This is a genomic window from Aminobacter sp. BA135 (assembly GCF_050859125.1).
In the GTDB taxonomy this organism is placed as follows: domain Bacteria; phylum Pseudomonadota; class Alphaproteobacteria; order Rhizobiales; family Rhizobiaceae; genus Aminobacter; species Aminobacter ciceronei.
In genome coordinates this window covers 457618-515288 of sequence record NZ_CP139573.1, presented here as the reverse complement: position 1 = coordinate 515288, position 57671 = coordinate 457618, and the positions used below count along the sequence as shown (strand labels likewise).

The window sequence follows — 57671 nt, the reverse complement described above, 5'->3', positions numbered from 1 at the left end:
CCGCGGATCGTGGTGTCGTTCCACAGCTTGCCGGCAGGTCCTGAAATACCCTGATCGTTGAGGTACTTGGCGATCGCGCGTGGACTGATGCCGGTGGCAAACTCCCGGAAGATGCGGCGGACGACGTCGGCCTGAGCTGTGTCGATCGCGGTCGCCCTTGAGTTGGTCGCCGCGCTCGCCGAGACGTCTGACGACACGATAGCCGTAACACAGCCCGCCGCCGGACTTGCCGAGTTCGACGCGGCCGCGCAATCCGCGCCGGGTCTTCATGGCGAGATCCCCGAGGAACAGGGCATTCATCGTGCCCTTGAGGCCAACATGCAGTTCCGAGATCGCGCCCTCTGCGAGAGTGACGATCGGCACGCCGGCGAACTTCAAATGTTTGTAGAGTGTTGCGATGTCGGCCTGGTCGCGGGAAATGCGGTCAAGAGCCTCGGCCAGCACCAGCTGGAACAACCCGCATTGGGCGTCGCGGACCAGTTTCTGGATACCGGGCCGCAGGATCTGGCTTGCACCGGAAATGCCGGCATCCTGGTAGGTGCCGGCTATCTCCCAGTCTTCGCGCGCCGCATGTTCGCGGCAGAGCCGGAACTGGTCCTCGATCGAGGCTGCCCGCTGCTGGTCAGAAGAGTAGCGGGCATAAAGGGCTACGCGCATGGTCATGAACAATGCTCTCGGTCTAGCTGGTGTCGGAGTTGCCGTCGTTGGGTCTTGCGCCCGGTGGTTCTGCCTTGGCCGGGTGAGATTTGGGGGCGTCCTTGCCGTCCGTTGCGTTTGCGAAGCGCTCTCTTGCCATGCCGCGGCCGATCAGCCAGGCGAGAGCCAGGATCGCCGGATGGGTTTTGGGCCTGTCGGTGCGCTCGTTCGGAGAGTGCAGCGCGTCGGCCGCCGTCATGTTGTCTTCTGCCATAGGCTTCCTCGCTTCGTTGTGTAGAAGCGGGGATGAAGCTGCCAGATATGCTGGCCGGGAAGGGGGAAAATGCGGTCGTAGCAACATGGAGCGCAATGACCTGCATTCGGCGTTCTCTCCGAAGCAGACGCAGGATGCGGACTGTCTCGACGCTGGAAACGCCGGTCAAGGCCTTGGCGCCAACCCGCCTTGACCTTGACCGGCTCCGCCGTGAAGCCACATGCAATGAAGCCACCCGGCGAATTGTCCGGTGGGGTAGGGGAGAGGCGAGCCTCACCGTCTACCCGCCCGGGAAAAACGCATGCGGTGTCAGCTGGCGTCCGATCCGCATCAGATCCTCGCGCGCCGAGCGGATTTGTGGCCAGGGAAAGGAAGACCGATCGTCCCAGTCCGCGCCGTTGCGCAACACCGCATCAAGCTTGCCCACAACGCCTGAAAGTGAGACCGCGGGCGTCTCGGAAAGCGCCTCCAGCAACGCCTCGACCTTTGCAAAGCCTGCCTGCTCAGCCCTCAGCCCCTCGAAATAGCCGATCTCCGTTGCAACCATCTCGAAATGTGCTTGTCTCGCGTCGAGGTCAGCTTCGGCCTTCGCACGGATATCCGCCATGTCCGTTCGCTCGCCGACAATCCGGTCCAGCGCTGCCTTCGAGCAAACGATGGTCTCCTCGCCGCCAGGGACGCTTACAACCGCCCACAGCGCATCCACTCGCTCGCCAAGTGCTGCCTCGAGTTCCTGCAGCCGGTCACAGCGCCACATAGCTTGCTCATATGCGGCATTCCAATCGCGCCATACCATCATCGCCGGGTCTGATGCTGGAGGTGGCATTACGTCAGAAGGCACTGTCGCGCGTGAGGCTCCAAAAGCCCTTCCAACTCCGGCGACAAACAACCCGGCAAGCGCCAGCCGCCGCGTGACGCGCCCAAAACTCATGCTATGGTCGGAATCAGCCATGATCCGAGCTCCCAACAGCTTAGGTTGTGGTTAGGCCAGATGCGGTGCTGGAACACTGTGTCTGGCCGTTAATGCAAACAAAGGTACATCTTGTGGGGTATATGGGCAACAAAAATCATCATATTATGGTGATTTTATGAACCCGGCGCAGTGCCGCATGGCTAGAGCCGCACTGGAGTGGGGCGTGTTGGATTTGGCGCGAGAAGCGGCAGTGTCCACCCAGACCATCGTGCGCTTTGAACGAGGGGTGGTGCTCAAGGAAGTGACTGTCGATCGTCTACGAAGTGCTTTCGAGGCCGCCGGCATCGAGTTCATTCCGGAAAACGGTGGCGGCCCAGGCGTGCGGCTGGCTCGGTCCTCAGCTCCAAAGAGCACGTAAAGCCCGGAGAGGGTTCCTATTTAGGCATTGCTCCGCGCCAACAGTGCGACCATTTTCTTAACCCAGCTGTCATTCATCACGGTGGGCAGATATGTCTGGATCTGCCACCGAAGGCGAAGGGCTCTGATCTAAATCTTCCTGGCTCGCCAATTTAGATATAAATATCAAGAATTTAGTTGATGTCGAGTTTGACGGGCGTCCTCGCGAATTTTGCGCGGAGCACTACGGAAGCACATGAGGCCGTGCCAATTTCAACGCACCCTCCTGTGGACAAATGCCATCGAAGTCTGTTCGACGATGGGGCGGCGGCGCTCTATATCGGCGTTCTAGCGTTGATGGAGGACCGGCTCTCGAGCTTCCTTTCGAGAACCGCGAACGAGCTCGGCACCGAGCTCGAAAGTCTGAAGCTCATCTTCGACATGAAGAAGGAGCTATTCTATCGGTCCGCGGTCAAGGGCGTGCTCGCTGAAACGACATCGCCGACTTCCTGTCCGAGTTTTTCGGTCGCCAGAAGATCGCTGACCGGATCGAGCTGACCGGCGACCGGGCCGGTGCGATTCGTCGGAATAAGACGGGCGACATCGTCTGCCATCTGGCCGGCGACAGCGGCAAACGGATTGCGATCGAGTGCAAGTTCGACAAGAGTATCCGCCTTGGCGACATTCAGACCAAGGACATCTTCACGAAGAAAGCGGACACGGCCTGGAGCCAACTCCTCGAAGCGCAAGCGAATCGCGACGGCCAGGCTGGCATCATCGTGTTCGACGCATCGCTCGTCGATAACAGCATCCTGGTTGCGGTGCAGGATTTGAAGTTCTTGCCCGGTATCGGCCTGATCGCGATCATCGATTCTCAGAAGGGTGATTATCGCAACCTCGCCATTGCCTACATGCTGGCGCGCGACATAGCTCTCAACGCAAAGACGATGGAGCTGGACACCGATGTCCTCAAGATCATCGTCAATCGGCTGATCAAAGATGCGCGCGACATGGCGCTGGTAAAGCATCTCGTCACCGCCAATATCGACAATATGAAGCAGATCCTCGCGCAGATCGAGAAAGGCATCCTCCTCGCCGAATTCAATCAGCGCTACCTCATCAAGTTCCTCGCCGAGGGGACACTTACTAAGGAGGATATGCTTGCCTTCTATGCGGGTGAAGAGGTCAAGGAGCGCTTCCGCTTGGTCGAGCGGGAAATCGGAGAGCTTTGCTCTTGACGTGAACGGCTCCCCTAATCGCAACGCCCTCATTGCGGGGACGGGCTGGAAGGGCAGACGGGGCAGCGACGCATTGCGGGTTGCGGCCGCCCCTTGCTCCCAATAGACCGCCGTATTCAACAACTTCTCGTACAGGTCCATTGCCCGAACCCGCAGCGGTCTGTCGTTGCGTGGTGGGGCAACAACGCCCTCGCAGGCAAAACGCCGAATGTCTGTTCCAAACAAGAGCTGACATTCGGTCCGGCGCTCTTGAACGGCAGGAAAGTCTCCAATGTCGGCCGCCCAGCGCGTCCGAGCGGTTACCGATAAACGGCAGCCGTCAGCGTCGCGACCGGATGGAAATTCTGACAGCAGGGATATGAGAACAAAATATGAACAAATGCCTTGTGGAGTAAATTCACAACGCGCTAACGTATGGGCGTATAAGCGACACGAACACTGCCACATTCTCGGCCGGGTCGTCCGCAGTGGCTGCAGACGGGCGAATATCTGGCTGTTCGAACGCTTGAGGAAGATGGCGACGCCGAGGGAAATGGGTAAGCTTCAGCCAGATTGGCGTGGTCTTATAGAAAAAGTGAAAGGCGAATGCCACTTCAACCCCGATTGATGCTATTTCCCGCCGCACTAACCTTGAACGTAGGTGGACTGCTTGGCGAATACTCCTTGTAAGCCACAGGCTGATAACCCGATCGACGTGAGCCAATGGGCCCAGCACGAAGACTTTCCTGTGTTCCCCATCGGTTCAAAGCCGAAAAGAATGCTGGTCTCGCCTGAAGTCACACAAGAGCCGTTCTTGATTCCCAACCACGCCTACCTTTTTAAGACCGCAGTGGGCTGGCAAGCCCAGCAGGTCTGGTCAGAAGTTGTCAGTTATCGAATTGGCAAAGTGTTGGGGTTGGATGTGCCGCCTGCTTTTATCGCCATCGATTCCTCGACCGGTGAGACTGGGGTGCTGGTAGAATTTTTCTATGGGTATCCAGGTGAGCAATCACCGGCCCGATTGGTTCACGCTGCCGATTTGATGACACGCGTTTTGGCAGACAAAAAGCGCGGGCGCCCTCATGCGGTTCGCCTCAATATGCACCTGTGCAAGCTTATTGTTGGAGAGGCGGTTGGCGTCGCATGGTGGTCGACAGCCTTGGCGTTCGATGCGCTGATCGGGAACACTGATCGCCATCCCGAAAATTGGGGTTTCTTGGTGAGACGCCAGCACGCCAAAAACAATTTCGCCATGGCACCGATTTTTGACAACGGTACCAGCCTCGGATACGAGATGCCCGAGGCTAAGTTGGCGCAGATCATTGAACCAGCGCGTCTCTCGCATTACCTAAACAAGGGCACCCACCATTGTTGTTGGGATGTCAGTAATGATTGCCCAACCCCTCATTTCGACCTTTTGCAAAAGGTAGTCGGAACCTACGAAGGTTCTGGCGCTTTCGTAGAAAATGTGATTCGCTTCAAAATAGGACAGATCGAAGAAATCGTCGCTGAATGCACCCGATTTGACGTCGCAACGCCGTTCACCAATCAACGCGCCGATTTCGTTACTGCATTGATTGAAGCTCGCAGAAGCCGGTTGGAGGCGCTGTTAGATGGCTGAGATGGAAAACTGGATCGAAAACATTTCGGAGCCTAAGAAGCTCGTACTCGCGTGGCAGGCTCCAGATCACATGAAGGACCGGTTCCGCTGGGCCGTGGGTCTGTTGGAGCGGTACGATGGACGCGAGACCATGCGATATCTCGATCCTGGGGCTGAATTTGAAGCGTTCAACCAAGGGCGGACTTTCGAACAAGCTAGGTCGCTTGGCTATGATGGCTATCCTGCATTCACTTTGCGGCGTCATTTGCACGATGAAGGCGTGATATCCACATTCTTACGTCGATTGCCGCCCCGGAACCGAGCAGATTTTGATCATTATATGCGCCAATTCCGGTTTCCGGTTGGCTCGAATCCTACAGATTTTGCGCTTTTGGGGTACACAGAGGCTAAGCTGCCGAGTGACGGCTTTTCATTGGTCGATCCGCTAGACCCCGGTGTAAACGCGTGCGAATTGATGCTCGAGGTGGCCGGCTATCGGTACTATGTAGCGGGCAATCCGATTGGAATTGGGATTGATCACCCGGTTGACCTACGCGCAGAGCCGCATAACCCCCATGATGCTGGCGCGGTGAGCGTCCATGTGGGCGACCGTAAGATTGGCAACATAAATAGGCTTCAGGCGCCGACATTTCTCGCGTGGCTAAAGGCGCGCCGTATCTCGGGGACGATCCAGCGGTTGAATGGCAAGCCAGACCACCCCCGGGCGTTTCTCTTTGTTCGGGTAATGCCTACCGCAAAACAGATTGCCGCATAGGGTGCTGAATGCGGTGCAGGCCGCGTTCAGCAAGTCCGCCTCGAATTGGAGGTGGTGATTAGCCCCAGTTGCCATGGCCGTAACCGCCCCGAACCCCAGCGGCCATATCTCAAAAAAGGAACTCCGCTTAATCGTCGGGCGCCGGCAGGAGCTGCCGAGAACTTGAATTGCGGAATGATCGTGCCGGCGGCGTTGATACGGATGATCCTCTCAACGTCGATGCGCACGTTCTCAGTGGCCGAGTCGTTCGCGGCGCTCAAAACCGTTTCGGTTGCAGCCGCGGTCTCGATTTCGTTCAGCCCCGGTTAGTCACCCTCTGCCTCGATTAAGTCGATGATCTCTTCGACAGTTTCGGTCACCAGGTAGTTGGTTGTATAGTCGCCGCCCATGCTGCTGCAGTGCACCTCTGTGAAGCTCACGCCGGCTTTCCGTGCGAAACTAATGATGTGGTTCACGTTGATGAAGATCGCCGTCGCGGCTTCTCCATGTAGCGTCAAGTTTATGAACATAGGGTGTTTCCAGTTGAGGCGCGCATCCTTCCACCCCTCTGGCCGCCTGTCGAGCGGGCTCACCAACCCGGCCAAACAAGCGGACCGTGCGTTATTTCTTGCTGTCCGTTGCCCGCAGATGGTCGTGTAGAACGTTGATCTCTTCCCAGCGGTACTGAGCGCCTGAGCGGGTGATTATCTTGGCCGAGGAAATGTCGCCTGCCTAGCGGGACATTCGCTGCGTGCCGCAGGGCCTGCGACAGGTGATCAAATGCCATCCCATGCGGCAGCTGACTGTTGTCACGCTCAAAGAAAGTGGCGGCCTCGTGCAAATCTTGATGTCTTTCATCGTGCGTACCGCCGAAACGAACGCCCCAGAAGTCGGCCTCAGTTGAGTGTGTCCTGAGTAACTTTCTGGACTGGAGCAGGATCCCGCGCACGGTCCATCAGCCCATGGCAAAAGGGCAGCCACCGCAATTGCAACGACCGCCGTCATTGCGCAAATGCTGACGTGCCACTGAGTTTTTCCTCCATCTGAGATTAGAGTCCGGTCCTTGATCGAAGGACGGACTGATGAAGCGGAAGCGATTTACGGAAGAGCAGATCATCGCGGTTCTGCGCGAGCATGAGGCTGGTGCCAAGGCGGGCGATCTTGCCCGCAAGCATGGGGTCTCGGAGGCGACGCTGTATAACTGGAAGGCGAAGTATGGCGGGATGGAGGTGTCCGATGCCAAGCGCCTGAAGGCCCTGGAAGACGAGAACGCGAAGCTGAAAAAGCTGCTCGCCGACCAGATGCTGGAAGCCTCGGCACTTCGCGAGCTTCTATCAAAAAAATGGTAGGGCCCGCCGCCAAGCGCGAAGCCGTCGCGCATCTGCAGGCCGTCATGGGCCTTTCGGAGCGCCGGGCCTGTTCCTTCGTCAGCGCGGATCGCAAGATGGTCCGCTACCAGTCAAGGCGTCCGCCGGAGACAGAGTTGCGCACACGGTTGCGCGACCTTGCCAATGAGCGCCGCCGCTTCGGCTATCGACGCCTGTTCATTCTGCTCAGGCGCGAGGGCGAGCCATCAGGGGTCAACCGCATCTATCGGCTCTACCGCGAGGAAGGCCTGACCGTGCGCAAGCGCAGGGCAAGGCGGCGAGCGGTCGGCACGCGGGCGCCGATCTTGGTCGAGGCGAAGCCGAACGCACGCTGGTCGCTGGACTTCGTGCATGACCAGTTCGCCTGCGGACGGCGCTTCCGTGTGCTCAACATCGTCGACTACGTGACCCGCGAATGCCTGGCCGCGATCCCGGACATCTCTATTTCAGGCCGCCGCGTCGCTCGCGAACTGACGGACCTGATCGCCCGGCGCGGCAAGCCGGGCATGATCGTCTCCGACCATGGCACGGAGTTCACCTCGAATGCGATCCTCGCTTGGTCGAAGGATCATCGCGTTGAATGGCACTACATCGCGCCGGGTAAGCCAATGCAAAATGACTACGTCGAATCCTTTAACGGGCGGATGCGCGATGAGCTCCTGAACGAGAGCCTGTTCTTCGGCCTCGACCATGCCCGAAGCGCCATCGCCGAATGGAGGCAAGACTTCAACACTGCGAGACCGCATTCCTCGCTCGGATACCAGACCCCGGCGGCCTTCGCTGGAACCCTCACTGCAACCGGCTCCGACGCTGCGCTCAATGCGCGCTTCGCGTCTCTGCCGGTTGCTCAACCCGCGCCTTACGGCGTAACAGAAACGGCCGAGGCTCTAATCGCCGTTGGATGACAGTTCAGTGGCACGTCAGCAGCAGAAAATCTAACCCGAGGGTGTCTACGAAACTCGGGGCTATTCAATGCTCTTCCTGCCTCAAAATTAGGTAAGAAGGCGTCTACAAATCTAGGGGCTATTCAGTCAGACGCCAGGAAGCGCTGGTTGCAGCCTACGAGGTCCACGCGGTGCTGACCGACAACGGCATCCAGTTCGCCGACATCCCGAAGAACCGCAATGGACCCACCGCGGGGTTCCGAGGCCATGCAAATCCACCGGGTGAGGGCCTTCCGCTTTCACGAATCCCCGCCGCAAAAACCTAGCTCTCTCACCCTCGGCATTTTCGACGCTCACTCGTCGATTATGAGAGCCTTTAACACAATGGCCCCTCAGCGCATCCAACCCCTGTCAGTTCCTTGATAAACTGGGCAGGAACTACATCCGCTAGCCAGACCATTTCATTGCCATGATAGAAGGGAACGCCACTTGCTGATGCGGCCTCGGCATCAATGCAAAGGATCACCGGGGACTTCGCTTTGCGCACCCCGACCTTTACCGCAGTCTCCGCGTCGGCGGACAGGTGAACATATTGCCGCCCCATTGGTTTTAGCCCCTCGCTGCGGATGATTTCAACCGTTTCGGGAGCGGTGCCATGATAGAGAAGCGCCGGTGGTTCCGCCCGATCCTTGACCAGCTTTTGCGGTGCCGAGTGACCATAGAGAGCACGGATTTTTCCATCTCGAAGTTCATGCCGCTTCTTCTCCGACCTTGCGATCATCTGCTCCAGATCGGCCTCGGCCAGTGCCGACCAAGACAGATTTTCGTCGCGCAGCGCCGCGATTAAAGATGTAGCTGTAACCCAGCCTTCGGCGTCCAGCTCAAGCTCATAAAGCCACGGCTCATGGCGCAGTGCATGCGATACGGCGCGGCTGAGGGTGGTGAAGTCCATTGTACTAATCTTATCTATCAGGTAACGCGCTCCAAGCGGCAACATCATCGATGGCAGACTTCACCCACTCCCAAAAGGTCGGATACGTCTCGATTATTTCATAGCCGCCGCTGGTCCAGCCTTGGATCGTTACAACCTCCAAGGCATTTCCTGACCCCGCTTTCAGGCAAGCAAGATCATCGCAGTCTTGTCTGCGCGCAAAAACCAAGAGCGGAGCCTCGCTGGGCCCAGCCGGCCAATGCTCTGCAACAAAAAATTGGCGCTCCTGAGGCTCAAAAAACCACGGTTGTAGGGCCGTAAATGGCTCGAAGCCCACAAGGCCTCGATCTATCAGCCAACGATAGCCGGAGTATTTTTCTATCAGCTCACTCTTATTCGGATTCATTTAATTCCCTCTCGGAAGGCGTGGAGGAGTCGTGGTGCCGGTAGACGAAAGCGGAGGCCGTTGATTACCCGCTCTATATGCCGCAGCTTCTCCCCATGTTGTAGCTTTCCCGAAGCGCGCATTCATGCTCGTTGGCAACGAAGCGCCCGGAAGATGCACGCGTGCTGGTATGTTCGTGATGCCATATTCAAGAGCAATAGCAGCGCGCGTATGATCGAGAGTGGTCAACCCGTCGGCTGTCCTAACAACATCGATAGGCTCAAGAGGATAGGCATTATAGGTGCTGGAGGGATTTAGACGTTCCCTCCAAATTGAGGCGCGCCCACTGCCGCCTGCGCTAGTCTGAGTCCATCTCAGTTCAGCGGGATTGATGAGTTTTACCGCAGCACTTTCTGCGGCCGAAGCAGCCGCGCTCGCTGGCGTTATGGGTCTAGATAGGATTCCTGCACGGATGGTGCCACCCAGGCCTGCGAGCCGGCCTGTTCCCTGTGCAACGGCGCCTGTCAGTGCGCCGGGCGGCCCCATACCAGCAGCGGTCATGGCGAAGTTGTCAAGGGCGGGTGAATACGGCGCTGCAGAGGCAGCTATATCAATGACAGGGTTCACAATCGTATTTACCCCTGAACCTAATGAGTTCAGGAAAACATCAGCAGAGCGAGAGCCTGTGTTGAATGCCGGGACAGCGCCCGGTGCCCAATATCCAGGATCACCCGCAGCATGCCCATTTGGATCTGACTTGTTGACGGGATCGTTCTGGGCGTAGGCGTAGCGGTTTGTGCCGACGCCAGGCTTTGTCGGGTCCCAGTCATCGGGCGAGATGAAGCGGCCGAGAATGGGGTCCAGGTAGCGGGCGTTGAGATAGATCAGGCCCGTTTCAGGATCGTGGCGCTCGCCGATGTAGCCCTTCTGGGTCTGGAAGCCTGAGGCCAGGCGTTCGCCATAAGCAGCGTAGCCGGTTGCCTCGACGGTGGCGCCGGTCGCATCGGTGACCTGCCGCACCGAGGCGAGATGGTCGCGGTGCAGGTATTGTTTTGCCTGGCCGGTGACCTTCACGTCGGGATGCGGGTAGCGGGTGTAGACCTCGGCCCCTTGTGTTGCCGGATCGATCTCGACAGATGCATCGGGATAAAGCGTTGAGGCAAAGGCCGACTGCTTCTTGGCCCTGGCGCCATCGGGGCCATAGAACAGGTTGACGGTGTTGGAGGCGAGCGTCACCTGCTTCAGCCGGTTGGCCTCGTCCCAGACCAGCGCCCGGCTGCCATCGGCGACCATGTTGCCATTGGCATCGTAGCTGAGTGCGAGTGCTCCGACCGTCAGCGGCGCATGCGGCCTTGGGGCAGTCGGTGCGGGATAGATATAAGTTCCCGCCACCCGGCTGCGTGAGAGCATGTTGTCGTTGGCGGCATAGACAAAGGTCTCGTCGAGGCTGTTGTCACCAAGATTGTCGGCGCTCAGCAGGCGGTCGAGGCTGTCATAATCATAGTTCCAGCTCTCCGCCGGCGTCAGCCCTGCGATCGCGGTGATGCGGCCAAGGGCATCACGGCTGTACTGACTGTCCATCAGCACCGTGGCACCCTTTGACGTAGTCACCCTGTTGAGCCAGCGCCGGGTCGGCGAATAGGTGAAGGTGGTCTTGACGCCGTTGGCGTAGGTGATCTCCTTGGTCTGACCATCGGCCTCGCTGATGGTCGAGACGATCGTGTCGGGGATCGCCGTCAGCGCATTGGCGGCACTGTATTGCCAGCGGTTAGACGCGCTGCCGATGTCGAGCGGTCCGGGCAGATACTGGGTCCAGACCGTCTGGCCCGAGGCATCGCGTCCAGTGACTGTGGTGTGTGTCAACCCGTCGATGGTTGTCGCCTGGCTCGCCACCTTGCCAAAGCCGTCATAGCCGAAGACATGGGTGGCCGAAGCGTTCTGCGACCGGGTCAGCTGGCCGATGTTGTAGAAGCCAACTGCTGCCTCGTCATAGGCATTCTGGGCCAGGGTGACCGCAGTCCCGCCAGGGGCGGTTGCCTGCTTCGAAAGCATCCGGCCGAGCTGGTCGTAGCTCATGGTGGTGACGACACCACGTGCATCGGTCTGGCTGATCAGCCGGCTGCCCCCGTCATAGGCATAACTCCAAGCCCCGAGATCGGGATCGGAGGCCGTCAACCGGCGGCCAAGCAGGTCGTAGCTGTAGGCCCAGCTCGAGCCGGAATGGTCGGTCACCGCAATGAGCCGGCCGAGGGCGTCGTAGGCGCGGGTCTCGTTGATGCTTTGACCGGCAACATCACGCACGATCGCAGCAACGTCGCCGCGCGATGTGGTGGAGGTGATGGTCTGGCGTCCGAGCTCGTCGGTCAGCGTTGCCGCATAAAGCCTTGGGTTGACGGTGCCGCCGCTGTCGAGCCAGTGCACGATGGTGCGCTGGCTGTTGTCGGCATTGACCGTCTTCACCAGCCGGTCGGCCCAGTCATAGCTGTTGGCCGTCCACAACGCCGTCTCATTGGCAAAGCGCGGCAGGGCAATGCGCGCGACATTGCCACGGGCGTCGAACTCGGTGTCGACGATACGTTTAGCCCCTGCCGCCGTCTCACCCGGTGTCTCGACCCGCCAGACCCGGCCAAGGCCGTCGTAATAGGAGCGGGTGAACTGCTCGCCAGCACCATTGGGCAGCGGCGACGAGATCACCAGCGCCTGGGTCAGCGGATTGCCTTCATTCTCGAAGCGGGTCTTGCCGTAGCTGCCGGTCAAGGCAACCGCCGTGTCATAGGGCCGGCAGAACGCATCATAGGTGTAGGTCTGGACGATGCCGTTGGGGTCAGTCCTGCTTGCTGGCTGACCGCACACCGCATCATAGGTGGCGGTCGAGACAAAGCGGGCATCGGCGGGCTGGCCACCGGTGGCAAAGTACTTCGGGCCGCGCTCGGTTACCGGATAGAGGTGGTAGGTCGCATCATAGTCCCACTCGGTGCGGTTGCCCGCACCGTCGACAGCGGCGATCTTGTTGCCGTAGCTGTCGTAGCTGAAGTACTCGTTCATGCCTATCGACGGCGCGATAGCGCTAAAGCTGGCTTTCCATGTCAGGTTGCCCTTAGCAGGCACTGCCCAGACATCGGTGTTGCCGTCATAGTAGTTGTGGCTGTAGCTCACGAAAGGGTCTGTAGCGGTGAAGCTGGCCCGAGCCCGCTCGGCGATCAGGGCCGAGACAATGTAGGACGACGTGTTGGGCGAGAAGTAGCGCTCGGTCCAGATCTCGTCGCCACTCACCGCGGGCCGGCCGTAATCCTTGATCTGGACGATGTTGTTGTAGGCGTCGAACACTCGCTCGACCTTCCAGCCAAGCCCGATGTTCTCCATGAAGGCCGTGTCGGTGACGGTGTTCTGGACCCAGTAGGGTTTGGTTGTCGCATTGACCGCATAGGTCTGTGTCGTCTCGCGCCTGATAACACCGGCGCCGTCCTTCTCGGTGACCTTCTCCGCCAGGCCATAACTCGCCAGATCCTGCCGATACGTCGTCTCGACCACTGGACGGCCGGTCTCGCCAGCGGCTGCGGGCCTTGTCTCCACCACTGTGCGGAAGCCGAGGAACCGCCGTGCCTTGGGATCATATTTGCCACCGGCATAGGCATAGTCAGTGACCGCTGCCGGCCCACCACGCCCGTCGCTTACCGAAAGCCTGGTCACAGTTTGTACTATCTGCGGCAGATATATATTCGCGAAACGAGTAGATGGAGTGTAATCAAATTTCGCGATGGCTCCCGCTTCCCCGACGACAGCCTTCAGCAGGTTCGTTGCCGAACGCTCAGGACTCGATACTGTGACTTTGAGCCGGCCATTAGAGTCGCGGGTCAAAAAGTCAGGTAAGCTATCGCCATTGAAGTCGCCGGTGAGAACGCTGCCTTGGCCGCTTATGCCGGTGGTCTTTGCCACCATGGTCGCCCCCGACAATTGAAAGAAAGCAAACTTGATAGGGCCGTGAATTGCGGCGGAATCGTTACTTGTATCCACGACGACGGCGTCTGCCTTGCCGTCGCCGTCGATGTCACGAAAGGCACCGGTGGCTCTAGGCGGACTGGCAAAGTTAGTATTTAGAACCTTAAATCCACTTCCCGTAGACAAGTAGAACACAACGGTCGGTTCGATGTACAAAACGAAATCCGAGGCGCCGTCGCCGTTCAGGTCCGCTACGGAACAAAATGAACCCGGCAGCGACATATAGCGGCACTTGGCTGCGATACTGGTTTTTTTGGTCCAGGCACCGGCGGCATATGAGTAGACTGAAGCATTACCATCGTGAACCAGAACCTGCTGATGGCCATCCCCTTTGAAATCGCCGGCACCAAGTATCATGGGGAAATTCGATTGGTAGGTGTGGGTATAAAGTGCCTCGATGCCATCCCCTTCGGGATCGACAGCGGTGCCTTGCCACCATGCCGATGGTATTTGATTGCAAACAGACGAAACCCCAGGAGGGCAATTGACCAACGTCGGATTGAGATTGGCGTCGATAGAGACATACCTCTTTCCAGTAGCTCCAGAGAATACTATCTGCTTAGTCGCTACATTGGGGTCCAACCGGCCAACAGACACACCTCGTTTTGTGTCTACATTAGCTATTCGCGCGATGCTCGTCAAATTGCCGTTCTTGTCAAATCTGCCGACATCTATATTGTTGTTCGCTATCGAGGCGCTGTAGTATTCGTCGTATCCGTCAAGGTTTAGATCATCAATCCTGGAAAAAGATACAGTGCCGCTCGCCCCGCCATCGAGGCGCGTATAGGCAGGATCTACGTTCTGATATGAGAGCTGAGCGACAACTTTGGAAACGCCGCCTGAAATCGCGCCAGCCAAAGAGACAGACGAGTCTGTCCCAAAGCGGGTGATTGTAGTCAGCCGCGACGTATTGGACATCGGTTCTTGATCGTAGATTAGCTTGTAAGCGGAACGTAGGTTGGTTCCAACCCTAACGCTGATCGTATTGATCCGTTGCTTGGTGACCGCAATGTCACGACCGTTGGCCATGAGGATAGCGTCCGGTCTTGCCTCGCGATAAAATGTGATGACGGTGCCATTGTAAGCAATTGTGTCTGGGTAACACACGGCCGTTCTCGGCGAGGTGGCAATCTCGGGGCAAGTGTATCTGTAAACAACAGTGTTGCCGCGGGTATCGCTGACGGATGTTAGCAACCAACGAGCATTCCGACCCAGATCAAATTCCGGCGTTCCGGTTGCTGGAGATGTGCCCGCGATTGCCGCAATCGTAGTGAAGGTTGAAACGGTTCCATTACGGTCCGTTACCCCCCATTCATTTACACCTGCCTTGAATGCAACGCGTCGGTAAGATTCGTTTTCAGTCGCATGACTGCCGCCAGTCGAGCATGATGGCGAGGTGACACCTGCAGTGCAAGGCACCAGTTCGACCCCATTGAGCAGATAAACGTCGTTCGCATCGAAGTTAGGCAGACCGTAGCCGGGGCTTGCCCGTTCGATGACATCGAAGCCCTCAATCCCCCAAGCATAACCAAGCCAACCTTGATAGCCGGCGCTCAACTTGGTCTTGCGGGAAGAGTTGTAGTTGAGGGCGATCGCTGGTTCGAGCCCGTGGAACGAAGGCACTTCGATGTCAAATCTATAGCTGAGATTGCCGTCACCACCTGACATATTAGGCAAGGTGACCTTCTCTGGCGGTGCCTTCAGTTGATCCGACGGAGCCCCGGCGGCGGCCGCGCTTACCGCGATTGCGTTGTCGCCTTTCTGCTCCATCTCAGCAGGCTTACTTTTGCTGTTAGCTGCGGGGTCCGCCGCCTTACTATTATCGGTGGTAGCCCCAGCTGACGTTCTTTCGGCCTCGACCCCTCCTATTGCGACAGGGCCAAAAGAAGCGCCGCTATTGCCTAGGTCAGTTGATTGTTCAAAATTAGGTGTTGGCCCCACTGCCTCTGCTGCCCATGCGGCAGGGCCGACGAAGCCAGTTACAAAAGATAATGGACTTAGGCCGGCGATAGCCGTTACAAAGGTCGCGACACCCAAAAGACTACTCTTCATGCCCCACCCTCCGGGTAGAATTGACTAAAGAAGTATTCGAAAATTCTAAAGTAGCGATTTCGATGTATTGGAATCGCTTATGATCATATAGTTCGTATGTCGATCTTGAATTCTCGAAATGTCAAGTAGTGTCTAGGTGTTGAACTTATTAGTCCGCAGCCCCGTTTCGATACGCTGTGCGAGCTGCAGTCACACGCGAGGTCGATGTCTCACAATCTTACCTAGCTATGGAAATGCCCAAGGCAGGATCGGGGCGACAGTTGGCTGACTGCTGCCTGGCATTTTGATAACGGATAGGAAGCGGATTGGCAGCTTCGTCGGTCGGCACATCCGAAGCCGAGCCGATCTGGACGGAGTTCCTGCGCAAGCTGACCCGGCGCGGCCTGCGCGGCGTCAAGCTCGTCGTCTCCGACGCCCCGAGGGCCTCAAGGCCGCCGTCACCAAGGTGCTGTCGGCGACGTGGCAACGCTGTCGGGTGCACTTTATGAGGAACGTGCTGGCGCACGCCGGAAAGAGCGGACGGCGCGTCGTCTCGGCCTTCATCGCCACCGCCTTCGCCCAGGAGACCGCAGAGGCTGCGAGCGTGCAATGGCGGGCGGTGTCGGATCAGATCCGGCCGAAGGTGCCGAAGCTCGCGACAATCATGGACGACGCCGAGCCGGACGTGCTGGCCTACATGACCTTCCCGAAGGAACACCGCGCCAAACTGCATTCCACGAATCCGATCGAGCGTCTCAATGGTGAGATCAAGCGGCGCACCGAGGTCGTCGGCATCTTTCCCAACGACGATGCGATCGTGCGTCTCGTTGGCGCTCTGCTGCTTGAACAGAACGATGAATGGGCCGTCCAGCGGGCCCGCTACATGACGCTGGAAACGATCAGCCAGATGAGCGATGATCCGCTCATCAGCCTGCCGGCAGTGGCGCGCTGATGAGCCCGGCCCATGCCGGAGAGCACGGCGACCAAAGCCGTCAGCTACACCACGCCCCGGGACACGATCTACCAAAACGCCTCGACGCTCAATAGAACTTTAACCAGCTATGTCGATAAAGTGGCGGGCTTTCAGGGGCAAACTTGGGCTGGTGTTAGCATTCGATCACAGGATATTACGGCGCGCTCGCTCGACCTTGCGATTCCCCATGGTGGATCGGCGGCTCAACAGCGTATCATCGATCAATCGGTTAAGTACGGAGCCTCGCGCGGCGTCACCGTTAATGTCATAACCCCGTAAATGAGGCGAACCTGATCCAATGAAAGCTGCAACAATCTATGAGCGTAAGGGCAAGTTGTACGTCCATAGCTCTTCAAAAACGACCGCAGGACTTTGGGTTATTAATGCCCCTGTTTTGGCCCTTGAAATGGAAGATATCGGTCAGGTAGGACGCTCAATTAAGGAGTGTCTGGCCGCATCCCGCGAAGGCGTCCCTCACCCAGTGTCGTTCACAAATCTCTTCGATCCGGTGCTCGATCTTGCGGGTGTCAAATCGTTCGGTACGTTCGTGAAATCGGCGAAATGCGTCGAGATCGAGGCAAATGACGCTGAGACCGTGACATTGATCCCGACACGAAATGAAGGGGCCGATGGCGGGTTCGTTCCGCTACCCAACCGGACGGAAACTACTCTAGGTTCCGATGAGGCAATGGGTTCTGCGGCGGTCGCGGCGCTTGCCATGTCAGTGTGAAGAGAATGTAAGCGGTGTTTCCGGACCACCTTTCGGGAGTGGTCACGATCTGTGAGGTTGCCGATCCTGTATTGGGATCGGAGATCGGCTTGTGTCTGGACTTGACCTTACGCGTGCCCCCGGAGCGGCAGCTTCGGCGTTTCGAGGTGATCAACGTTGCCGCCGGGCGGCGTCACTGGTCTGTGGATGACAAGGCGCGGATCATCGCGGAGACGCTGGGTCCGAACGCAATCATTTCCGAGGTCGCCCGTCGGTATGGCCTCAGGCCGCAGCAGGTCTTCGCCTGGCGCCGCGAAGCGCGCAAACAGGCCGTCTCGGTGCAGAAAGATTCTCCTGCCTTTGTGCCGGCGGTTTTGGCAGCGGTGGAACCTGTGGCCAGCCGTTCACCGAAGCAGCGGAAGCGGCAAGCCACCCGAGATACCGGCATGATCGAGCTTGAGATCGACGGCATCGCGATGCGCGTCGGTCGGGGCGCCGATACCAAGACGGTGGCGGCAGTGATCCGAGCTGAAGGCGACGTCGTGATAGAGTCGACGGGGGCGGTCAAGGTCATGGTGGCGACGAAGCCCGTTGACTTCCGCAAGGGTGCGGAGGAATTGGCGGCGCTGGGTGCGAGAGACAATGGGGGCCGACCCGTTCAGCGGGGCCGTCTACGTCCGGGCGAAGCGGACAGGCCGGATCAAGCTGATCTTCTGGGACGGCACCGGGGTTTGCCTATATGCCAAGCGTTTGGATGATGGGGAGTTCCGCTGGCCGAAAGTGCATGACGGCGCGATGCGGCTGACGGCCGCGTAACTGTCGGCGCTACTCGAAGGGCTCGCCGGGCGGCGGGTCCACGTGGCGCGTCGCACCCGCGTTGCGGTTCAGGCGGGCTGACCCGCGACGAAGTGAATCAGCCCCGATTTCACTGTCGCGGGCTATCGGCGAATATGGTCTGATCCGGTCATGGCGATGACGGCTGACCAGCTTCCCGCCGATCCGGATGCGCTGAAGCCGATGGTCCTGGCGCGCGACGTCGAGAACGCCTGCCTGATCCAGATCATCAAGGAATTGCAGCGTCACCGCTTCGGCCGAAGAGCCGAGACTCTCCCCGAGGATCAGTTGCTGCTGGGGCTCGAAGAGGCCGCGCAGATCGAGGCGGCCTCCGAGGAAGAGAAGGAACAGTCCGATCCCGCCGCACTTCAGATCCGTGCTGCGAAACGGCGAACGAACCGCGGCGCGTTGCCACTGCATCTGCCACGCTCGGAGATAGTCGTCGACATCGAGGACCATGCCTGCCCGGGCTGCCGCACTGGCTTGCACCGGATCGGCGAAGACGTGAGCGAGCGGCTCGACATCGTGCCGGCGCAGTTGCGTGTGATCGTGGTGCGCCGACCCGCCGGGGGTCGCCTATGTCTATGCGCCGGACCGAAAGGCCGAGCGTCCGATCGCTCATCTTGCGGGCTTCACGGGAATCTCGCAGGTCGGCCGCTATGGCGGCTATCGAGTGCTGGCCGACAAAAGCGGCGTGACGCTCGCCTTCTGCTGGGCAGACGTGCGTTCCGGTTCATATCGGCTCCTGTTTGATTTGAACCAGAAGCGGGCTTGGTGAGAAAAGGCCGGTTGGAAAACGACCAATGGCGGGCATTCGACATTGCTGCAAAGGAGGATCAGCCTATGGATTATGACCGTGCCCAACTTGAGGTGGCATTCCAAACGAAGGTGCACTTGAAGTTCATGTTCTTCTGGGGGCACCAACCCGCTAATGATGGACGGCTTTGCGCTCATGAGTGCGCGGGATCATCTGCGGACTGACTGAGCGTAGCAGACCTCAAATCCGCCAGCCAAAAAATATAGCTGTGGATGTCATGGTTGTGTGATCGCGATCAGACAATTTGTGCGCGATGAGTGAGTAATCGTAAGCGCATCGCTGTCTGGGGGGGTCATGAAGCGTGGTCTAGTTGGCGCGGCAGCTCTCGCTGCCAGTGTCTTTGGCGCTGATATTTCAGTAACGTCTTATGTATACGGCTCTGCTGGTCTTGCGGCTATGGCCCAGGACGCGTCATCTGGTTCGACCAATCTTTCCAAGCCTGCGACAGCGCCCGCCGGCTTCGGCAATAGCGGAGTTGGCTTTGCCTCAGATGGTGGTGCGGTTGTGGCGCCAGTGGCACGTGACGCGGATGCTAGCGGTAGCGCCGAGGCTGAGGGCGTGGGTGCTGCGCCGGGTCTAAGCAAAGAGCCAGATCTTGCCGGAGCCGACAAGGACAAGACGGGCAATCCTGCCAAGGACGCTGCCGAAGAGGCTGAGACGGCGAAGAAGCCGCTTGCGGCTGAACCCGAGGCAGCGGCCATGGCTGCGGCCACCACCACACCGGATGCGGTTGGCACCGTCGAGACCTCTGCCAAGGCTTCTATGCCCAACATCTCAGGAACCGGCAATCTGACCAGTGCCATCCCGCTTGATGTGCCTGGCTTCCGCGGTTTGGAGCCGTCGTTGGCGCTGACCTACGATTCCTCGCGCAAGACCAGGATCGGCGCCACCTATCAGGGCTGGCTCGGTTATGCCTGGGGCCTTGACGGCTTTGATGTCATCGAACGTGCCAGCGTCGGTTATGGCATCCCCGCCTTCGATGCAACTGACGTCTTCCTGTTCAATGGCATGGAGCTTGTGCCTTGTGCCGCAGGTGTCGTCTCGCCCTCCTGTGCCACCGGCGGCACGCACGCGACGGAGAATGAATCCTACCGCCGCATTGCCTTCAATGGCACGACCAACGAATGGAAGGTGACCGATCGTGACGGCACCGTCTCGACCTTTCGCTCGGTGGCGGCAGTCTCAAATGCAACCCCGGCTGCCGGCACCCCTGCCTATGACCTTGGTCAGAACTACCGCTGGCTGCTGACTGGGGTCACCGACACCAACAACAACAGTGTCGCCTACAGCTACAGCTGCTCCGACAGCCCGGTCTGTTATCCCGAGACGGTGAGCTACAACGGCACCGAGATCCGCTTTCATCGAGAGGTCAGGCCTGATTACATCCTGATGGCCAATGGCCATGACATCTCGCAGACGACCCAGCGCATCCGGACGATCTCGATCAAGGTCGGCGGTGTTCTCAAGGATGCCTATCAGCTCAGCTACAACCAGGCGCCGATGTCGAACACCTCGCGGCTGGCCCGTGTCGACCGCTATGGCCGCAATGCGACCGTCGCCCCAGACGGCACCATCTCAGGCGGCACGCAAAAGCTCGTCCAGCAGATGAATTATCAAGACGTCGAGACAAGCTATTCTGACCTACCAAGCGGTCTGTTGCCATTCACAGTAGGAACGCCTCCTCACGTTGTCGGCACCATTTGGACCAAAGGCGAACTTGATTCCCAACAGGATTTGAATTTTGACGGCAAAGACGAGTTGCTTGGCCAAACGACGCTCAGTAAATACAAGCAGGTCTATGAGGACGAGCGATATAGGCTCAAATGGGTCGACGAGCCTGGTGGCTATCAGTTTCAGCTCAATTTTGACAGCAACGGCACAGTCACCCGCCGCAATTCTACGTCGATCCACACCGGCACCACGGGTCGCTTTGACGCCACACGCAACTTCAAAGACGGCATCAGCTACACTCTACGTGAGTATCAGGTTCGGCGCGGCGACGACCACTATCCCGCATTCGACCTGAACCGGTACTACTGTAAGACTGGCTCGACTCTGGACTGTCCAAAAACATCGTGCAGTTCAGCTACGGGACCTCATGCGGCTGCCTGCAACGCACTGCCTGCGGAAGCCTGGCAGCGCCCCACTCGGCCTTCGACGCCAGCCACTTTCGTTTTTGATCCCGAAGGTGACGGAACCGACTCTGCCCACAGCGTTGCTTGGCTGAATTCGAACTGGCTCCCTATTGGGGTTGCGGATCTTCGCGGCAACGCGCGCCAGGCGATGCTCTTTCGCTATGGCGCCACTGGCATCATCAAGGCCGAACTCAATGGCGCTTGGAGCACCGGTTCTCTATCGAGCATAGATTGCAGCAACTACGGTTCGTCACAGCCTTTGCCTATGCCCAACTATTCATGTGCGTTGGCAGATGTAAACGGCGACGGGGCAACCGACGTCATCCAGTACTACCGGCCGGCTGCCGCGAATTCGCAGAACACAGCCTATGTGCATCTGTCCACCGGTCGCTCACTGAAACTGGTGAACACGTCGGCCTTGCCGGTCTATGGCGAGTTGGGGCGCATTCATGATGACTACGACAATGACGGCAAGGCCGATTTCCTGCTGGTCAACAGTCAGAAAAACATAAGCCTTCATGCTCTGCGCTTCGGCGCCCAGAACGCACTTGTTCAGTACACCCCATTTGCAATGACCGGTTACAAAGGTAGCGGCGATTTCAACGGTGATGGTCGCATCGACATCATCACTGGGGCCCAAACGGCCAAGCTGTCCGTTCCAAGTGCCGGCAATCCGAACCTGTTGCGCTCGATCACGACTGGCACTGGCGCGGTTGTTTCAGCCGAGTACACGCCATCGAGCCGTTGGGTGAACGACTACCTGCCAAACCTGATGCATGCGGTGACCAAGCTTTCGGTGAGCGACGGCCGCGGTGGACCGGCTGCGGTCACCGACTATGCTTATGCCGGTGGCAAATACGATCCCAAGGCAAGGCGCTTCCTGGGCTTCCGCACGGTGGTGGAGACAAAGCCTACCGCAGCCGGCGAGACCGGCCGGCCGTTGGTCGAGACGACCTATCGCCAGGATCTGGCGAGTTATGGCCTGGTCGCCTCGCGAGTGGAGAAAGACGGCGCCGGTGTTGCGCGCCGCAGCACGACCGAGACCTATGTCGTCAACGCGACGACCAAACCCTATTGGGCGCGGAACACCGCCACCGATACGACGTTGACCGAGAACATCGCGCTCGGCTGGAAAGTCGAGCGGGTGTTCGACACCTACAACAACATCGTCGAGATCAAGGATTACGGCCGGCCGGCGGTGAGCGGCGACGAGATCTGGACGAGGCGCTTCTTCGCACCCAACACGTCAGCCTATATCGTGTCGTTGCCGCGTGCCGAACTGGCGCATTCGGGGCTGGATACATCAGCTCCCTACATTCGCTACGGCCACAGCTTCTATGACGGCAACCACACCGACAATGCCGCGCCACCGACCAAGGGCAACCTGACCTGGGCGCATGCCTACACCAACACGGCGACGCATGCCTCGGTGAACGAGTATTTCAGCTACGACAGCTATGGCAACAAGATCGCCGCGGTCGATGGTGCGGGCAACCGCACCGAATGGGACTATGATGCGACCTATCACCTTTATCCGGTGACCGTGCGCGGGCCGAAGTATTTTGCCACTGGGAGCCAGCCGGCCGATGCCCGGTTCGTTTCGACCGCGACCTATGACGTGGTGTGCGGCCAGCCGGCGAGCAGGACAGACCCCAACGATATCGTCCAGACCTTCACCTATGATGCATTCTGCCGGCCCTATGACACGGCGGTTGCCTTGATCGGCAGCTACAGCAAGAGTCGCTTCGAGAATGAAGGCAATCCGCTGACCCAGGCGCTGGTGATCTCATCGCCGCTGCCCAACGGCGCAGGCGAGCAGTTCACCCGTTCCTATTACGACGGCCTTGGCCGGATCTGGCGGGTCGAGACACCGGGCGAGACGGCGGCGGGCGCCAAGCGTGTCGTCGACACCGAGTTCGATGCCCGCGGCAATGTCGCGCGCATCGCCCTGCCACGCTTTGCCAATGAGACCGCCCAGTGGACGGCCAACAGCTATGGCTGGGCCGACCGGCTGGTCAAGACGGTCAATCCCGACAACAGCCAGCGCACCATCGCCTATAGCCTCGACAGCGGTGCAAGCCCGAACCCCAGGCTTTATGCGGCAACAGTCACCGACGAGCTCGGGCGGCAAACGACAACCACGACCTCGTCACGGGGTGACGTGGTTGAGATCTTACGCGATGTTGGCGGCCTCGCCGTCACCGAGACCCGTGGCTATGACGCGCTCGGCCGCCTCATTGCGGTGACAGACCATTCCGGCTCGAGCTGGGCTTATACTTACGACCTGCTTGGCCGCAGGCTCACAGCCTCCGATCCCGATCTCGGGGCCTGGAGTTATGCCTATGACGGGGCTGGCCGGCTGATCAGCCAGACTGATGCGCGTGGTGTCGTCACCACCATGAGCTACGACCAGCTCGGCCGGATGCTTTCGAAGCAGGCAACCGCGCCTGGCGGGACTGCGGTCACCCTTGCCCAGAATACCTATGACGAGGCAGCCACAGGCTTCTACAACATCGGCCAGCTGACCCGATCGCAGAATGCCAGTTCCAGCCATGTCTTTGGCTATGACGGCTTTGGCAAGGTAGCGAGCCAGGCGACAACCATCGACGGCCTGACCCACACCACCGTCACTGGCCGTGATGCCTCGGGCCAGGCGGTGTGGACCCAGTATCTGCCCGGACCGCTCGACATCGGCAGTTCGACCAACCGCTGGCAATACAGTGCCGCCAATGCACTGACAGCGATCCCCGATGCGATCACCTCGACGCTGCGCGAGGCCGATGGCCAGACGAAGGAGATCACCTACGCCAACGGCGTCAAGACGACCTTCACCTATTCGCCAACCCGGCGCTGGCTCACCAGGGTGACGACGTCAAAGGGTGCAACGGTGCTGATGGACAGTCAGTACACGCGCGATGCCCTTGGCCGCATCACCGCGATCGCAGGGCTGACGCCGGCGGAGAGCTGGAGCTATGGCTATGACAGCCTCGACCGGCTGCTGAGTGCCGACAATCTTGGCAACAACAGTCTCGACGAGACCTTTGTCTATGCCGCCAACGACAACATGGTCTCTCGCAGCCGGGTGGCGGGAACTTATGTCTATCCCGCCCCGACTGCACCACGGCCGCATACGCCGCTGACGGTGGGTGCGCTGGCGCTCAGCTACGATGCCAATGGCAACATGGTCACCGATGGCAGCCGTGCGCTGGTCTGGGACGAGGCCAACCGGCTCAAGCAGGTGACGCTCGCTTCCAACACGGTCAACCTGTCCTACGGTCCTGATGGTGCGCGCACCAAGAAGGCATCGGCCTTTGCCACCACGCTTTATCCCGATGCAGCAACAGAGATCGATCCGGCAGTACAAGGGGCCGAGGTCTACACACGTTATCCGCATCCCGACGTGAAGGTCACGGGTCAGGTCAAACAGTTCTTGCACCGCGATCATCTTGCCTCGGTCAGGCTAGTCACCGATGCCACCGGCGCCACTGTCGAAGCCACGGGTTATGCTGCCTACGGCGAGCGCCTCGCCTCCGGCTTCCAGACCCAGAAGGGTTACATCGGTGAGCGCCACGATCCTGAGATGGGTCTGCTCTATCTCAACGCCCGCTACATGGACCCCGTGCTTGGCCGCTTCATCTCACCTGATGATTGGGACCCAACACAGCCAGGCGTCGGCACAAACAGATACGCCTACGCCCAGAATGATCCGGTGAACAAAGCCGATCCGAACGGGCATAGCGTTGTTGGTGACTTCTTCCGTGAAGTCGGCAAGGCTTTCGAACGCATTGGCAGCGCAATCCGTGACCTATTTGGAGGAGGAGGCGATAGAAACTCCGCTTCCAAGATTGAAACTGCATCCTACAAGAGAGACTATGGCCAAAAAGCTATTCCGCTCGGGCCGGGTATTCCTCTTCCAGAGGTGGCCGTGCCTGGGTCACCAGCAAACAAGAAATGGCAAAGGGACACCACATCCACGCTCGGGAGCCTGCTAAATGCTCTTGTTGACAGCCTAAAGCCACAACCAAAAACTGTGTATCGGGCCCTGCGGCCGGACGAGGTGCCGTTTCACATGGGGCTCAAGGCAAGGAATCCAGGAGCGAACATCACCCCCGACATGCACATAGCGTTCGATTGGTGGGACAGTCAGTGGATTTCTTCGTCCTATGACCGGATTGTGGCAGAGAGGTATGCGCAGAACCCTGGTTCAAGTGGTATAGTAGTCGAAATAGACCTCAATCGGGTTCAATCATACCGTGACTTTTCACAAGGTGGAACTGGACACCCTCGAGCCGACAGCTTAGCGATCGGCGACAAGGAAGTTCTAATCGAAGGACGAGTTGGACCGGAGGCGATAACGGGAAGCTTTGCCACGCGGAGAAAATAGAGATGGAACTGATGTTTTCGGAGTACTTTCAACCGGGTGGGTTCTTTTTCGAGGTGAGAAAGAAAAATTTCTCCGAGGCAAAATCAGAAGAAGTAGTTGGTGCGATCAAGTCAATTGAAGTAAATAATATAGACGATGCAGAATGGATTAATATTGCAAAGTCAATTTGGGACTTTCCGTTCTTTGCAAGAATGTACAGAGATAGATGTGTCGAAAATGGCGCCGACGAAAAAAAATACGATGCATTTACTATGGACTTGTACCAGGCGACCGAGCGGATATTGAGAAGAGCGTAGTGTGTGCTGACAGGTTCCCGCCTTGGCTGGGCTAACGTCGTCTGTGGGTAGGGGCATATCCGAGGCTGTCGGCTGAGTGCAGGCCGACGGCAAGGGCTATATTCCACTTAGCGGAAACGAGTTGTGAAAGTTGAAGCAAAATAGTTTCTTGGCCGACGCGAGGCCCCTCAGCTCGATTTTACGTCAACTAGAGAAATTTCCGCCGAAACTGCTGAAGGCCGCTGCATGTACGGGGATATGCTAATCTTTCATACGTCATATCGTGGCCTCGAGATCTATGTGCTTTGATCAAGCAGAAGGTGCTTATAATTGGCGTCTTGAGGGGTTACCCGATGGGAGCCGGATAGCTTCGCGGACATGGAGCAACGGCTTCAAGGGAAAGGCCAGTACATTCGTACGGTGACCGTGGACCAGCAGTCCCGCAGCAGCCAACGGAATTAGCCCCTAAAATTTTGGACGCCTTCTTCTCTAACATTGAGGCAAGGAGGCCGTGAAGCGGTCTGGCAATTTGAGTGATGATTTCAAGGCGGATGCGGTCGGGCAGCCAGCGGCGAGTGGACGTCGTCGAATTTATTCAGCTTGCGGCGATTTTCAGCTTTGATGCATCAGATGCACTGAAGATGCTAATGGATATAGCCGAACAAACAGAGGAGCAATGCTTTAAGCTGGATTGGCCAATGATCCGTTCCAAGCAATCGCGGGTGTCGGGTCCGGGCTGCCTGCTGCGGGCGTTTATGGCGGACCACGCAGCGCCTGAGCTTGCAAAACTTTCCGTGTTGGAGTCGAGACGTGCGTAGCTTGTGGATAGCGTCGCGGAAACGCCACAATATCAGCGGCGGCTATTAGAAAATGGTTAGTCTCGATTCCAAATGGAATCGGATCGAAGTTTATGAAGCGCAGAAGCCACATAATACTGTGCATGGCGCTTTTTGTGTCCAGTTGCTCCTCATCAGGGTCGGACTTCTTCTCCGAGACCGTCGAAAGCCTTCATGCGAAGAACTCGCCACTGCGCAATGGAACTCCGCACTCTCAATCACTGAGTTCAGCAAGCGGAACGGCCGCGAAATTCTCCGGCGCCCAGTATACAGGCTCAGGCAATTTCGTGTCCTACGGTGCGCCCGTGGCGAAGGTCACCGGAAGTGGTGCCGGACAATATGAGCTCAATCTCGTCAATGCGCCGGTAGCGGATGCGGCCAGGGCTGTGCTTGGCAACGCTCTGCAGGTCAACTACGTCGTCGATCCGCGTGTCCAGGGCACGGTCACGCTCCAAACGTCAAAACCGGTTTCGAAAGACGCACTCGTCGACGTCCTCGAATCCGCACTAGCGGTCAACGGGGCAGGGATTATCCGCCGCGCCAACACTTACCAGATTGTCCCACTGTCCGACACGCTCTCGAGTACGCCTTCAGTGAGTGTGCCGAGCACTACGCCTTCCGGCCCTGGGGTGAAGGTGCAGGTCATCGAACTTCAATACATCGCGGCGGAGGAAATGAAGACGATCCTGGAGCCAATAACCCGACAGGGGTCAGTGCTTCGTGTGGATTCGACCCGCAACCTGATCACGGTTGCTGGCAACAATTCTGATCTTACGGCAATCAGAGAGGCTATTTCGGTTTTCGATGTCGACTGGATGCGTGGGATGTCGGTGGCGCTGCACCCGCTCAAAACGTCGAAGCCCAGTGCCGTTGCCTCTGAGCTGGACTCGATTTTTGGCACCAACGGCGGGCCGGGTGCGAACGTCATCAAGTTCATTCCCAACGAGCGCCTGAACGCAGTCTTGGTGATTACCTCGCGCCCCGCTTATCTCAGTCGAGCGGCAAGCTGGATCGCCAAACTCGATAAGCTCGCCCAGACCACCGAAGACCAGTTGTTCGTCTACCAAATCCAGAACCGGCCGGCGAAAGAGCTCGCCGAAGTGCTGACGGCCGTGCTCGGCTCGTCACGCGGAAAAAAGGCGATCGAAGCAGGAGCCAGCCTTTCCCCGGAGATGACACCTATTGCGCTTGCTTCGGATGGTCTTACGCAACTGCCTCTGACGGGGCCATCGTCAGATGCTGAGGTTCAACTCGATGGCTCTGCCCCGCCGAAAGTGGTCGCAGACGTCGAAAACAACGCGTTGCTTATTCAGACGACGGCCCGAAGTTACGAGCGGATCGAACAGATACTGGCCCAGCTCGACGTGCTCCCTACGCAGGTCATGCTGGAAGCGGTCATCGCGGAGGTAACGCTGACCGACGAACTAAAGTTCGGCATGCGCTGGTTCTTCGAAAACAACGGCTTCAAGGTGTCTCTGGCGGACGTGGCCGAAGGGCTTGCTGGCTCGCAGATCCCCGGCTTTGGCTGGAGCTATGCCGCTGACAACATTCAGGTCACGCTCAACGCCTTGTCTAATGTGACGGATGTGAACGTGATCTCTGCGCCCACGCTTATGGCGCTCAATAACCAGAAGGCAACACTTCAGATCGGCGATCAGGTGCCAATCATCACACAAAGTTCTGTTGGTACGGGCGCGCCGAATGCACCTGTCATCAATTCAGTTCAGATGAAAGACACGGGCGTCATCTTGTCCGTGGTCCCGCGGATCAACAATGCCGGGCGGGTCATGCTCGACATCTCCCAAGAGGTCAGCAATGTAATCGAAACGAAGAGCTCCGGTATCGATTCACCGACAATTCAGCAACGCAAAATCGCAACGCGTGTTCTTGTCAACGATGGTGAAAGCCTCGCCCTTGGTGGCCTCATTCAGGAGAACAACAACGTAACCAGACGGCAGGTGCCGCTGCTCGGTGACATTCCGATTATTGGCAATGCATTCAAGAGCAAGGCCGACAGTATTCGTCGAACGGAGCTGATCATCTTCATCAGACCCCGGGTCGTAAGAAATATCCCCGAGGCACGGCAGGTGACGGACGAATTCCGCGGCATGTTGAGCCTTAAGACGCCTATCCAGAAGCGGCGCGGAGGAACTCGTACCGAACAGGACATCAAGAGGCTTGCCTATTGATGAAGAGGCTTGCCTATTGATGCCTGGGTACGAGCAATCTGCCGTGGCGGTCGCCTCGATGATTTTGGCCACACTTTTGGCCGCGATCGCATACATCGATATTCGCCGGTTCGTCATCCCAAACGTACTGAACTTGGTACTTGGTGCTGCTGGGCTCTGCGTGCAATTTGCCACCCAGCCAGGGGATCTACCCGCTCGGGTAGCTTTCGCTATAGGCTTTGGGTTGCTGTTCTGGCTGGTGCGGGAGCTTCATTACAGACTACGAGGCGCAATTGGGTTGGGTCTCGGGGACGTTAAAATGGCTGCCGCCGCAGCCATCTGGATCAGTCCAATGCTGCTGCCAGTCTTGTTATTCTTGGCGAGTGCGAGCGCCTTGCTGTTCATAGGGGCCCGCGCCGCTACTGTCGGCTCGGTTTCGACAGCCACGCGCATACCATTCGGGCCATTCCTGGCCATTGGCCTGGCAGCGACCTGGACGCTTGAACAATACACTGCATTAGGTGAGGGACTGATCGGATGGTAGCCGCAGACGCCAATTTGAAGAGCCGCGACGACAAGGACGACTCCGGCTTCACGCTTGTAGAACTGCTGGTCGTCCTGGCAATCATCGCGCTAGTGGCTACACTGGCTGCTCCGCAAGTGCTGCGCTATTTGGGGTCGGCTCGGACAAATGCCGCCAAGGCGCAGATCCGCAACATCGAAAGCGCGCTAGAGCTCTACTATATCGACAATGCTCGTTACCCTTCGACTGACGATGGGCTGTCGGCACTCGTTTCGGCTCCGCAAGGCTCATCCGGCTGGAATGGTCCTTATCTCAAAGGCACAAGCGGTTTGAATGACCCGTGGGGGAAGCCTTATCTTTATGAAGTGAGCGCCGAGGGCAGTGCGGTCAAGATTCACACGTTTGGGCGGGATGGTACGCTGGACGGAACAGGGGAAGATCAGGACGTCACCAACTGACCGCGGCCTCAGGCCTTAATTGGCCTGCTCCAGACCTGCCAAGACCAAGCGAGCCAAACCATTCGATGAATAGCTGACACCGTCACGAACAACGGCGATCTTAAAGCGAATAGCGGCAGGCAGACGTTTCTGAACCGTCCATTCCGTCGACCATTTCGCGGGTAGGGCGGTTCCGTCGAGATACTCGAACTCTACCTTTGCTTCGCCATTCAGTACGACGATGCGTTCTGCATCTAACGCAGTATTCGCGTTTCTTATCCGCCGCGGTAGGAGTTCGAGCATCAAGTCATTGTCAATCTTGCCGTCCTGCTTGTCAGTGAAGACCGCTATCTGCCTCAAGGCTGATGAACTGAATCCGGTGGCCTGAACACCAACCAACTCCAGCCTTTGGTGGCTTCCCGAAAGAAAAAGCGTGTTGCCCTGAGACGAGAGCTGCAACGGCAAGGGCTCCGCAGCTGAGATCAAACCTTCCAGGAAGTTCGCTGCGGCGTCGATTTCTGTCTGTGTCTCTGTGGCATTCGTAATTCTGATGATCGAACGCGCTTGGCCAAGAAAGACGATCATCAGCGACGAAATCACCGCAATCAACGCAAGCGCAACCAGCATGTCGATCAAGGCAAAGCCGTCGGTGCACGGATGGCTTTGCCGGCCGCGTGCTTCTGGGCAGTCCCAGGTTCGCGTGGCTAGACCCGTCACTGCGGATGCCTCGCCGGTGCTGGCACGAACGTCAGGAAGCGATTGTTACCTGCGGAAGGCCAGATAGATGTACTTGGCTCAATACGAAGAGCAATGATGCGACCGCCTTCGATGTCGATCTCACGCCCTTCTGTGCGATAACCAGCAAGCCCGGTTTGGTCGGTGTTGGAGGCGTCGGCGGCGGAGCCGAACTGACGCAACAGAAGTGCCTCGCGCAACTCCCTGATCGAGCGAAGTTGTGCTTCGGCTGTCACAATGTTCCGTCGAGCCAGTGCAATGGACTGACTGACCATGCCCAGGACCAACGCCAGGATGGTAAAGGCGACAATCATTTCCAGTACGGAAAAACCAGCTTCCTCGGAAGTCGCAGTTGTTTGCATCAGTGGACCCGCTGTCTTGCAGAAAGACCCGTTAGCCAATTGACCTCGATCTTTACCTCAGAGGTGGCGTCCTTCAGAAACAGTTCAGCACCCGTTGCGCTGCCATTTGGAAGAAATGCGAGTACAGCTTCGGATTCGGCGCGAACTGTTTCTCGGCCTGTCACGATCGTCAGTTCGACTCTCCTGCGGAAGACTGAGCATGAAGTCATCGGGAAAGCGGATTTGCCTCGCTCCTGGCGCAATGACAACTGATTGAGGTGATGCCCGTGCAATTGCTATCGTTCTTGACACGCGGAGCCGCGAAACGATCTCACGAGATATCGTTTCGGCGTTTTGCGATCGCGCAGTTGCCTGGATGCCCGGAAAAGCCAGCGCTGCCACGAGCGCGACAATTGCCAAGGTGACGAGGAGTTCAAGAAGGGTGAACCCTTCCTCGTTTCCAGCTTTGACAAAGGTCGGAATGGCGATTGTCATTTGAGCGCCAGATCATTGATGCTCAAGATGGTCGTCATGACCGAGACTACCAGGCTGCCCACAACAAACCCCAATGAAATTGTCATAATCGGGGTCAACAATTTGAGCAGGGCTTCGATCTGGCTGGTCACGCGCATCTGAAGCATGTCTGCCGCACGCTCGAGGACAGCGGGAAGGGCATTTGCTTCTTCGCCGATGCTGATCAGTGACACCGTAGCTTTCTCGAACAATGGCTGGCTCGCGATGGCGTCATGCAGCTTGGAGCCGTTCGCGACGTTTTCTTTGATGTCTGCAAAATGCGGGCGCAGTCCTGCCTGGGCGACCGTGTCGCCGGCGAGCTTGAGCGCATCCAACATCGTCACGCCATTGGCGAGCAGCAACGAGAGCGTTTGAAGGTAGCGGGCGACAGCCGTCCTCTTGATCAATGGGCCGAGCAGTGGCGTCTTCGACAGCGCTTCGGATGCAAGATCCCGCACACGAGCGGATTGCGACATTCCAAGGAACGCCAGCAGGCAGATCAATACGATCAAAGGGAAGACCGCGGGATAATCGATGAAGGTGTTCCTCAGCGATGAAAGCATCGACATGACCAGTGGCTTATCGGACGTTGAGCCCTCGAAGATTGGTTCCAATGCAGGAACGAGCACGGCCGCGAGCACGAAGAGTGCGCCAACCATGACAATCAACAGGAAGGCCGGATAGGTCAGCGCCTCGATGATCGCTGCCTTCCGTCGCGCACTCGCTTGGTAGGACTCTGCCAGCTTCTGACAGACCAGCGCAATCCTCCCGCTTCTTTCGCCACTGGACAGCAGCGCCACGGTCGTTGGCGACATCGCCGGCAAGGAAGCAAAAGCCTCTGCAACAGATCGGCCACTGACGATTAGGTCTTGGACGCTTTGAAGCTGCCCTTGCCTCGCGCGGTTGCTTTCGCTTGCAATCACTGCCGCAAGCGCGCGGTCGATCGTGAATCCGGCATTGAGCAACACGGACAAGTCGGAAAACAGCCGCTCAGGCTTCACCTTTTGCGAAAACAATGCAAACGATGACGGCCTGGCCGCGCTTTGGTCTGTTTTGGTTGGTGCCAAATAGTACGATCGGCGCCCTCGTTTGCTAAGGTCTCGCGCGGCGTCCTGTTTCGTGGCGGCCTCCAAGAGCCCGCTTTCGTCAGTGCCATCGGCTAAGTAGGCGCGGTAGCGGAATGTAGGCATCAGCTGCTGCCACCATAGTCCAGCACCCGTCGAACTTCCTCGATCGTCGTCGTGCCGCCGGCGCTCAAAGACATGGCATGCGCGCGCATTCTGGTCATACCGGTTCTTGCTGCGGCCAGTTCAATCTCGGCTTCGCTGGCGCCACCATCGATGAGCGCTGCAATTTCGGGAGACACGTGCAGCATCTCATAGGTCACTGTTCGCCCGCGATATCCAGTGCCGTTACACCGTGTACAAGCTGCCATCTCGGCAGACACTGGTTTGCTAGGGGCCGTCGTGCATTCTGAACAGCAGCGCCTCAACAACCGTTGCGCAATGACACCCTTGATCGTCGAACCAAGCAAATAGCCTTCGATGCCCATATCCCGAAGCCGTGTCAGTGCCCCGGCAGCGCTGTTGGTATGAAGCGTTGAAAACACCAGATGGCCTGTCAGTGCGGCCTGGATGGCAATCTGAGCGGTCTCACGGTCACGAATCTCGCCAATCAAAATCGTATCGGGGTCCTGGCGAAGGACCGATCTGAGGGCGGTTGCAAAATCGAGATCAATCGCCGGGTTAATCTGCAACTGGGTGATGCCGTTCAGTCGGTACTCGACCGGGTCTTCGACGGTGAACACCTTGACGTCGGGCTTCGTAATTTCCGACAAAATTGAATAGAGTGTCGTGGTCTTGCCGCTGCCGGTTGGCCCAGTAACGAGCACGATGCCGTTTGCCGACTGTGCCATGCGCGCAATGTTTCGTTGCGCATCATCGTCATAACCAAGCTTGCCCAATCTCAGCTCGACGGATGCACGGTCGAGAATTCGCAGCACCATCGTCTCACCGTGAACCGATGGGACAATGGACACCCGAAGGTCGACATCTCTGCCCCTGACGGCAATGCGCATCCTGCCGTCCTGCGGTAGCCGCCGCTCAGCAATGTTCAGCCGCGACAGGATCTTTACGCGCGTTGAGATGCCGGCCAACATCGCCAACGAAGCTGTGTTTACGGTCGTGAGCATGCCGTCATGGCGGAAGCGAATTCTAATCTGGTCCTCAAGCGGCTCGATATGAATGTCCGTTGCGCCCTCATCGACTGCCCTGGTGATCGTTTCTGCGACAAAACGGACGATCGGAGCTTCTCGCGCAAAGTCCTTCAGCCGATCGAGATCGTCCTGCGCCAACGAGTAGGCGCTCTCGATTTCAACATCGCCTTCAGATGAGGCCTGAGCGATCTTGCCAAGATGGTCCAGATGTTCTGCAATCACCCGCCTCGGCAAGATGCGCAACGATACTTGGCGATCACAATGAAAGGCGACCGCATCTATTGTTGGACGGGCAAAGGGATCGGCGACGGCCAGGACAAGCTTTTGCTCGGACATTTCGAGAGGCAAGAGCGCGTGTTCTTGAAGATATCCGAGTGACATGCCGCCTATACCCTCTTTGGGAGGGCTGCCGATATCATCCTGTGCAGGTGGAAGCTCCAGGAACGCCGACAGATGACTCGCCAGCTCGTCTTCACGCAGAAGCCCGAGTTCAGTCACAACGGTATCAAATGGCTGACCGGAAGCACGGAACGCCGCTGATACGCGTTGGATGGACGGTGCGGTGAGAATGGCACGATGTTCAAGGTAACTCAGGAATCCGTCCATCTGTGAAGGTTGGGCAAGGCTATCCATTGGCCCATTCCCTCAAGATCTGGGTCGTCTCCATGCCAAACAGCTCATCGCACCCGCCAAGCGAATCCGCTGCCTTGCTATCCAAATCAAATGCCAGTGCTGGCGTTCGCGTTACAAGGCGAAAATCTCGCCCCCCGACGCGCTCGATCACGTACCCTGCATCACCAACCAAACCGGACGCCCCTCTTCGGATGACCACGCTGACGGTATAGGCGCGGCTATCAGACTTATCGGCGACAATGGAGGCGACGTTCGCGTTGGCCCGAATGGTGTTACGCACGATGTCCGGAGCGTGCAAAGTGCTGGTTGTTCCGCTCCTGGAATTGACCGTGAACACGCCATGTAGCCGGCTTGTTGGGATGCCACTTAGCGTTGCGATGTCATTTAGCTCGGAGACAGACTCGAACGGCGCACGCTTGAAACCGCCGCGAACAGAAGTTTGGTCGGTCGACACGTCTGTTGCGGAAAATGCGCTGACACTGTTTCGGAACGCAACAACTGTACTAGCCGTTTTTGAGGCATCGGCCGGGCCGAGACCGAGAGCGGCAAACCCGAGGGCAAGCAGTGGCGGTTCCGCAGCGTTGAGGTCGATTAGGCCGTTGTGATCCTGAACCTGGGCCTGAACAAGCAAGTTGTCGGCGCGGCAACGCATCGGAGAGAAATCCAGAGGCAAATTGGCTGCAGTTCCGCTGGTAACGGCGGCAGACAGGACATTGACCAACCCCATGGCCAACAGGGACAGCTTTTCGTGCTCGATCTCATTGTTGGCGATCAACAATTTAGTCTTCGCCGTCACCGCGAACGGAACCACGAGGGCGGAAATGACGAGCAGAAATGCAAGGACGCCGACCAGCGCGAACCCCGAACTTCCAAGTTCGACAGTCTCCCTAGTCCTGGGCACTCGATCCTCCTTCGAGATTGCCGCTGTCATTTGACGGGTAGAGCAAAAGGTGACTGGTCTGGCCATTTTGTTGCAGCGTAGCCCTGTCTTTGCCGATCTCGGCAATCGTCCATCCGGCAACAGTGTCACCGTAGCGGTGCCATGCCGGTTGGTCCTGGCCGTCAACTTTCAGCAAGGCCTGCGCGGTCTGCCCTGTGATGCTGATCCCCAGCAACAGCGGAGCGGGGGATGTGACGACCGGTATTTCGACTGCGGTGGGCGGTGTCGGCGGGAGGGCCGCCGGAACTGGCTGTGGCTCGATCTCGATTGTGTGCCGCCTGCGATCGGGACTGAACAATGGCCGATCGAACGTTTCGGCGAAGTCTGAAGTGGCTGGCGCAGGAATCGTTGCGTCACTGGCGGCCCGTCCGCCATTGCGTTCCCCAATTTTGGCTGTAGGTGTGATCGGCGCCAAATCCAAAGGCCTTCCGTTCAGCCATAGATTTGATAGCCCCACAAGCACGGTCGCAACGGCAATGACGGAGAGTACTTTGCCGTTCATGGCTGCGCTGCCCCCTCTGCGGGCTGGGTATTTGCCCGTACAGCACCATAGAAGAGGACCTCTGCAAAAAGATCAGGGGCAGCGGCATTGGGAGCCTGCGGTCCTGGCACGGTTGACCGCAGCGTTGCCTCGCGGATGAACAGCACTGGCAGAGAGGATTCGAGAGCCAGGACTGTGTTGTGAATGCCTTCCAACGGACCCGAAATACTGCCGCGTATGCCTATGTAACTGACGCCTGCTTCCATAATCATCGGGGCATTGCCCGCAGAAAGGACAATCACGCTGTTCGCCGACGCTGCAGAGTTCAACCGCGATTGAAGGTTGCTGCGGATGACAGCATCGCTTTCGCCGACAAGAAATTCGTTGGCTTCGGCAGTTCCGCTAGCAGGCAGCTGAGCCTCTTGTAGCGTTTGCGCGAGCGCGACCACTGCTTGAAGCTGCCCAAGCGTTTCCCGCTTTTGTGTGATCTGATCCCTGGCGTTTTCCAAGGTCGCAAAAGCCTGGACAAGGGCCCAGACTGTGAGGCCGACGACAAGCATGGCGATGGCTATCGCCAATCCTCGCCGCGTCGCTTGCGGTGCATTGAGAATTTGGGCGGCGAGCGTCATGGGCTGACCACTTTGGCCTTGATGGCAAAACGCTCGCCTTCCTGGCCTGGTACCTTGACGACAGGAGCTGTAAAGTCTGGAGAGGCGATGAGCGGTGACGCCTCCAGCGGCTCAATGAGATTTGCAGCAAAAGCCGCAAAGCCGCTGATGGTCACCTCATTGCCTTTAGCCTGCAAGTCGGTCAGCCATGCATCGTCAGGCAGAACGCGTGTCAGCTCTGCCCAGGTTCGCATCAGCGACGGCGAGTTCTGCTTCTCGTGGCGGATGGTAGCAACCAGATCCAGTTCCGTTTGTCGCCTCTGGACCTGACTTCGTGCCAACTTTGCTTGAACTTGCGCGGCGGAAATCTGCTCGTCCAGTTCGGTTTGCGCTACGCGGTAGCGCCAGAGAGCGTGAGCGTAGGTTCCGGCGACAACAAGAAGGAAAAGCACGACAACGGTGCGGCTAGTTAGCTTTCCCAGTCGATCCTCTCGTGTTCGCGGAGCAATATCGCGATAGCTCAACCGGTCAACTCTTTCTTCGCCATCATCGGTCGTGATGGAAATCTCGCCGACCGATAAACCTGAAAGCCGGATCGCTTCAAGCGCAGAGGCAAGCGTCTTGCGCTTGATGACGTGGTAGCGACATCCGGCGCGTTGTCGATCAGCGAAGACAACGTGAATCTGCGAAAGTTCAAGCGGAGTCGCAGCAAGCAGGTCCAGTTCGGCCATTGCTCTTGCGTGCCTTGCCGGAAGGCGGTGAGAGACCAACTGCCTCGCCAATATCAGGTCACTGTGGATGCAAATGTCTACTCGTTCTACGGATGCACCGACTGCAAACTGCAGCGCTGAGAAAACTTGTTGCATGCTGGCGTCACGGGAAACGACGCTAGATTCTGCATGTCCAAACTCAACTTTAATACTATCTGCGCTCACCAGAAGCGAAACACCCTTATGAGGGATGGTGCGTTTCTTGGAGAATGGGTACGCACAAAGGGCACGCAGTTCATGGCGCCACCAATCGAAAAGATCCGTGATGTGATCCTTCAATACACTCATGTTAGCTTCATACCTTGGCGAATCGCCCCGGTTCACATCGCCAATGTAGCGAAGGTTATGCACGCCTAGTGCCCAGCAAAAATTGAAATGGGGCATGTCAGTAAGTTTGTCACAGTTATTGTGCCGGACAGCGCTCTCCAGATTGAAATCGTGAGTAGGTAACGCCAGCCACCGGCAGCGAGCGTCGGAATCACCACGCCAGCAGTTGCAATATTCACTAGCCATGTCAGCCACGTGACCGCGGCCCGTTTTGGTGGCGCGGCCAAGCTGTTCAACAACACAGAAATAGTCGAGAAACCATTAGGAGCGCTGCCACACAGCAGTCGGGATCACAGACGCTTTTCCAAAAATACCTGTGGATATCTTGTTGGCGCGATTCGCGAACGAAGCATTTCATGCGCAAGACCAAGCGCTACATTACTTTCTGGGAGCGGGACCATGGGGCGTAGTATTGTCGGCGCGGCATTTTTTGCCGCGGGCGTGCTTGGCGCGGATATTTCAGTCACGTCTTATATTATGGGGTTGACTGGTCTCGCGGCACAGGCGCAAGACACCTCCTCTAGCTCGCCTGATCTTGCCAATCCTAATGCGGTGCCTAGTGGGTTTGGCAATGGCGGCGCTGGCTTTGGCTCAAGTGCCGCCAAGGATGTCGCGCCGAAGGCAGGTGGTGTTGAATCTGGCACTGGCACAGATACGGCAGCCGAAGGTGCGGCGGCGGAAAACCCGGGCAGCGAAAAGCCAGATCTTGCCGGGACTGACAAAGAGCAGGGCAGGCCTGCTGATGGCGAGGGGGAAGACAAGGCTGGCACGGCGAAGCCGCTTGACGGCGAGCCCGAGGCAGCGGCCATGGCTGCTGCCAGCGCCACGGCCACGCCCACCGAAACCATTCAAAGCTCGGCCAGAGCATCTGTGCCCAACGTCTCGGGTACTGGCAATCTGACGAGCTCCATTCTGCTTGACGTGCCAGGTTTCCGTGGCCTCGAGCCATCGCTGACGCTGACTTACGATTCTTCGCGCAAGACAAAGACAGGCGCAACCTATCAGGGCTGGCTCGGCTATGCGTGGGGCCTAGAGGGCTTTGATGTCATAGAACGTGCCAGCGTCGGTTATGGCGTCCCCGCCTTCGATGCATCCGATGTCTTCCTGTTCAACGGCATGGAGCTGGTGCCATGTGCTGCAGGCGTCGTCTCGCCTTCCTGCGCCACAGGCGGAACCCACACGACGGAGAACGAATCCTACCGCCGCATCGCGTTCAATGGCACGACCAATGAATGGAAGGTGTCCGATCGTGACGGCACAGTTTCGATCTTCCGCTCGGTGGCGGCTGTGTCGGGCACAACTCCGGCTGTCGGCACTCCTGCCTATGATCTTGGCCAGAACTACCGCTGGCTGCTGACTGCGGTCACCGACACCAATGGCAACAGTGTCACCTACAGCTACAGCTGCTCCGACAGCCCGGTCTGTTATCCCGAGGTGGTGAGCTACAACGGCACCGAGATCCGTTTCCATCGCGAGGTTCGGCCCGATTACATCCTGATGGCCAATGGCCATGACATCTCGCAAACGACCCAGCGCATCCGGACAATCTCGATCAAGGTCGGTGGCGTCCTGCGTGATGCCTATAAGCTGAGCTACAACCAGGCGCCGATGTCGAACACCTCGCGCCTTGCCCGTGTCGACCGCTACGGCCGCAATGCCACCGTCGTAGCAGACGGTGCCATCTCAGGCGGCACCCAGAAGCTCGTCCAGATGATGAACTATCAGGATGCAGCAGCCAACTATGGGGCTACCAGCACAATCACACTTGGGACCTCTAGCCCATCCGGTTCGCTCGACAGTCCAGCAATTCCCAGGCAGATTGGCGACCTCGATGCCGATGGTAGGGACGAGCTCTATGGTGTCAGCGAGGCTCGCCTGCATCATCCCAGGCGAGGCGACAACGACAGCTGGACCGAATACAGAACCCATGTCTCGAGCATCACGTTCAATCCGGACGGACAGTTCAAAGCTCGCAGCAAACTGAGTCTGGGAAGCGGTCAAGACGACGGCTATCAGGTCAAGGTCGGACGCTTGCTCGCCAACAAGATTACGTCCGATTTAATTCCAATGCGCATAAAAAGCCAAGAGACCTCGCAGGGGACACAATACTACAGCGCCTTTGCAATGGTGGCCAAAACCAGCCCCACACTGGCATTGAGTGCCGGCGATTGTGCTCAAGAGTATGCGCAGGTGTGTGCGAACTTCCCCGTCGGCGGCGTTAACGCGCCTGATCCAAACAAGCGTCCGAGTTTCGTCGCGGACATGGATGGTGACGGTATCGATCAGCTGCACAGGACAGTTCAACCCAATGGCAGCTACTATGCCATTGGTTCTGCGCTCGCCGGCACATTCGATCTGCTCGGCAATGGCAGACAGCGCGGAGTTTTTTGGGACGGAGGCAATCTCTGGCGGGCTGACCGAGACTCGTCTGGATGGTGGTCGCGAACCTATGTGGAGAAGAATGGCTGCAGCGGTTCCCCGGTCGACATCAACGGTGATGGCGCAACCGACTTAGTGAGCGTCGCTATGGGCATGAGCGCGACTGTATGCCTGTCGACGGGCCGTGCATTCAAGAAGCTCTCCATGGCCTTCCCAACCCTGTACTATCCAGAGCCTTACGGCGGCACCGTTGGCTTTGCGGACTTTGACAACGATGGACGGAGCGAGATTGTTTCCCTTCAATTCAATAGCAATGGAGACCTGACAAGCGAAACGGGCGCTATCAAGGTCTTTGCACTTCAGTTCAAGGCAACAGGCCACGCTGGAGTACATTTCCCGGCTTTAAACAGGCAATCACAGTTGAGCATGGGAGATTTCAACGGTGACGGCATTCCGGATTTTCGTACTGGGTCAAACATTGTTCTGTCGACTCCCGGGCCCGGCAACCCGAACCTTTTACGTTCGGTGACGACAGGGACTGGCGCTGTTGTTTCGGCGGAATACACGCCGTCGAGCCGTTGGGCCAACGACTTCCTGCCCAGCCTGATGCATGCGGTGACCAAGCTTTCGGTGAGCGATGGCCGTGGTGGGCCAGCAGCAGTCACCGACTATGCCTATGCCGGTGGCAAATACGATCCCAAGGCACGGCGGTTCCTCGGCTTCCGCACGGTAGTGGAGGCGAAGCCTGCCGCAGCAGGTGAGACCGGCCGGCCGGTGGTCGAGACGACCTATAGGCAGGACCTGGCAAGTTATGGCCTGGTCGCTTCGCGAGTGGAGAAAGATGGTGCCGGTGTTGCACGCCGCAGCACGACCGAGACCTATGCGGCCAATGCGACGACCAGGCCTTATTGGGTCCAGAACACCGCCACCGACACGACGTTGACCGAGAACATCGCGCTCAGCCTGAAGATCGAGCGGATGTTCGACGCCTACAACAACGTCACCAACATTAAGGATCACGGTCGTACCGATGTAACAGGCGACGAAACCTGGACAATGCGCCTCTTCGTCCCCAATACCTCAGCCTACATCGTATCACTGCCGCGACTTGAAAAGGCATGGGCCGGCTTTGACACGAGCTTGCCTGCGATCAAATACGGCCACAGCTTCTATGATGGCAACCACACCGACAACAATGTGCCGCCCACCAAGGGCAACCTGACCTGGGTACACGCCTTTGCTGACGCCGCGCTCCAAACCTCGGTGAACGAATACTTCAGCTACGACAGCTACGGCAACAAGATCGCCGCAGTCGACGGTGCGGGTCATCGCACCGAATGGGACTATGATGCGACCTACCATCTCTATCCGGTAACCGAGCGCGCACCGAAGTATTTTGCCACTGGCGGCCAGGCAGCGGACACACGTTTTGTCTCGACCGCTAGCTACGATGTGGTATGCGGCCAGCCGGCGACGCGAACCGACCCCACGGCATCGTCCAGTCCTCACACCTATGACGCGTTCTGCTGCGGCCTTACAACATGGCGGTTGCCTTGACCGGCAGTTACGGCAAGACCCGCTTCGAGAATGAAGGCAATCCGCTGACCCAGGCCCTGTGATATCGTCACCGCTGCCAAATGGCGCCGGCGAGCAGTTCACCCGCTCCTATTATGACGGCCTTGGCCGGATCTGGCGGGTGGAGTCACCAGGTGAGACATCGGCTGGCCCCTGCGCATCGTCGACACCGAGTTCGACGCCCGTGGCAATGTCTCGCGCGCCAGCCTGCCGCACTTTGCCAATGAGACGGCCTTGTGGACAGTAACCAGCTATGACTGGGCTGACCGGCTGGTGAAGGTGGTCAACCCCGACAGTAGCCAACGCACCATAGTGCACACCCTGCGCAATGGCACGGTGGGGACGATCAATCCGCGGCTGTATGCTGCAACGGAGACCGACGAACTCGGTCGCCAGACGGCGCGCTTTGCTTCGACACGCGGCGACCCCATTCTGGTCATCCGTGATGAAGCTGGCCAGGCTGTGCGCGAGACCCGCGGCTACGATGCGTTTGGTAGGCTGATCATGGTCCTGGATCATTCCGGTTCGAGCTGGGCGTACACCTACGACTTGCTTGGGCGCAGGCTCACAGCCTCCGATCCCGATCTCGGGGCCTGGAGTTATGACTATGATGGTGCTGGCCGGCTGATCAGCCAGACCGATGCGCGTGGGGTCGTCACCACCATGAGCTACGACCAGCTCGGCCGGCTGCTTTCGAAGCAGGCAACCGCGCCTGGCAACAGTGCGGTCACGCTTGCCCAAAACACCTATGACGAGGCAGCAGCCGGCCTCTACAACATCGGCCAGCTGACCCGGTCGCAGAACGCTTCTGCCAGCCATGTCTTCGGCTATGACGGCTTTGGCAAGGTGGCGAGCCAGGCGACAACTATCGACGGGTTGACCACACGACTGTCGCTGGGCGCGATGCCTCGGGCCAGACGGTGTGGATTCAGTATCTACCCGGACCGCTCGATATCGGCAGCTCGACCAATCGCTGGCAATACAGTGCCGCCAATGCGCTGACGGCGATCCCTGAAACGATCGTCTCAACGCTGCGCGAGGCCGATGGTCAGACCAAGGAGATCACTTACGCCAACGGCGTCAAGACAGCCTTCACCTATTCGCCGACCCGGCGCTGGCTCAATAGGGTGACGACGTCGAAGGGTGCGACGGTATTGATGGACAATCAGTACACGCGCGATGCCCTTGGCCGCATCACCGCGATCGCAGGTCTGACGCCGGCAGAGAGCTGGAGCTATAGCTATGACAGCCTCGACCGGCTGCTGAGCGCCGACAATCTCGGCGACAACAGCCTCGACGAGACCTTTGTTTATGCCGCCAACGACAACATGCTCTCGCGCAGCCGGGTGGCGGGCACCTATGTCTATCCCGCGCCCGCCGCACCCAGGCCACATACGCCGCTGACAGTTGGTGCGATGCCGCTCAGCTATGATGCCAATGGCAACATGGTGGCCGATGGCAGCCGTGCTCTGGTCTGGGACGAGGCCAACCGGCTGAAGCAGGTGACGCTCGCCTCCAACACCGTCAACCTACTCTATGGACCCGATGGCGCCAGAGCCAAAAAGCAGTCGGCCTTTGCCACAACGCTTTATCCGGATGCCGGCGTCGAGATCGACCCGGCAACACAAGGCGCCGAGGTCTACACCCGTTACCCGCATCCCGATGTGAAGGTCACCGGCCAGGCAAAACAATACCTCCACCGCGACCATCTCGCCTCGGTGCGGCTGGTCACCGATGCTAGCGGCGCTACTGTCGAAGCCACAGGCTACGCCGCCTATGGCGAACGCCTAGCCTCTGGCTTCCAGACCCAGAAGGGCTATATCGGTGAGCGCCACGATCCTGAGACCGGCCTGCTTTATCTCAACGCCCGCTACATGGACCCCATCCTCGGCCGATTCATCTCGCCCGATGACTGGGACCCGACACTGCCTGGTGTCGGCACGAACCGATACGCATACTCCGCTAATGACCCCGTCAACAGAAGTGATCCCAATGGGCACATTTCTACAGAGGGAATCTACAAGAGTTATCTAGGCAAGGAGCTCAAAAAAACAGAAGAAGCAATTAAGATTGCATCTAGTGACACTAAGGACAACGCCACAAATTTTTTCATGGCAGTCACGCCATTTGGAGACGCCAAAGATCTTATTGTTGGTTTCAGGGAAAAAGACTACAAAAAGGCAGCAATAGCTGGCGGTAGTCTTATACTTGGCATAGTGCCGGCAGGAAAGGTTGTATCTAAGGGCGCGAAATTTGCAGAAGGCGCTCTAGCCGCCGGGCGGAGTGTTCCTCTCTCCAACGGGCCTAAACTGCTTCCCGGCGAAGGTATTGTTGGAACCTATGATGACCTGATTGCAGCGGGCATCAAGGGCGATAACATCACCCCGCACCACATTCCGTCAGCGAACCGAATGGCGCTTGAAAAGGTGTCGAAGGGCGACGGCATCGCAATCAATATGGAGCAGCCATTCCCAGGTGTGGGCGGTCGTCATCGGGCCACTTTCACCTATGGGACGAAGGCCGATATCGATATGAAGGCACGTGACGCCTTGGCTACTGGCGTGTGGGATGCGCGCCAGATTTATCGTGCAGATGGGCTTTACACACCCCAAATCCGGTCTAGCCTGCAAGACCTGATACAGATGAACAAGGCCAATCATCCCACCATGTTTGTGAAGTGAAAGCGATGAGCGAAGCGTATGAATATCACCTCGCGGATTTACGTCGCGAGATCGAAGCAGGAGGCGCACGCCCTACCGTGATTGACGTTGCCGTAAGCGAGCTTATGGCGGACGGCAATGAGGACTTGCCGGGCGATTTGTTGTCGCTTCTGTCAGATAAGGCGGAATACGATGATGGTATGTTCTCGCTTATCCACGCCGCTGAATCGTGTGATGACAATGCCTACGTTCGCGCGCTACTTTCTGTTTTCCCTCACCTCGTATTATCGGCGCCGCGCTGGGCGTCGATCGTCTTTATGCGGGTGCTGAACAGCGGCCCAGCGCAGGCCGAAATGGTGAGGCAACTGCGCGATGCCCCTGCCTCGGTTAAAGATGCCGTTCGGGAGATGTGTGGGCGTATCAATGAGGTCAGCCCTCAGTTTTTGAGCAAGACGGTGCCGGTGACTCTGGCCGCATCGTGAAGCAAGACAAAAGGTGTGGCTCCCAATATGAGGTACGCCTTTGCCTGCACATCGAAAGTTAGCGCAGGTCTCGAAAGTATGAATGGAACATAATCGTCCGCTCGCTTGTAAGTACACAAGAACATCCTCTTCTTTGAATTCCGCCCGCCAGTCTCCTATGGATGTTTGCCGAAGCCATTACTTTCAAATTGCGATCTGAAGCATATGTCGGAATCGGTAGTTGCGTGTCCCCGCAACCATTGATAACGACACTCCCGTGAGCTCTGCTCCGGGAGTGTTTTTGTTTGCAGAACCAACAGCCTGCCGCTCGGTCCAGTTCAGGATCGTGCCCAGTTCTCCATACAGCGTAGCTTCGATCTCGCCGCGCTTGGCGCCAGGTGTCAGAACGATCTTCTCGATCAACGATCGCAGCGCGGTTGCCGCCTGCGGTCGGTCGTCTGGATGGTTGAGCGCCTCGGTCAGATGCGCGACCTTGCGCGCATAGAGTGAAGATATGCTGGGCAGCAGGTCCGGCTTGTCCTTGGGGGGCGGCGGCAAGCTGGTTCATAAGATCGGCCTTGCGCAGCTCGAGCGCGTCCATCTCGGCCTTCATGCTCACCTGAAACATGCCGGCCTTGATGGCCTCGATGATGCTGCGGATCTGCTTCTCGACCTTCACCAGTTCTGCGTTCCAGCCATCGGCATTGGCGCGGCGTTCGCGGTTGAGACGGTTCGTCTCCTCGGCATAGGCCCGCATCGCAACCGCGGCTGCTTCCGGCGCCATCATCCTGTTCTTCAGGCCGGCGAGCACCCGCTGCTCCAGTTCGCCCCGCACAATGGTGCGCTTGTTCGGACATGAGCCATTGCTAGTGTGGTTGGAGCAGGCGAAGCGGTCGACGCTGCGCAAGGAATAGGGCCCCTCGCAGCAGCCGCAAAACACAAGTCCCGACAGCAGTGACTTCGGCCGGCGGGCGCTGCTCAGCCGGTTGCGCATGTGGTGCGCGCGGACAGCCGTGGTCAGATTGACGGACTTGTCGGTGATCTCGCTCTGGCGCGCCTTGACCGCTTGCCAGAGTTCGTCGCCCACGATGCGCAATTCCGGTACGTCGGTGACAATCCATTCGCTTTCCGGATTCAGGCGCGAGACGCGCTTGCCGATTGCGGGATCCTTCACATAACGCTGACGGTTCCACACCAATCGACCGACATAGAGCTCGTTGTTGATGATGCCCGTGCCGCGCCCGACATGACCGCGGATCGTGGTGTCGTTCCACAGCTTGCCGGCAGGTCCTGAAATACCCTGGTCGTTGAGGTTCTTGGCGATCGCGCGTGGACTGATGCCTGTGGCAAACTCCCGGAAGATGCGGCGGACGACATCGGCCTGATCATTGTCGACCTCGCTATCGCCCTTGATCTGTTCGCCGCGCTCGCCAAGGTGCCTCACGACACGATAGCCGTAACACAGCCCGCCGCCGGACTTGCCGAGTTCCACGCGGCCGCGCAATCCGCGCCGGGTCTTCATGGCGAGATCCCCGAGGAACAGGGCATTCATCGTGCCCTTGAGGCCGACATGCAGTTCGGAGATCGCGCCCTCTGCGAGGGTGACGATCGGCACGCCGGCGAACTTCAAATGTTTGTAGAGTGTTGCGATGTCGGCCTGGTCGCGGGAAATGCGGTCAAGGGCCTCGGCCAGCACCAGCTGGAACAGCCCGCATTGAGCGTCGCGGACCAGCTTCTGGATGCCGGGCCGCAGGATCTGGCTTGCACCGGAAATGCCGGCATCCTCGTAGGTGCCGGCGATCTCCCAGTCTTCGCGCGCTGCATGTTCGCGGCAGAGCCGGAACTGGTCCTCGATCGAGGCTGCCCACTGCTGGTCGGAAGAGTAGCGGGCATAAAGTGCCACGCGCATGTCCTCGACGATTGGGCCAAGTTTCAGCTTGGTCATGGTCAACCTCCTGCCGGCTCGAACACAAGGTCGCGGGTGACGATGATCCTGACCGGGAAGCCCGGCCGGATGGTGAGCGTCGGCGCGACCTGCAACTGGCGCTGGACGATCTGCTGGCCGGCTTGATTGACCGTATCCTGCGCCCCATCTCGGATGGCTCGGATCAGCCGGTCCTCGTCGCTGGTCGCCAGCTCGGTTCCGACTGCGAGCAGGGTGGACAGCCCTGCGGCCGTCATCAGATCCCACCAATGATAATCGACGCCATCCTCAAGGCCGGCATAGCCGCTGGCGTCCGCGCCCGGCAGGCGCTCCAGAATGATGGAGCGGCCGCCCGGCAGGATCAGGCGGTTCCACACCAAGAGCACCCTGCGCTGGCCGAAGGTCACGCCGTCATCGTATTGGCCGATGATGCGGGTGCCCTGCGGGATCAGCAGCAGCGAGCCGGTCGGGCTGTCATAGACGTTCTCGGTCACTTGCGCTGTGATCTAGCCGGGCAGATCGGAACGGATGCCGGTGATGAGCGCGGCCGGGATCACGGCCCCAGCCTGAAGGATGTAAGGCGATGCCGGCGGCGTTACGCGATCCGGTGCAACTGTCTGCCGGTCCACCGGGCCGTTGAGAAACGCCCCGTGGCGATCCTGTGTCGCGGGCTGGCCGCGTCAACGTCCGGCTCGTCGTCCAGAAACTCGAACTCCTGTTCGGGCGATGGCGGCGGGGCGACGATTTCCTCTTGGCTTGGCAATTCCGGCTCGCGGCGGATGCCGGCATTGGCCGGATCGCCCTCGGCCCCGTCTGCTGCGGCCGGCGCGGAATGGCTTTCCGCCGCGACCACGCGGCCGGACCAGTCATCGGCGGATGGGCTGGGCGCCAGCGGAGCGGCGACCAGATCGGGCGGGATCAGGATGCGTTCCTGAAACCGCGCGTCCTCGAAATACCGGGCCTTGGTCGCGCGGATCGGCGGCGTGCCCGCCACCATCACGATTTCATCCGTGGGCGGTAGCGGATGCCGGCCATGTCAGCAGCGTCGGCACCACCAGCCCGACACCTTTGCCGCTGCGCGTCGGGGCGAAGCATAAGACATGCTCGGGACCGTCATGGCGAAGATACTCCCGTTCGTATCGGCCGAGCACGACGCCATCGGGGCCGAGCAAGCCGGCGCTGCGGATTTCCCTGTCCTCGGCCCATCGCGCCGATCCGTATGTGGCGACGTTGCGCGCTTCCCGCGCCCGGATGATCGACATGAAGATGGCGGCGGCGATGGCGAGGAAGCCGCTCGATACCGCGATGATGCCCCCCTCGACGAAGATCGGGGGCGCGTAGGCGTCGAAGGAAAACCACCACCAGAAGAAGGGGGGCGGATAATAGACCGGCAGGCCCGCCAGCTCGAACCATGGTGCTCCAAGCTGCGGCTGGAAGCGGGCGGCCCGTCGCGCGGTGCTCGTCGTAGCGGCCGGGGCCGGCATTGTAGGCCGCAAGCATCGCGCCGACATTGCCGTAGCGGTCGAACATCTCGCGCAGATAGGCCGTGCCTGCGAGGATGTTGTCGCGCGGGTCGTAGGGATCGCGGCCGAGGCCACCTGTTCGACATCACCGGGTGGTGCGTCGACATTCAGACTGGACTTTGAAAGAGCACGAGGTCGTCGTCTCTCACTGGCCAAACATGGATGAAATCAAAAAGCGGCTCCCACACCGGTCGCAGCATGCGATTGCGAGCTTCGCCAGCAAATGTAATCTCAGAAAGCAAATACACTTCTGGACGACGACGGAAGATGCGCTGCTTCGAAAACGCGTCCGGGAGAATGTTCCTCGCGAACAGATCGCCAAGGAACTCGGGCTGACGCTCAACCAGGTCAGCAACCGTATGCAGTACGCCAATATTCGTTATGGTCGCCGACCGCCGGCGAGCACAGGGCATTTGGTAATGGACGCCATCTTCCAGCGCGCTGCAGCCTTAAACATGTCACGGAGAGACCTGGACGAAATGTGCAAGTCAGGCGGCGCATTCGCGGGCTGGAGTCCAGCACGAGGTATTCACAATCGTCACCTATGGCGCGCCGTGAAAGAGTTGGATGGGCACTTCATCGTCGAATGGAGCGTCCTATGAGCGAATTCTTCCGGCGTCGTGTTGAGGCGACAATAGAGCACCTGATCGAGGTCTTGGACGAATTGGATGGTGACGCGGATCTAGAACCTGAGGCAGATGAAGAGCCTCATGACAGAGAAGCGGATTGCCGTTCTCATCCTCAAGCTGCTTCAGTCGCTTCATCTCCGTCGGCAGCAGCCCGTCATATTTCTTTTTCCAGTTGAAGTAGGTTGCCTGGCTGATCCCCGCCCGGCGGCAAATCTCCGCCACCGGAATGCCGTCCGCTCCCTGCTTCAGAATGAACGCCTTCTGTGCGTCCGAAAACTTCGATGCCTTCATCGCTCTCCGCTCCTCTCCCAACCGGGAAACTACAGCGGAAAACTCCAATCCTGAACGATCCAGTTTCCGGGGATCAGAGCACGACGTCGCGAACCCTTGCACGGACGGGGCGGATCGCAGCCGGGGGGCGTTGCGGGGTCTTGGCTCGGCCGCTAGGGGAAGGCTTCTACTCCAGCCCCGCCCGCATGCTGCTCATGTTAATATGAGCGGAATCTAGAAATCTGCCCATATATAGATGATCGTTGTGAATGGTTTTGCTCACATATATATGTTAGGAAAAGCCAGAAATGGACACATATATATGAGCGAAAAACAAGCTAAACTCGCCAGAAAGAACCTCGACAAGCGGCTTACTCCCCTGCGAGCCGAGCGCATTCTGACGCCTTCGCGCGGTTGGACGAGAGCGATTCGGGAGTCTCTGGGCATGACGACGCGCCAGCTCGCGGTGCGTATGGGCGTGTCTCCATCCCGTGTGCCCGCTATCGAAAAAGCAGAGGCCACGGGCGCGATCACCCTCAAGACCTTGCGCGAGACGGCCCAAGCGCTCGACTGTCAGCTCGTCTATGCCTTTGTTCCGACCAAGCCCCTCGACGACATTCTCTTCGATCAGGCCGAGCGCAAAGTGAGGAACGAACTGGTGCATCTCAATCATACGATGCGCCTCGAAAATCAGGCCGTGAACGCCGAAGACCTTGAGGGGCAAAAGCGCCGCATCGTCGCTGACTATCTCGCGCATTTCTCGCGCAAGCTGTGGGACAAGGAATGAGCGATCCGCTTTTCGAGGGTGACGATGACGGGAATACGCCGCTCGAAGCCGAGGAGCGCGAACAGCTCATTCCATCCTACATCACGACGCGCGACGAACTGAACGAAGCGGAACTCGCCAACATCGCGGACGCCGTGCGCTGGGTCGGGCGGCGAAAGCGGAAGGTGCTGGACCAGGGCTTTTTGAACGAGCTGCACAAACAGATGTATGGTGATGTCTGGAAGTGGGCGGGCACGTATCGCACGACGGCGCGCAACATCGGCATCGACGCCTATCGCATCCCGGTCGAATATTATCAGACGATCGACGACGCGAAAAACTGGATCGAACACTCCACGTTTCCGCCAGATGAGATCGCCGTCCGCTTCAGCCATCGGGTCGTTGCCATCCACCCCTATCCCAACGGGAACGGCCGCTTCTCGCGCATGATCGGCGATCTGCTCGCGATCGAACTTGGCCAGCCGCGCTTCACCTGGGGCCAGATCAATCTCGTCGATCCGTCTGCAACCCGAAAAGCGTATATCGCGGCGCTCAAGGCCGCCGATGCGGGCGACTACGCCCCCTTGCTCGCGTTCGCTCGCTCATGAAGCTCTCCGCGACGAGATCGCGGGGCGGTCCAGTTCGGAAGGCCGCGGCGCTCCTGCGCACGCGCCTGAAGCTATAGCTCGCTCCTTTCGGCGGCTAACTTGGCCTCAAGACGGGCGGCCTTCTCAGGTGTGTCGATATACTGGGACAGCATCGGCCGAGGGCCGGTGCCGAAGCCAGTGACTGTGCTCGAGCGCTTCAAGGTCGCGTATTAGTGGCTATGGCGCAACCCTGGCTACGGTTTTGACGCCTACATTCTCGGCTTCGACGCTGCCGGCGTGCAGATCGTGTCAGACAATGGCGTTGTCGACTTTGATCGAGGTCGCACTGTCTCACGCCTTGTGGTGATGCAGGCCGCTAATGGCCGCCAGTATTTCTCCTATCGTCGCGATCAGATGCTGCCGGGCAACCGCTTCGTCAAGATCTGGCTGGGCTGGCATTTGGCCGCGGTCGGTGGCCGCCGGCACATGATCAAGGTCATGTTCAACCCTTTTCGGAGTGTTTCCTGATGGACCGTAGCAAGTTCTACGCGGCTTGCGCGCGCGCTCGTCTGGCATGTTCGGAACGTCGCTCAGGGCAGGTCAACTGCGCTGCTGCTGCTCGGCTCGCCGTAAGCGAAAGCTGCAGGTGCCCAAGGGGGGCTCGGGGACAACCGGGAGAGGCACTCCGTCCAAGCGTTCGCATCTGACCGCCCCACCTGCGCGAACGACATTTCATCAAAAAAGCTTGTGACCTCAATCGCAGTAGTCAGGCAGACTTGCCTGCCGCGAAATACCGACCACGCAATCAGGCCGGCCCCGATCAGGGTTGCACCCCAAGCGATCAGCGTCGGCATCATCGGACTACCGAAGCAGCCATAGAGGCCGATGTCATCCATCTGGTAGCAGTGTCCTAGCCGGGCTTTCGTTGTCAAAGCTGTAGGTTCGCGTGAACATTCCGTTGAAGAACAGGAACACGCCACCAATCAGTATCAGCGACTTCATCTAACCCTCTCCGTCCCGTCTGCTACGGGCAGATTGAACGACTTCCTCATCAAAGGAAATCCCTAGGCCAGGAACTGTCTCGGCGGTGTGCATCTGTCCGGCGGCATACGGTCAGTAGCCGGCGAGCCAGAAGATCCCGCTGCCGCTCCAAACACCACAGCGATGTAAAACAGGTCAGTCCAACGCGGCCCTGGAACGTCGGTCGTAGCAACGTGGAGCGCGATGACCTGCATTCGGCGCCCTCTCCAAGCAGACGAGGATGCCGACTGTCGCGATGGCGGAAACGCCGGTCAAGGCTTTGGCGCCAACCCGCCTTGACCTTGACCGGCTCCGCCGTGAAGCCACATGCAATGAAGGCACCCGGCGAATTGTCCGGTAGGGCAGGGAGAGGCAAGCCTCACCGTCTACCGCCCGGGGAAAACGCATTCGGTGTCAGCTGGCGCCCGATCCGGGTCAGGTCCTCGCGCGCCGAGCGAATTTGTGGCCAGGGAAAGGCCGAACGATCTTCCCACTCCGCGCCGTTGCGCAACACCGCATCGAGCTTACCCACAACGCCTGCAAGCGAGACGGCGGGTGTCCGAGAAAGAGCGTCCAGCAGCGCCGCGACCCTTGCAAAGCCTGCCTGCTCAGCCCTCAGTCCCTCGAAATAGCCGATCTCCGTCGCAACCACCTCGAAATGTGCTTGTCTCGCGTCGAGTTCAGCTTCGGCCGTGGCGCGGATCTCCGCCATGTCGGTCCGCTCGCCGATAATCCGGTCCAGCGCCATCTTCGAGCAAACGATGGTCTCCTCGCCGCCAGGGACCCTCACAACCGTCCACAGCTCATCCACTCGCTCGGCAAGCGCAGCCTCGAGTTCCTGCAGCCGGTCACAGCGCCACATTGCTTGCGCATATGCAGCATTCCAATCGCGCCACACCGCCACCGCTGGCTCTGGTGCTGGAGCCGACACAATGTCTGTCGCCGCTGTCGCCCGGCCTGCGCATCCCCGCCAAAAGTCCACCCGCCGCTGACGACAAACAACCCGCCAAGCGCCAGCCGCCGCGTGACGCGCCGAAAACTCATGCTATGGTCGGAATCAGTCATGATCCGAGCTCCAACAGCTAGGTTGTGGTTAGGCCAGATGCGGTGCTGGAACACTGTGTCTGGCCGTTAATGCAAACAAAGGTACATCTTGTGGGGTATGGGCAACAAGAATCATCATAATATGGTGATTTTATGAACCCAGCGCAGTGCCGCATGGCTAGGGCCGCGCTGGAGTGGGGTGTGTTGGATTTGGCGCGAGAAGCGGCAGTGTCCACCCAGACGATCGTTCGCTTTGAACGAGGAGAGGTACTCAAGGAAGCGACTGTCGATCGTCTACGACGTGCTGCTTTCGAGACCGCTGGCATCGAGTTCATTCCGGCAAATGGTGGCGGCCTAGGCGTACGGCTGGCTCGAAACTCAGAACCGAAGAGCACGTAAAGCCCGGAGCGGGTTCCTATTTAGGCATTGCTCCGCGCCCACACTGCGACCATTTTCTCAACCCAGCTGTCATTTATAACGGTGGGCAGCCTATGTCTGGCTCTGCCCCCCGAAGGCAGAGGTCACAGGTTCGAATCCTGTCGGGATCGCCAGTCATCAGCCGCTGATTTCATTGCGCTTTTCACGGCTTCCCCGCACAGAATTCCTGGTGCGGGAATAGAACGTTCGCTGCTTGTTTCGCACGCATGGCTTTTTTGGCCTTCCCAGACGTAGGTTCCGGCCATCTTGGAACTCTTCCAACCATATATCGCCGAGAGCTGGAATTCGTGGCGCCGTACTCGGCTGCGAACGTCGCGCCAGTCGTTCGCAGCCCATGTGCCCGGCCAGGGACGCCTGCGTCTTTGCACTGCTCATCGAACCATGTGCCGAATGATCCTTTCACCAAAGGTCGGCCATGGGCAGTGACGAGGAGTGCAAGGTCGCCAGTCTCGGTTGCCGCAATGCTGGCGGCCAAAGGCGGGAGGGAAGGGATCACCACTTCGACATCGTTTTTTGATGCGCGGTAGGTGATCACGCCATTGCGGATATGCTGCCGTCCGAGTTTGACAGCGTCACCGCATCAGATGCAGAACGCCGTCACCTGCTTTTGCTTGACGAGAATCGTTAGGTCGTTGAGCACCGTCTCGCAGTCATGGCCGCCGTCGATATGCGCGTAGCGTATCGACTGATCGCCACACGCTTCGCGAATGTCCAGTTGGGTCAGTCCCAGGGTGTTGGCGCCGATAAGCGACAGATTGTCCGCGTTCCCCGAAATGCTCTCCACGTTGGCTCGCATCAGCGACATTGCGTTGGTGCGGTGGGGTTCGGTCAATGGGTTGGCGTCACTGTTCAAGAGTGCGTCAATGCCAACGACCGTAGAACGATGGCCTGCCAACGTATGCAGCAGGGCGAGATATCGAGCCTTGTGGACACCAATCTCGACAATAGCCCCCTCAAGTTTGGCTGCCTCCTGATGCTGCAGGATCCTGATGGTCAAATCCGCCGCTAGTGGACTTAGCCAGCCTTCGATTGCATCCAGACTTTCGATCAGTTTTGCCCTGTCAATCACAGTAACTCTCACCATCCTGATTGGGGTGGTGAGTTAGCCGCTCACACGCGCCTTTGGCAATCCCACATTGGAGCATCATATGGACAAGAACGTTCCACCTGGAGCGGCGCTGCTGTTCGACTTCATATATGAGACCGAGACCAGCAGGCGCTCGCCAGGCGAAGCTGGCCAAGCCGCTAACGCAGATGACGCTGGACGAGGTGATCCGGGCCCAGCCGAGTTGGACAAAGCGGTTCGGATCGTCAGCGGCCGGCGCGCTACAGTTCATGCGGAACACGCTGGACTTGCCCGGAACGCTGGAGGACCTGAGCGGTGAACTCGGCCTTTCGGGTGGAGAGATATTCTCGTCGAATTTGCAGGATCGGATGGCGTTCCATCTGCTCAAGCGCCGAGGCTATCAGCGTTTCATGTCTGGAAAGCTGTCGCGTACGGCGTTCGGCCGGGCCCTTGCGCAGGAGTGGGCATCGTTCCCGGTGCTGGGGCCGACCAAGGGCGCCAAGCGCAAGCTGAAGCGTGGCCAGTCGTTCTATGCCGGCGATGGGCTGAACAAGTCGCTGGTGAAGCCCGAGACGGTCGAGGCGCTGCTTGATCGGATGAAGAAGGCTGGAAATGTATCGCCGGCGTCGGCCGAAAGCGCCGCCGAGCCTGTGATCGTCGAGCCTGTCGTTGTCGAAAAGCCTGTGGTCGCGGATCCCGGCGAACTCGAGCAGCATCCGATGAAGAGCAAGACCGTCTGGCAATGGATCATCACCACCGTGATCGTGCCGCTGCTGGTGGTGTTCCAGGACTGGCGTGTGCAGCTGGCAATCGTCGTGATCATCGCTGCGTTTGCGGCCTAAGCGATCAAGCGCCGCGTCGACCTGTTCAAGGCCGTCAAAGGGCTCAAGGCGGAGTTGGGAGGATTGAGGGCCTATCTGCTTGCCGTCGCTGCTGTGGCTGTCATCGCGGCGCTGGGTTGGAGCCACACCGCGGCCTTTCGCTATGGCCGCTCGACCGAACAGGTGCGGTTCGCCGCCGAGATCACCAAGGAGAACGACAATGCGGGCAGGGCTGCCGAGAACTGGCGTGCTGAGTTTCGCCGTTGTGCTGATGCTGGCGGGGTGTTCGACTTCGAGCGAGGCACCTGTGACCGTTGACGGCCTGCGGGCTGTTGCCGGCACGTCGCTGATCGGCGCGCGGGGTAGAGAGCCGGCAGACCAGGCCGGCATCGACGAGACCGTGGCGGGCTTCTGTGCCGCCGGCGTGTGGACCAAAAGCGAATGCGCTCGCCACGGAAAGGAAAGCCGGTTGTGAGCGAGCAGAGCATAGATAGAGCGCTGGGCCGGATGGAGGGTGACCTTAAGGCTATTCTCGACCGGATGAAGATGGCCGATGAAAGCCGGGCGGCGGTTCATCGTCGCCTCGACGAGTTCAGCAACCGGCTCACCCATGTCGAAGCCGACCTGATCGTAGTCAAGCATAGCCAGGCGAACATGCAGGCAGTGACTGACGATGTTTTCAGCCTGCGCACACAAGCCCAAGGCGCTGGCACCGCTGGACTCTATTTGCTCAAGGTGGGGATTGCTATTGTAGGCGCGGCTGGGTGGCTGCTTAGCGCCTACACATGGCTGACCGGCCGACCGCCGCCATAGGAGGCTAGACGTCGGATTGACGATACAAAGTGCCGTCGCAGGCGCCAAAAACCTGGCCAGCGAGAGGGTTCCGGTGCCAGTAGATAGTCTTGGGCATAGGCCTCGCGGATCTTGCTCAGGATTGGAGCCGAAATCAGGTGATTTTTGCTCCCGGTCTTATTTATCACTTCACGGAAGTTTCGCCGCTGTATGTCGCCTATCTGATAAAATACCTCTTCCATACCATCCGCGTAATCCTCCATGTCGATAGCATGATTGTAATCTATCAGATTTGCCAAGAGCAGCGTGTTCTGAGACTGCCAATGCGCGTCTCTAAAGTTGTCGTCGGTATCGCACGAAAACTCGGCAAACTGGTCTAGCGTTATTTCGGACGGGTGTCCTAGATCATATTTTTGTTGAATTGCGAAGCGCGGGTTTGCGTAAGCATCCAAATCTAGATCAGCAATCTTGTTCATGTAGGCTGAGGCAATGCGATGTTCCGGCTTTCGGTAGACATAGAATCGCACGACGGATGGGGAAGTCAGTGCGAAAATCGCATCCTTCTTGGGTAGGTCCAGTAGAGAAATGCGGCCATCACCCTCGATGCGCTCATGGACGGTTGCTGGCCACGGCGCCCGCTTAGGCAATCCCTCGAACTCCCACAGATGCATCTTGGTTGCCGTGCACGCGCACTTTGGCGTGTCCATGTATACGTATTTGAGATCCGGAGAAACGAAGCTTCCTACGCGGAGCCTCCAATTTACGTACTCGGGAGCGTCATCAGAAAGTATGTATTCGGCAGATTGCATGTAGGCGTATTTGACACATTGGGTCGGAGCTTCCAAGGGTACAAGGGCGCAATTTCCGTGTCGGCGGTATCTCCAGTGATTGCAAATGCTGGGAGTTGATCGCCCCTATCGGGCTTGCGGAGTGACTGCTGCAGGAATAGCTGTCCATGCAGTGATTGCTATTGCGGAGGGAAAATCCACGGCATTTAGCGCCACATCGCTGAAGCCTGCTTTCAGCGGATATGTCCAGGCATCGCTGCCAAATTCCGTGTGCACCGCGTAGTCGTCTGCACCCGTTTCTGGGTTGCCATGGTAGCTCTTGGGCAACCCCTTGCGGTCCCGGGTAAGCCGACCAACAACAATAGGGACAGTGAAGCAGAGACGGCCGCTAGCGGTCAGAACTCGCCGGCACTCGCCCAGACCGGCGATCGGGTCAGAAACGTGCTCAAGTGTATCCGAGTGGATCACGAGGTCGAAGCGGCCAGACTGAAAGGGGAGATCCAGCATATCAACAAGAGGGTAGTCCCCGCGAGTGTAGCCCGGTAGTTTAGCCAACATTTCAGAAAGAGCGCTCGCGCCATTGAGATCTAATATCTGTAATTCGCGCGCCCAAGGTTCTTTGGCCAAGTCTCGGATCAGCATTTCGGTGGAGAGTGCAGATCTGATTGCGTTGGAAAGGGCAATAATTCGTAGGTTTGCCCCACAAGCACACAACATGCCCTGTTGACGATTAATGTACTGAACCTCATGGGGTAACAGGTCCCATTCTTCAATCAATTCGGGCCACAGTATCTCCCTTTCGTCAAAAGAACTGCCTCCGCACAAGGTACAGCTAACCATTCGTGAAATCATCCTGTAGGGCAGGGGTATGAGCGATTCGTCGGAGGGGCGACATCAAAACCCTGGCGAATGTCCGCGACTGTGGCAGTCGGCCGAGCGTAGATCGCAGAAAGTCGGCAATCTATTGTGGTCGCGAATGGCTTCAAACAGTTCAAATTTCTGATTGATGCCAAGTGCTCGCATGAACTCATAGTAGGTTCCGCTCTTTTCGTCGATTACTTCGAGATGATCGACGGAGACTCGGTCCACAACTCCGCACGTCCAACCTTTCGCACGAACTGCTTCGCTGCATCGCAAGTCGAGACCGAAGCCACTTACGGACCGAGAGAACAGTGGAGTGCACAGCCGCAGGGCGCGTTTGGAGAAGCCGAACATCATCACTTCGCACCCGGAAACGGGGCGCACGTCACCGTCCCGTTTTTCGAACAGGTCCGGCCAGACGCATTGTGAGCCGGTTGCGACGCTTGGCTGAAACATGTCAAGATTGTGTGTGGCGGCCGCATCAAATACAGGGTCTACATCGTCATGGTCGATGATCAGATCATCGTCCAGAAACAGGATCTGATCGTACCGTTCGAAGATTTCCGGATACTGATTTAGGACGTGATTGATGCCGGTAAACTTTGTTCCTGATTGTCTGATCTGGATTTCTCCAAACCTGAGGTCAATACAGGATAGAGTGTACCAATTGCACAATAGATCCCACTGCCGAGCCCCCTGCGGCTTGAACCATCTCGCCGGCTTGAACGATGTACCGGCCTGAATCCACACAAGGCGCTTTTTCTCGGTCGGCTCATTCCGCAAGATTTTCGCCGAGATCGCTGAGTGAACGGCATCCTGCGCTGCATGGAGGCGAGCGAGGTTTGTGGCAAGGCTTGGGTTTACCGACTTGCTTCGGCCTTCAACAAGAGCCAGGTACATTTCCACAATAGACGTCTGTGGGGTCGCTCTTAGAGCTCCCACGCTGTCTATGAATGGGGCTGGATCGAGCGGTGCTGAAGCGCCGCGGTGGAGAAAATGATCCAGAGCGCTGGGATGCTGAGTTGC

At 58.5% G+C, this 57671-nt stretch carries 48 protein-coding genes, 1 tRNA gene and 11 pseudogenes (2 of these 60 only partly in view); 31 read left to right on the top strand and 29 right to left on the bottom strand.

All coding sequences use genetic code 11. From position 1 onward, the window contains the following. From SLT36_RS30355 to SLT36_RS30345, 3 genes and pseudogenes are all read right to left on the bottom strand, one after another. A pseudogene (locus SLT36_RS30355) lies at positions 1-657 on the bottom strand (recombinase family protein); it reaches 1016 nt to the left of the window's first position. Between the two features lie 22 nt (positions 658-679). Then, a complete protein-coding gene (locus SLT36_RS30350) occupies positions 680-910 on the bottom strand; it encodes a hypothetical protein (protein ID WP_432288813.1) in 231 nt (76 codons plus the stop codon). Positions 911-1190: 280 nt separating this feature from the next. Beyond that, positions 1191-1862 (bottom strand): hypothetical protein, encoded by a 672-nt coding sequence (locus SLT36_RS30345; protein WP_432288811.1) that lies wholly within the window; start codon positions 1860-1862, stop codon positions 1191-1193. Between the two features lie 157 nt (positions 1863-2019). Between SLT36_RS30345 and SLT36_RS30340 the strand changes: the two genes are divergently transcribed. After that, positions 2020-2241, top strand: a complete 222-nt coding sequence (locus SLT36_RS30340) for a transcriptional regulator (RefSeq protein WP_432288809.1) — start codon at positions 2020-2022, stop codon at positions 2239-2241. Between the two features lie 436 nt (positions 2242-2677). Here the strand turns inward: SLT36_RS30340 and SLT36_RS30335 are convergent, their stop codons facing one another. Then, entirely contained in the window at positions 2678-3598 is a 921-nt protein-coding gene (locus tag SLT36_RS30335) for a hypothetical protein (protein WP_432288807.1), read from the bottom strand. 508 nt (positions 3599-4106) lie between these two features. Between SLT36_RS30335 and SLT36_RS30330 the strand changes: the two genes are divergently transcribed. Continuing rightward, positions 4107-5057, top strand: a complete 951-nt coding sequence (locus SLT36_RS30330; RefSeq protein ID WP_432288805.1) for a HipA domain-containing protein — start codon at positions 4107-4109, stop codon at positions 5055-5057. Beyond that, positions 5050-5811 (top strand): hypothetical protein, encoded by a 762-nt coding sequence (locus SLT36_RS30325; RefSeq protein ID WP_432288804.1) that lies wholly within the window; start codon positions 5050-5052, stop codon positions 5809-5811. Before SLT36_RS30330 ends, SLT36_RS30325 begins: the two co-directional genes overlap by 8 nt. Positions 5812-6116: 305 nt before the next feature. Here SLT36_RS30325 and SLT36_RS30320 read toward each other — a convergent pair whose 3' ends face one another. Next, positions 6117-6383 carry a hypothetical protein gene (locus tag SLT36_RS30320; protein ID WP_432288803.1) on the bottom strand — a complete coding sequence of 89 codons (267 nt, stop codon included), beginning with the start codon at positions 6381-6383 and terminating at the stop codon, positions 6117-6119. Between the two features lie 489 nt (positions 6384-6872). On the opposite strand from SLT36_RS30320, the gene SLT36_RS30315 reads away from it, so the two are divergent. Further along, positions 6873-8062, top strand: a protein-coding gene (locus SLT36_RS30315) for an IS3 family transposase (protein ID WP_432288801.1) whose coding sequence is annotated in 2 segments (ribosomal slippage) — positions 6873-7125 and positions 7125-8062 — 1191 coding nt in all. Because the reading frame shifts where the segments join, the coding sequence is not laid out codon by codon here. Between the two features lie 137 nt (positions 8063-8199). Continuing rightward, positions 8200-8310, top strand: a pseudogene (locus SLT36_RS30310) (IS481 family transposase); the annotation flags it as partial. A gap of 107 nt (positions 8311-8417) precedes the next feature. Here the strand turns inward: SLT36_RS30310 and SLT36_RS30305 are convergent. From SLT36_RS30305 to SLT36_RS30295, 3 genes are read right to left on the bottom strand one after another with little or no spacing between them, the layout of a single operon-like run. After that, positions 8418-8993: an RNA 2'-phosphotransferase gene (locus SLT36_RS30305; RefSeq protein WP_432288800.1), complete on the bottom strand. Its 576-nt coding sequence runs from the start codon at positions 8991-8993 to the stop codon at positions 8418-8420. 10 nt (positions 8994-9003) lie between these two features. Continuing rightward, the gene (locus SLT36_RS30300; RefSeq protein ID WP_432288799.1) at positions 9004-9378 is read right to left on the bottom strand and encodes a hypothetical protein; all 375 of its coding nucleotides are present in this window, start codon (positions 9376-9378) and stop codon (positions 9004-9006) included. Beyond that, a complete protein-coding gene (locus SLT36_RS30295) occupies positions 9379-15408 on the bottom strand; it encodes an RHS repeat-associated core domain-containing protein (RefSeq protein WP_432288798.1) in 6030 nt (2009 codons plus the stop codon). A 317-nt stretch (positions 15409-15725) separates the two neighbouring features. Between SLT36_RS30295 and SLT36_RS30290 the strand changes: the two are divergent. From SLT36_RS30290 to gspG, 12 genes and pseudogenes are all read left to right on the top strand, one after another. Then, a pseudogene (locus SLT36_RS30290) lies at positions 15726-16339 on the top strand (IS256 family transposase); the annotation flags it as partial. 12 nt (positions 16340-16351) lie between these two features. Beyond that, the gene (locus SLT36_RS30285; RefSeq protein ID WP_432288797.1) at positions 16352-16639 is read left to right on the top strand and encodes a hypothetical protein; all 288 of its coding nucleotides are present in this window, start codon (positions 16352-16354) and stop codon (positions 16637-16639) included. Positions 16640-16658: 19 nt separating this feature from the next. Continuing rightward, a complete protein-coding gene (locus tag SLT36_RS30280; RefSeq protein WP_432288796.1) occupies positions 16659-17090 on the top strand; it encodes a hypothetical protein in 432 nt (143 codons plus the stop codon). A 14-nt stretch (positions 17091-17104) separates the two neighbouring features. Beyond that, positions 17105-17587: pseudogene (tnpA, locus tag SLT36_RS30275) on the top strand (IS66-like element accessory protein TnpA); the annotation flags it as partial. A gap of 124 nt (positions 17588-17711) precedes the next feature. Next, positions 17712-17885 (top strand): IS66 family insertion sequence element accessory protein TnpB, encoded by a 174-nt coding sequence (gene tnpB / locus SLT36_RS30270; protein WP_432288794.1) that lies wholly within the window; start codon positions 17712-17714, stop codon positions 17883-17885. A gap of 150 nt (positions 17886-18035) precedes the next feature. Further along, a pseudogene (locus tag SLT36_RS30265) lies at positions 18036-18648 on the top strand (IS66 family transposase); the annotation flags it as partial. Positions 18649-19014: 366 nt separating this feature from the next. Further along, positions 19015-25239, top strand: coding sequence for an RHS repeat-associated core domain-containing protein (locus SLT36_RS30260; RefSeq protein ID WP_432288793.1), 6225 nt, complete (start codon positions 19015-19017; stop codon positions 25237-25239). A gap of 2 nt (positions 25240-25241) precedes the next feature. After that, a complete protein-coding gene (locus SLT36_RS30255) occupies positions 25242-25535 on the top strand; it encodes a hypothetical protein (protein ID WP_432288791.1) in 294 nt (97 codons plus the stop codon). Between the two features lie 512 nt (positions 25536-26047). Beyond that, positions 26048-26332 carry a hypothetical protein gene (locus tag SLT36_RS30250; protein ID WP_432288789.1) on the top strand — a complete coding sequence of 95 codons (285 nt, stop codon included), beginning with the start codon at positions 26048-26050 and terminating at the stop codon, positions 26330-26332. Between the two features lie 122 nt (positions 26333-26454). Beyond that, a complete protein-coding gene (gene gspD / locus SLT36_RS30245) occupies positions 26455-28539 on the top strand; it encodes a type II secretion system secretin GspD (protein WP_432288788.1) in 2085 nt (694 codons plus the stop codon). Further along, the gene (locus tag SLT36_RS30240) at positions 28529-29062 is read left to right on the top strand and encodes a prepilin peptidase (RefSeq protein ID WP_432288787.1); all 534 of its coding nucleotides are present in this window, start codon (positions 28529-28531) and stop codon (positions 29060-29062) included. The genes gspD and SLT36_RS30240 overlap by 11 nt, the downstream gene beginning before the upstream one ends. Further along, on the top strand, positions 29056-29499 hold the full coding sequence (gene gspG / locus SLT36_RS30235; RefSeq protein WP_432288786.1) for a type II secretion system major pseudopilin GspG: 444 nt from the start codon (positions 29056-29058) through the stop codon (positions 29497-29499). Before SLT36_RS30240 ends, gspG begins: the two co-directional genes overlap by 7 nt. A 15-nt stretch (positions 29500-29514) precedes the next feature. Here gspG and SLT36_RS30230 read toward each other — a convergent pair whose 3' ends face one another. The 9 genes from SLT36_RS30230 to SLT36_RS30190 form a co-directional block, all read right to left on the bottom strand. Beyond that, entirely contained in the window at positions 29515-30105 is a 591-nt protein-coding gene (locus SLT36_RS30230; RefSeq protein ID WP_432289220.1) for a hypothetical protein, read from the bottom strand. 86 nt (positions 30106-30191) lie between these two features. Next, positions 30192-30575, bottom strand: coding sequence for a PulJ/GspJ family protein (locus tag SLT36_RS30225; RefSeq protein ID WP_432288784.1), 384 nt, complete (start codon positions 30573-30575; stop codon positions 30192-30194). An 84-nt stretch (positions 30576-30659) separates the two neighbouring features. Further along, positions 30660-31049, bottom strand: coding sequence for a prepilin-type N-terminal cleavage/methylation domain-containing protein (locus tag SLT36_RS30220; RefSeq protein ID WP_432288782.1), 390 nt, complete (start codon positions 31047-31049; stop codon positions 30660-30662). Next, positions 31046-32257, bottom strand: coding sequence for a type II secretion system F family protein (locus SLT36_RS30215; RefSeq protein ID WP_432288780.1), 1212 nt, complete (start codon positions 32255-32257; stop codon positions 31046-31048). The genes SLT36_RS30220 and SLT36_RS30215 overlap by 4 nt, the downstream gene beginning before the upstream one ends. Continuing rightward, positions 32257-33915, bottom strand: coding sequence for a GspE/PulE family protein (locus tag SLT36_RS30210; RefSeq protein WP_432288778.1), 1659 nt, complete (start codon positions 33913-33915; stop codon positions 32257-32259). The genes SLT36_RS30215 and SLT36_RS30210 overlap by 1 nt, the downstream gene beginning before the upstream one ends. After that, a complete protein-coding gene (locus SLT36_RS30205) occupies positions 33908-34816 on the bottom strand; it encodes a hypothetical protein (RefSeq protein ID WP_432288776.1) in 909 nt (302 codons plus the stop codon). Before SLT36_RS30205 ends, SLT36_RS30210 begins: the two co-directional genes overlap by 8 nt. Further along, positions 34803-35357: a hypothetical protein gene (locus SLT36_RS30200; protein WP_432288774.1), complete on the bottom strand. Its 555-nt coding sequence runs from the start codon at positions 35355-35357 to the stop codon at positions 34803-34805. The genes SLT36_RS30205 and SLT36_RS30200 overlap by 14 nt, the downstream gene beginning before the upstream one ends. Beyond that, entirely contained in the window at positions 35354-35965 is a 612-nt protein-coding gene (gspM, locus tag SLT36_RS30195) for a type II secretion system protein GspM (RefSeq protein ID WP_432288773.1), read from the bottom strand. Before gspM ends, SLT36_RS30200 begins: the two co-directional genes overlap by 4 nt. Next, entirely contained in the window at positions 35962-37002 is a 1041-nt protein-coding gene (locus SLT36_RS30190) for a PilN domain-containing protein (protein WP_432288771.1), read from the bottom strand. The genes gspM and SLT36_RS30190 overlap by 4 nt, the downstream gene beginning before the upstream one ends. A gap of 438 nt (positions 37003-37440) precedes the next feature. Between SLT36_RS30190 and SLT36_RS30185 the strand changes: the two genes are divergently transcribed. The 4 genes from SLT36_RS30185 (at position 37441) to SLT36_RS30170 (ending at position 44137) form a co-directional block, all read left to right on the top strand. Beyond that, complete coding sequence (locus SLT36_RS30185) at positions 37441-40977, top strand: toxin TcdB middle/N-terminal domain-containing protein (protein ID WP_432288770.1); 3537 nt, start codon at positions 37441-37443, stop codon at positions 40975-40977. A 291-nt stretch (positions 40978-41268) separates the two neighbouring features. Then, the gene (locus tag SLT36_RS30180) at positions 41269-41997 is read left to right on the top strand and encodes a hypothetical protein (protein ID WP_432288768.1); all 729 of its coding nucleotides are present in this window, start codon (positions 41269-41271) and stop codon (positions 41995-41997) included. After that, a complete protein-coding gene (locus SLT36_RS30175; RefSeq protein WP_432288767.1) occupies positions 41916-43676 on the top strand; it encodes an RHS repeat domain-containing protein in 1761 nt (586 codons plus the stop codon). The genes SLT36_RS30180 and SLT36_RS30175 overlap by 82 nt, the downstream gene beginning before the upstream one ends. Positions 43677-43681: 5 nt before the next feature. Further along, positions 43682-44137 (top strand): Imm30 family immunity protein, encoded by a 456-nt coding sequence (locus tag SLT36_RS30170; protein WP_432288765.1) that lies wholly within the window; start codon positions 43682-43684, stop codon positions 44135-44137. Between the two features lie 183 nt (positions 44138-44320). Here SLT36_RS30170 and SLT36_RS30165 read toward each other — a convergent pair. The 5 genes and pseudogenes from SLT36_RS30165 to SLT36_RS30145 form a co-directional block, all read right to left on the bottom strand. Next, positions 44321-46025: pseudogene (locus SLT36_RS30165) on the bottom strand (recombinase family protein). A 38-nt stretch (positions 46026-46063) separates the two neighbouring features. Continuing rightward, positions 46064-46717: pseudogene (locus tag SLT36_RS30160) on the bottom strand (TrbI/VirB10 family protein); the annotation flags it as partial. After that, positions 46636-47037, bottom strand: a complete 402-nt coding sequence (locus tag SLT36_RS30155) for a hypothetical protein (protein ID WP_432288763.1) — start codon at positions 47035-47037, stop codon at positions 46636-46638. The gene SLT36_RS30155 and the pseudogene SLT36_RS30160, both read right to left, overlap by 82 nt. Positions 47038-47050: 13 nt before the next feature. Beyond that, positions 47051-47524 (bottom strand): annotated as a pseudogene (locus SLT36_RS30150) (type IV secretory system conjugative DNA transfer family protein); the annotation flags it as partial. Next, positions 47469-47636 (bottom strand): annotated as a pseudogene (locus tag SLT36_RS30145) (lytic transglycosylase domain-containing protein); the annotation flags it as partial. The pseudogenes SLT36_RS30150 and SLT36_RS30145, both read right to left, overlap by 56 nt. Positions 47637-47721: 85 nt before the next feature. Between SLT36_RS30145 and SLT36_RS30140 the strand changes: the two are divergent. Then, positions 47722-48165 carry a hypothetical protein gene (locus SLT36_RS30140; protein WP_432288762.1) on the top strand — a complete coding sequence of 148 codons (444 nt, stop codon included), beginning with the start codon at positions 47722-47724 and terminating at the stop codon, positions 48163-48165. A gap of 129 nt (positions 48166-48294) precedes the next feature. Here the strand turns inward: SLT36_RS30140 and SLT36_RS30135 are convergent. After that, positions 48295-48483, bottom strand: a pseudogene (locus SLT36_RS30135) (transposase); the annotation flags it as partial. A gap of 301 nt (positions 48484-48784) precedes the next feature. Here SLT36_RS30135 and SLT36_RS30130 point away from each other — a divergent pair. The 3 genes and pseudogenes from SLT36_RS30130 to SLT36_RS30120 all read left to right on the top strand — a co-directional run. After that, on the top strand, positions 48785-49249 hold the full coding sequence (locus SLT36_RS30130; RefSeq protein ID WP_432288760.1) for a mobile mystery protein A: 465 nt from the start codon (positions 48785-48787) through the stop codon (positions 49247-49249). Beyond that, positions 49246-49836, top strand: coding sequence for a mobile mystery protein B (locus tag SLT36_RS30125; RefSeq protein ID WP_432288758.1), 591 nt, complete (start codon positions 49246-49248; stop codon positions 49834-49836). Before SLT36_RS30130 ends, SLT36_RS30125 begins: the two co-directional genes overlap by 4 nt. 225 nt (positions 49837-50061) lie before the next feature. Next, a pseudogene (locus SLT36_RS30120) lies at positions 50062-50343 on the top strand (DUF7338 family protein); the annotation flags it as partial. A gap of 62 nt (positions 50344-50405) precedes the next feature. Here SLT36_RS30120 and SLT36_RS30115 read toward each other — a convergent pair. Next, entirely contained in the window at positions 50406-50711 is a 306-nt protein-coding gene (locus SLT36_RS30115; protein WP_432288756.1) for a hypothetical protein, read from the bottom strand. 503 nt (positions 50712-51214) lie between these two features. Further along, the gene (locus SLT36_RS30110) at positions 51215-51739 is read right to left on the bottom strand and encodes a hypothetical protein (protein ID WP_432288755.1); all 525 of its coding nucleotides are present in this window, start codon (positions 51737-51739) and stop codon (positions 51215-51217) included. Between the two features lie 314 nt (positions 51740-52053). On the opposite strand from SLT36_RS30110, the gene SLT36_RS30105 reads away from it, so the two are divergent. Beyond that, complete coding sequence (locus SLT36_RS30105; protein ID WP_432289219.1) at positions 52054-52278, top strand: transcriptional regulator; 225 nt, start codon at positions 52054-52056, stop codon at positions 52276-52278. A gap of 87 nt (positions 52279-52365) precedes the next feature. Then, positions 52366-52430, top strand: a tRNA-Arg gene (locus tag SLT36_RS30100). A 467-nt stretch (positions 52431-52897) separates the two neighbouring features. Here the strand turns inward: SLT36_RS30100 and SLT36_RS30095 are convergent. Then, the gene (locus SLT36_RS30095; protein ID WP_432288754.1) at positions 52898-53386 is read right to left on the bottom strand and encodes a hypothetical protein; all 489 of its coding nucleotides are present in this window, start codon (positions 53384-53386) and stop codon (positions 52898-52900) included. A 266-nt stretch (positions 53387-53652) separates the two neighbouring features. On the opposite strand from SLT36_RS30095, the gene SLT36_RS30090 reads away from it, so the two are divergent. The 4 genes from SLT36_RS30090 to SLT36_RS30075 all read left to right on the top strand — a co-directional run bounded on the left by SLT36_RS30090 (position 53653) and on the right by SLT36_RS30075 (position 55017). Continuing rightward, positions 53653-54225, top strand: coding sequence for a hypothetical protein (locus SLT36_RS30090; RefSeq protein ID WP_432288752.1), 573 nt, complete (start codon positions 53653-53655; stop codon positions 54223-54225). A gap of 63 nt (positions 54226-54288) precedes the next feature. Next, the gene (locus SLT36_RS30085; RefSeq protein WP_432288751.1) at positions 54289-54522 is read left to right on the top strand and encodes a hypothetical protein; all 234 of its coding nucleotides are present in this window, start codon (positions 54289-54291) and stop codon (positions 54520-54522) included. Then, entirely contained in the window at positions 54425-54679 is a 255-nt protein-coding gene (locus SLT36_RS30080; protein ID WP_432288749.1) for a hypothetical protein, read from the top strand. Before SLT36_RS30085 ends, SLT36_RS30080 begins: the two co-directional genes overlap by 98 nt. Next, on the top strand, positions 54676-55017 hold the full coding sequence (locus tag SLT36_RS30075; protein WP_432288747.1) for a DUF1515 family protein: 342 nt from the start codon (positions 54676-54678) through the stop codon (positions 55015-55017). The genes SLT36_RS30080 and SLT36_RS30075 overlap by 4 nt, the downstream gene beginning before the upstream one ends. On the opposite strand, the gene SLT36_RS30070 is transcribed toward SLT36_RS30075, so the two are convergent. The 3 genes from SLT36_RS30070 to SLT36_RS30060 form a co-directional block, all read right to left on the bottom strand. Further along, entirely contained in the window at positions 54984-55805 is an 822-nt protein-coding gene (locus tag SLT36_RS30070) for a sulfotransferase family 2 domain-containing protein (RefSeq protein WP_432288745.1), read from the bottom strand. The two genes, SLT36_RS30075 and SLT36_RS30070, sit on opposite strands and share 34 nt — an antisense overlap. Before the next feature lie 105 nt (positions 55806-55910). Further along, positions 55911-56624, bottom strand: a complete 714-nt coding sequence (locus SLT36_RS30065; RefSeq protein WP_432288743.1) for a class I SAM-dependent methyltransferase — start codon at positions 56622-56624, stop codon at positions 55911-55913. Between the two features lie 54 nt (positions 56625-56678). Further along, positions 56679-57671 carry the 3' portion of a hypothetical protein gene (locus SLT36_RS30060; RefSeq protein WP_432288742.1) on the bottom strand. It continues 183 nt past the right edge of the window, so the window shows 993 of its 1176 coding nt (coding positions 184-1176); its start codon lies beyond the right edge, outside the window; the stop codon is at positions 56679-56681.

Coding starts and splice junctions, on each gene's coding strand:
- SLT36_RS30350 (WP_432288813.1), bottom strand. CDS start 910: ATGGCAGAAGACAACATGACGGCGGCCGACGCGCTGCACTCTCCGAAC.
- SLT36_RS30345 (WP_432288811.1), bottom strand. CDS start 1,862: ATGGCTGATTCCGACCATAGCATGAGTTTTGGGCGCGTCACGCGGCGG.
- SLT36_RS30340 (WP_432288809.1), top strand. CDS start 2,020: ATGGCTAGAGCCGCACTGGAGTGGGGCGTGTTGGATTTGGCGCGAGAA.
- SLT36_RS30335 (WP_432288807.1), bottom strand. CDS start 3,598: ATGGACCTGTACGAGAAGTTGTTGAATACGGCGGTCTATTGGGAGCAA.
- SLT36_RS30325 (WP_432288804.1), top strand. CDS start 5,050: ATGGCTGAGATGGAAAACTGGATCGAAAACATTTCGGAGCCTAAGAAG.
- SLT36_RS30305 (WP_432288800.1), bottom strand. CDS start 8,993: ATGGACTTCACCACCCTCAGCCGCGCCGTATCGCATGCACTGCGCCAT.
- SLT36_RS30300 (WP_432288799.1), bottom strand. CDS start 9,378: ATGAATCCGAATAAGAGTGAGCTGATAGAAAAATACTCCGGCTATCGT.
- SLT36_RS30295 (WP_432288798.1), bottom strand. CDS start 15,408: ATGAAGAGTAGTCTTTTGGGTGTCGCGACCTTTGTAACGGCTATCGCC.
- SLT36_RS30285 (WP_432288797.1), top strand. CDS start 16,352: ATGCCGGAGAGCACGGCGACCAAAGCCGTCAGCTACACCACGCCCCGG.
- SLT36_RS30280 (WP_432288796.1), top strand. CDS start 16,659: ATGAAAGCTGCAACAATCTATGAGCGTAAGGGCAAGTTGTACGTCCAT.
- tnpB (WP_432288794.1), top strand. CDS start 17,712: ATGGGGGCCGACCCGTTCAGCGGGGCCGTCTACGTCCGGGCGAAGCGG.
- SLT36_RS30260 (WP_432288793.1), top strand. CDS start 19,015: ATGAAGCGTGGTCTAGTTGGCGCGGCAGCTCTCGCTGCCAGTGTCTTT.
- SLT36_RS30255 (WP_432288791.1), top strand. CDS start 25,242: ATGGAACTGATGTTTTCGGAGTACTTTCAACCGGGTGGGTTCTTTTTC.
- gspD (WP_432288788.1), top strand. CDS start 26,455: ATGGCGCTTTTTGTGTCCAGTTGCTCCTCATCAGGGTCGGACTTCTTC.
- gspG (WP_432288786.1), top strand. CDS start 29,056: ATGGTAGCCGCAGACGCCAATTTGAAGAGCCGCGACGACAAGGACGAC.
- SLT36_RS30230 (WP_432289220.1), bottom strand. CDS start 30,105: ATGCTGGTTGCGCTTGCGTTGATTGCGGTGATTTCGTCGCTGATGATC.
- SLT36_RS30225 (WP_432288784.1), bottom strand. CDS start 30,575: ATGCAAACAACTGCGACTTCCGAGGAAGCTGGTTTTTCCGTACTGGAA.
- SLT36_RS30220 (WP_432288782.1), bottom strand. CDS start 31,049: ATGACAATCGCCATTCCGACCTTTGTCAAAGCTGGAAACGAGGAAGGG.
- SLT36_RS30215 (WP_432288780.1), bottom strand. CDS start 32,257: ATGCCTACATTCCGCTACCGCGCCTACTTAGCCGATGGCACTGACGAA.
- SLT36_RS30210 (WP_432288778.1), bottom strand. CDS start 33,915: ATGGATAGCCTTGCCCAACCTTCACAGATGGACGGATTCCTGAGTTAC.
- SLT36_RS30200 (WP_432288774.1), bottom strand. CDS start 35,357: ATGAACGGCAAAGTACTCTCCGTCATTGCCGTTGCGACCGTGCTTGTG.
- gspM (WP_432288773.1), bottom strand. CDS start 35,965: ATGACGCTCGCCGCCCAAATTCTCAATGCACCGCAAGCGACGCGGCGA.
- SLT36_RS30190 (WP_432288771.1), bottom strand. CDS start 37,002: ATGAGTGTATTGAAGGATCACATCACGGATCTTTTCGATTGGTGGCGC.
- SLT36_RS30185 (WP_432288770.1), top strand. CDS start 37,441: ATGGGGCGTAGTATTGTCGGCGCGGCATTTTTTGCCGCGGGCGTGCTT.
- SLT36_RS30170 (WP_432288765.1), top strand. CDS start 43,682: ATGAGCGAAGCGTATGAATATCACCTCGCGGATTTACGTCGCGAGATC.
- SLT36_RS30155 (WP_432288763.1), bottom strand. CDS start 47,037: ATGGTGGCGGGCACGCCGCCGATCCGCGCGACCAAGGCCCGGTATTTC.
- SLT36_RS30140 (WP_432288762.1), top strand. CDS start 47,722: ATGGATGAAATCAAAAAGCGGCTCCCACACCGGTCGCAGCATGCGATT.
- SLT36_RS30130 (WP_432288760.1), top strand. CDS start 48,785: ATGAGCGAAAAACAAGCTAAACTCGCCAGAAAGAACCTCGACAAGCGG.
- SLT36_RS30125 (WP_432288758.1), top strand. CDS start 49,246: ATGAGCGATCCGCTTTTCGAGGGTGACGATGACGGGAATACGCCGCTC.
- SLT36_RS30115 (WP_432288756.1), bottom strand. CDS start 50,711: ATGGATGACATCGGCCTCTATGGCTGCTTCGGTAGTCCGATGATGCCG.
- SLT36_RS30105 (WP_432289219.1), top strand. CDS start 52,054: ATGGCTAGGGCCGCGCTGGAGTGGGGTGTGTTGGATTTGGCGCGAGAA.
- SLT36_RS30090 (WP_432288752.1), top strand. CDS start 53,653: ATGCGGAACACGCTGGACTTGCCCGGAACGCTGGAGGACCTGAGCGGT.
- SLT36_RS30080 (WP_432288749.1), top strand. CDS start 54,425: ATGCGGGCAGGGCTGCCGAGAACTGGCGTGCTGAGTTTCGCCGTTGTG.
- SLT36_RS30070 (WP_432288745.1), bottom strand. CDS start 55,805: ATGCAATCTGCCGAATACATACTTTCTGATGACGCTCCCGAGTACGTA.
- SLT36_RS30065 (WP_432288743.1), bottom strand. CDS start 56,624: ATGGTTAGCTGTACCTTGTGCGGAGGCAGTTCTTTTGACGAAAGGGAG.